Below are 57,671 nucleotides of genomic sequence, written 5' to 3'. Positions count from 1 at the left end.
CCGCTTCATATATCTCGCAAATTGGGCATAATCCTGCCACCATATATTATTGGGCCCCGCATCCGGCGGCCGCTCATCTCTGCGTTCCCCGCGAATGGAGTAATAGAAAGCATGAGGGACGATCAGATTGACGCCTCTGACGAACAACCAGTCCAAATACCACTTCATATTGTCGGCGCTGAGCGACCAACCTCCCTCGATTCCGCAGACGCCGAAGCTTTCATTCAGATTTCTCCGTTTGCCGCGGTGGCGCGCCGAATCCGACGAGCACTTGCCCATGGTGCTGTGCACGCCAGTCACCGCTTTTCCTGCCTCCGGCGCAACATATCTCCAGACCACATCTTGTCCCGGAATATGAAAATGTTCCAACAGCCCGATATCATTGCTCGCCGCCGGGTGACCGGTCAGACCGATCCCGTGGGCTTCGCACCAATCGGCCAACGCCTTATAATACGTCCGGGCCAGCCGATTGCGGACTGCCGTTTCGTAAGCTTCGCGGATCATTGCCGCCTTGTCTCCGGCTTCGAACCAAAGCACCGCCAAATCCTGTTCCCGGCAACCGCTCTCCCTATATTCATTCATGAAACCTTGGGTCCACGGCTTTAATCCCTTCAAATGACTGCGCCCGAGCAAATCCGGCTCATCCGTAAACATGGCAATAACCGTGCTTCCGAAGAAGCGGCTCAGCTTCTTGTAATACGTTTCATGAGTCAACCTAATGAAGGTCTCAACCGCATCGGGATTCAATAAGTCGGCGGCCAAAGGAGCGTCGGATTCTCCGTCGTCCTGACCGGGATGAACCCCTCGGATAGTCCCCTTGGATGGTGTCTCGATGAATAATAAAACCGACCAATCTCCGGAATCGGGAGGGGTAAACCGAATACGGTCCTGCTCGGGACGAAGCACAAGCGTGCTCTTGGCATCAATCTCCACCTCGGAAAGCTTGCGAACCGCCAGTGCGGAAACCAGGTTTTCCCCCGGCTGCAGCTCAATCGGGGTTTGAAAAGCTTCTCCGGTCGCCATGCAAGGACATTCCTTCATTTGCAAACCACGGCTGGCGTAATCACCGTTCTCCTTCACGACCATTCCGCAAGCAGAGCCGGAAGGATACATGCCTTCGTCATAAAGAATGACCCTCATGCCCAGCTTATCCGCTTCGGCTACCGCCAATTCGACAAGCTCCATATAAGGCTCCGATAGATAAGGCATCGACCTTGGCAGGCCCATCCGCGGGTGAATGACGAAGCCGTCTACTTCCTTCGCGTGGAAGTCATGGATTTGTCTGATGATTCCCTCTGCTGACAACTCATCATTCCAGAACCAGAACGGCAGCGGGCTTAATTCAGCCGGCGGATCGAGGAACTCCCTCTTTAACACATTTAGTTGGTGCAAATCGTTCACGCCGTCATCTCCTATTCACGTAACGCTTGTATTCGTTTTTTTTTCATTATAAGATGAGGCTGAGTCCGAATATCCTGTCGATCCTGACTTCTATACGGGATATTTCAGACATCATTGTGCGACTATGGGGAGATCATGATGGCGATTCAACGTTCAATCAGCTTGTCCAAAGGCGATCATTATTTTCGTCCCGATGTTCCCATATTTGTGAACCGGGCGGTTGAAGCTTTCGATAAGATCGAACATCGCCACGATTTTCTGGAGATCAGCTATGTCGGGGAAGGTTCCGGCACTCATTATATAGGCGATCAGGCGTTGCAAGTGCATCAAGGTGACATTTTCCTCATTCCTGTCGGAGTCTCCCACGTATTCCGTCCTGCTGCCGCATCGGACAGCCGCCCGCCTATCGTCTACAACTGCTTGATGGCTGTAGAATCGATTCGACCTCTGCTGCAGAGCTTTCCCGGAGGAGCGGAGCTTGCAACGCTGCTGGATGAGCCCGATTGGCAACAATACCGCGACGCGTTTGGTGAATTCCGGCGGCTATTTCTGAAGCTGTATGACGCCTACACAACCAAGCGGTCAGGCTGGAACACCGAGCTGCACTTGGCCGTACTTGAGCTGCTGCTGTACCTTCACCGCTACCGGGACGAGCCGTCTTCTACTGCGCAGGAACCCATTTCGCCAGGTATGGAAATGGCGCTCCATATCATCCATAATCGATTCCACTCCCCCATTACATTGAAGGAAGCAGCCGAACTGTCCGCTCTTGGAGAGCGGCAATTTCATCGCAAATTCAAAAGCCGAACCGGCATGACGTTTATCGAATACGTCCAATCGGCCCGGATCGACGAAGCATGCCGATTGCTCCGTACGACCGACCGCAAAGTTGCGGACATTGCTTCCTCGGTCGGCTACCACGATATCACTTTTTTCAACAGACTGTTTCGCAAAAAAACGGGCCTCTCACCCAGGGAGTACCGGAAGGAAACCGGCCAAGCGCATTAGTGCATTTCTAATCATACAAAAAAAGAGTTGTCCCAGAAGGGGCAGCTCCCACTCAAATTGTCTTTGATTGGATTTCATACAGGCTAATGGGCAAAATCGCAGCATGGATGGATCTGTCTAGTCGATTTGGTTGTATGATTTCCAGTCTAGTATAAAGTGACAAGCAAAAGATGCTGTCCAAAAAATGTAATTTCAAATGATCACAGCCTGCATAAACGGAGCAAGAAATGTTCTGGAGAAGCGGCAGCGGTCGCCTTTGTGCCCGGATTCCACCCCATAAAATTTATTCATGGAATCTGGGCACAACAGCGATCGGAAGAATATTTTTTGCGCAGTTTAGCTTAGGCAAGGATCTAAAGAACGAAGGGGCTGTCATCTATATATACGACTCTCCGAATCTAGCCTCTCTCATCTCATAAACTGTTCTTATACTCTTGCGGCGTCATCCCGTATTGCGTTTTGAACAACTTAATGAAATACTGCGGCTTCTGATAGCCGACTTCAAGCGCAATCTGATTGATCTTCAAATCCCTGTGCTTCAACAACTGAACCGCTTTCTCCATTCGCAGGCGAAGCACATAGTTCGAGAAGTTTTCTCCTGTTTCCAGCTTAAATAAGTTGGATACATATACCGGATGCAGATTAACATGATCGGCTACCGTTTGCAGCGTTATATCTTTTATATTTTCTTGTATAAATCGGCGAATCCGTTCCATCAAGTCCGTTCGGATATTGTCCGAACGGCTGTCGCTGTAAGCTTTGATTTGAACATAGCTGCCGAAGGCCCATTCTTTTAACGGACCCACACTCCAGCTGGCATCCATTTTCAACAGCTTCTCAATATCTCTTCCAAACACTTCAAAGACCCGTTTGCCCTTCTTGTGCAAATAATAGGAGTACGCTTGCAGCAACGCAACATAGATTTCAAACCCGTATTCACGGGCTCCGCTGCCTGCGCCTTCAAGCTCCTCGAAGATCCGGGTCAGCTTGCCCTCGAATGCCGCCCACTGCTCGATATCGATTAGCTCCATTAAGGTTTGGGGGCGATAAAGCTCGCCAAGCGGCTGGATTTCGAAAACTTCTTTCTTTTGCGTCGCATGAAAAAAGCTTTCCGTCTGATAGCCGATATAATCGGTATAGATCGATAAAGCAGAATGATACATAGGCAGGATGTCTGTCGGAAATGCTCCACAATTGCTTAGTACAATGGAAACCTTCGACTTTAAATATAGTTTGATTTGATGCTGGGAGAGTCTGGCCAAGTCTTCTATCATAGCCGAACTGTCTTTGTCCGATTGTTCGAGCTGATTGGTTTGAACCATGAAAATCAAATAATCATGCGAATCTTTGCAATACATCACATTGAATTTATTCATAAACACTTCTTCTACGATGTTAAACATGGCATATTCAATCAACGAGAGACTATAAAGATCCGTATTCGAGTAATCCTCCTCCACTCTCATACATAAGAGGATGGACTCCTTGTGGACAGAAAAGGGCAACCCATATAACTGGATCTTGTCCTTCAAATCAGATATGGGGTAATTTTTGCCGGATATGAGGTCAAACAAAAACATTTCTCTTAATTTGGGTAAGCTTTCCCGGAAACGATACACGAATTTTTGTTGATTCAACAGCTCGTTTCCTTCTTCTGTAATTCGATCTATTAGATTGCGAAGGGTTTGTTCCAATTCCTCGTTCGATACCGGTTTCAACAAATAATCGCTTACTTGCTGCTGGATGGCTTCTCTCGCATATTGAAATTCATCGTATCCGGTTATAATAACAGCCTTCGTGTTTTTCCATTTCTCATTGATTCGGGCGATCAATTCGAGTCCGGTCATTCCGTTCATATGGATATCCGTTACCACAATATCAACGGAGCGGTAATTGAGCATCTCCAGAGCTTCTTCGCCGGAATAAGCCTTATAGACATGAGTGATCCCCATCTGCTCCCACGGAAGACCAATTGCCAGACTGTCAACCAAGTGTGTGTGATCGTCCACGATCAATATTTCGTACATGCTTGTTCCTCCTTCAGTCAAGACACGCTTTCCTTGCTGCTCCAACTTAATTGTACGCAAAGTCCGCCTAAATCCGATTTGCTAACMTGCAAGCCCGAGTCGCCGCCGTACATTAATCGCAGACGTTGATGAACGTTTTTCAGACCGGATTCTATTTCTTCGTTGCTCGAATAGATCTTCCTTCTAATAGACTCGATCATGGAATAATCAACTCCGGTGCCCGTATCCTCAACCGCTACATGGTTCATCCCTTCGTCCCTCCAGCACCTAATGGTAATCATTCCGTATTCCGGATGATTATTGAATGAATGAAGAATCACATTCTCGACTAGCGGCTGTGCAATTAACCGTGGCACTTCGAGATCTTCCATCTGCGGCTCGATTTCGATATGAAATTCAAAGTCGTCTCTTAACATGCAATGGATTTCCAGATAAAAATGGATCAAGTCCAGTTCTTCTTTCAGCCGTACCATCTTGCTCCCCGTCTTGGTCGTATAACGATAATACTTGCTCAAGTTCATGGTCATCGAAATGGCGGCTTTGTTTTCGTTCAACTCTATCATACTTTTAATATAAGCGAGCGTGTTATAGAGGAAGTGTGGATTAATCTGTGATTGCAGCTGCTTCAGCGTCGCATCCTTTGATCGAAGCTGTTCTTTATATACATCCACAATCAGTTCCTCTATCTTGGACGCCATGGAGTTAAATCGATCATAAAGAAACCGGTACTCCCCTTTTGGCTTGTCTGTCATCCTCACGGAATAAATCCCTTTTTCGATCAAATTCATGTTCTGCATCATTTTGCGAAAAGGAATCTGAATATTACGATACATAACAAAGGCAAGATACGCCCCCATAAACAGCAGCATGCCGCTTATGACATAGAACATCGTCTGGTTCCGGCTGATCGGCGCCATAATATGGCTGATCGGCACATAATCAACAAGATACCAGCCTAATGATTCCAGCTTCTGATAATGAACCTGATATTTCGTTTTGTCGGATTTAAGCAGCATATATCCGCTTTCCGTCGAGGGATCGATCTCCTTAAGCCGGGGAAGAAATTCGTCGATTTGATTCACGTTAACCGAATAATTATAAATAGGGTCTGATCCCGGAAGATACAGGAACGGATCTCCCGAACCATTCGCTTTAAATTCAGACAAAGCGCTGCGCAAAGCGGCTACGCCGAATTTAAGCACAACCCTCATATGCGCCTCGCCTGACTCCGCCGAGTTCTCGGGATATGACAATATTCCCATGAAATAATCCTCATTGGAATCGGAATAGTATTGCCAGAACGTATCTTGTGCGGGAAGTTCTTTTGGAAGCGCGTTCAAGCTGGAGTTGCTTTTGATGACGATTCCGGTCTTCGGATAGAGGACCGCGATCACCGCTTTCCAATCGCCATAACCGGCTAGTCTATTAATCTCTTCGGAAACGGTTCGATTGATTCTATATTTATCCAAGACGTCATCAAGCAAGTCGGGATAGGCTAAATTTCGTACATCCGTACTTTCATACAGCATTTTCTTATACGTGTCCAGCCGGAAAAACAATTGATCCAATTGGTTGGCGAACGTTTCGATCTGGTATCGCTTCACCTTAATAATTTCGTCGGTCAATACCCCCGTGCTTGTTCGATTCGACACGGCAAACAGGAGCAGGATCGGGATCAATAAAATAAACAAAGTGGCCATCAGTTTGGTAAAGATATTGAATCTGCTCATGATCGATCGTCCTCCAGGCTTCGGGCTTTAGCATCTTAATGTTGGAGTTGGAATTCCGTGAACTGCTTGTTCAATTCGGCGAAAACAATGTCGAAGCCTGCCTTCTTGAGCGATGCGATTGCATCTTCGTAATATTGATCATAACTGGCCAACCCGAAAATAATGGGCTCAAGCTTTTCCTTATAGACCGCCATCACTTGCGCCATTTCATTTTTGACGGACGCCTCGTTGAAATGAAACCCGAATAGCTTGGAAATGCGAGAATTCTCGTCATTCGTAAGCATATCCTCGATAATGTCATCTTCCACACTGGCAGGCGCGATAAAATAATCCTTGTTCCGCCACATCCATTCGTACATCAACTGGTCATTGGTCAATTGCTTAATTTTACCGTTTTCCAGCTCATAATCTTTCCCCTCTACCCCATATATGATAAAATTGTAATTTTCTTTGCTATGCAAAATCCAATTCATGAACATCATCGCGCGTTCCGGATTTTCCGATGCGGAAGTGATCATAAAGGCTTCATTGCTTGGGGTCGTAATATACTTTGGCTTCTCCTTGGCCAGATAATATTCGCGGAGTCTCGCATTCGGATCGGCATTCCGTGCCGTCTGCAAATTTTCCATCGCTCTGGAGACCGCGCCTACACGAAAAAGAAGCTTGCCCGCATTTTCCTGATCGATCTTCGCTGCCGGATTGCCCACAAGGTTCATGTCGATGATCCCCTTGTTCACCCATGATTCGCGTAATTGAGCTACTTTTTTAAATATCTCAGACTCCACATAGCTCACAAGCTCCCCGGAATCTTCGTCCACCATAAACAACATTCGCTCATCCAATGAGGAATAGTTTCGGTCTGTCAGTTCGCGCCACAACATTTCATGCCCGCGATCGGTTTCCAAATAACCATAATAACTAGGATCTATCGCTTGCATGCCTTGATAAAACTGTTCTAAATCTGCGATTGTCTTAATGTCCGACATGCCGACCTTCTCCAGCAAATCCTGGCGGACCATGACGGAAGAGAATTTCCCGGCGGAAGTAAAGGCTTGAGAGGGTATCGCCCAAAGCTTATCGTCGATCCGGTTCTGCTTGAAGTTCTCATCGGGAATATGTTTAATCAGATCATGCCCGTATTGGCTAAGAAGCTCATCTAACGGCCTAATATAACCTTTGGTGTAGTAGACGGAGACGAACGGTGCGCCATACCAGAACAAATCGTAATCTTCTCCGGTGGATAAGGCCAGTTCCAACTTTTGTTGGTAATTGGACCATGGGATATACGTCAATTCAAGCTTCATATTCAAATCTCTTTTCAGTCGGTAGTTCAATTCATTCTCAACGAAGTCGCCCATTCGCGCCGACAGATCGCCAGGCATAATCATTTTCAGGGTGACAAATGATTCCGGTGCGTCTTCCTCCTCGTTATCCGCTGTATCGTCATTTTGGGATCCTTGCGAATTAGATAAGCCTGGGCTGATATAGTGGCTGAATAAGATGTATATAAGAGCTGCGAAAAAGATCGCAACCGTACCGATGACAGCAGGCTTCATCTTCTATCGCTCCCCTCTACCATAGTGTCTATGGTGCTAGTCTACACTAATTCTATTAACGTGAATACGCTTCCGTCATAGAACAGGAGCACATACGCGCTAACGCCATGTGCTCCATTATTCATTTCAACAGTTAGTTTATAAATTGTACGTACTGCAGGAATCGTTTGATCATAACGGCGGCTTCAGCTCGGCTTGCGCTAGCAACCGGATCGATCGTAGTCTCTGATTTCCCTTTCATAATTTGAGCAGTGAGTAACTCAGCTATCGAATGTTTTGCCCAATCACTAATAGAACCGTTATCCATATAATTTCCAAGAACATTTTCATTTGCTTGGATGGATTTGTTCACATAGCTCAGAGCTTTGGCTAACATAACAGCCATTTGTTCGCGGGTGATTTGTTCATGCGGTCGGAATGAACCATCCGTGTAGCCGCTAATGATTCCCGCTTCAACCGCTGTTGCAATCGCATCTGCGAACCAGTCTCCTTTGGCTACGTCACCGAAAGCGGCGACCGTATCCGTAGAGCGAAGTCCGAGGGAACGAACAAGTATGGCCGTGAACTCTGCGCGGGTAATCGGTTTCTCCGGTAAGAAGCTGTTAGGAGCAGCACCATAAACAATCCGCTTGGAAGCCAACGATTCGATGTCCGCTTTTGCCCAATGGCCTTGAAGGTCGGCGAAAGTCATATTGCTAGAGACGACCGTATAAATGCTATTCCCGTTTCGTTTGATTACAACTTCCGTAAGTCCGCCGTTATCTTGAAGTGTCGACGGAACGAAACGGAATGTCGCTGTATCCGGGTTGAATAGAAGTGCAGTCGTCTGCGCTCGATTCACTGTTCCCGGCACAATAACCGATCTCTCGATGTATGTGCTGCCGAAGTCGGTGATCTCGATCGACTTTCCGTTTGCATGAGCAAAAATTTTGTAATCCAGAGCAGGGGCAAGCAAGGTCAACCCTTCTTTGCTCGCCTGTTCAGCCAATAGATCCGCCGTACTGCCTGCAACTCTGTCAATGACAATACTGATCGTCATTGCATCAGGGCTCACGCCGAGCTTCTCCACTAAAGCTGCCAGACCTAAAGATTGGACAGGAACCTTATAGTTTCCGAAGTCCGTCTGTATAGTGACTGACGCGTCCGGCAGGCCATTACCCGCATTTACAAATGCAGATGAAGGAATATGGACCTTCACGCTTCCGCCTTCATTTTTCAATTCGATTATAACGGAATTCGACCTGACCAAGGCATCCCGAAGCTTCTTCGAATCAATGGTTGCGATCGTTTCGGTTACGCCATTCTCGTTCGTTGTTCGAACAACGGTTGCCGCATCTTTCTCCAGCTTGATTCCTTTGTCCGTTAGTTCCGACTCTGGCTGTGGTGATGAGCCGCCAGTAGACGGGTTCGGATTCGTATCCGACGCAACCGTCACCTGAAATTGCTTTTCCAGATTACCGTCAGAAGACTTAACCGTAATAACGGTGCTGCCGACGCCTACAGCCTTGACCAAGCCAGTAGCAGATATATAGGCAACTTTATGGTTTGCCGACGACCACACGACTCTGTTATTGCTCGCTTCTGCCGGCACTACCGCAACGCTAAGTTGGGTGCTGGTGTCTGGAGACAATTTAATCCGGTTCGACGTATTCGTCGTTAAACCCGTAACCCTTATCGGGGCTTCGGCATTGCTATTCGATACGACTACGCTGCCCAGATTCAGCCATCCGTTACTGTTCTGCTCCGCATTGGCGAAGTGGAATTTCTTGGCGTCCGCATTGATTTGTTCTAACGGATTCACGTAACGCATCAAGATTTGATAACTTCCATTGCTTAATGCCGGATTGCTGATCGATTCGAACAGCTTATTGTTATCAAATCCATTCGTATTAGGAAGAATGTCTTTCAAATCCCAACCTGAATCCCATGCTTTCACAATGCCATCTTCTGTTTGGGCAGCAAGCTCTACCTTCCAGTCGTAGTAGAACGGCGCTACTCCTTTGTTTTCAAGCTCTACCGCTACCTTCAAGCCTCCATCGGAAGCATCCAGGTAAGTTGCGGGCACATAATATTCATATCCCATGCTGCGTGATCCTTCAGTAGCTCTTGCCAACGGCTCTGTCTCGAGCGGCGTTTGGAATATGCCTTGAGCAATCAACCAGGATGCATGGGTGAGGCCCAAACTCGTGTAGTAATCCTCGCCTTGCGCCCCTTCAATTGGCGTCGATGGTTCATTGTATCTCGGCGGGTCATTGTTCCACATCTTCACTTGAATTTCCGGTCTCATCTCGCCGCCCATGCTGTTCTGTTTCCAGAATTCGGTTACTCCTGCGTCATTGACTCTCCCCCAGAAATGCCAGCCCTGTCCTCCCAAGCTTGGCGGGAGTGTCTGGAAAGCAAAGGAATCATCATGATAGCCGACATCGAAGTTTTTCGTTTTCAGTTCGCTGTTGTCCATCGGATATCGCAATACGAGCTGCGTTTCATCGAAGGCATCGTCCACAGCGGCAAGAACCCGTTTCATGTTCGCGTTGCTTGGCATGAGGTTTGGCGACTTGATATTCCCGTCATAAGGATACGTATGCCATTCGCCCCAGAAGCCGATCAATCCGATCATGAGAGACGCGATTCGAGGATCGCCGTCATAACGCGATCCAAGCGCGCCAATGAAATTATCCAAAGCATTCAATAATCGCTCGTCATTATAGTCAGGCGCTAAGCTCGTGGCATCCTTGCCATTGTCGAATTCCTCATATTCATAAGTCGACAGCCCTTCATCAATTAGGAATTGCGGTATTCCTGAAGGTTTGTTCGGGTAGTCCAGATACACTCGGAATACGGACTGATTGCCTCTGGATGCCACCTCTTCAAGCCGTTTGTCCAGTTCCGTCCAATTAAAGTCATCCAGATTGTTCATCAGCTTGTTAAGCGGCAAGTAGAAAAATTCTAAGCTGTATGGCAGCTGCGTAGGCCGATCTCTCCAGTCATCGCCGACTTTGAAATAAGCTTCCTCGGATGCATCGTAGAAAGGAAGGAAGCCCTTGAGCGGATTGTCTACCGGTGCAGTCTGATACGAAAGCGCTTGTGTTCCGGCTGCCGTTGCCCAAGCTGGCGGGGCCGGGTGATCTACAGGATCTGTCGTTGATCCTCCTCCTGGTCCGCCGGTCCTGCCGGCTAAAGCATAGATGCCAATCTGGTCGATGCTGAGAACATTGTCGGATTGATTTTTCGGGCCGAAGCCGAATTGAATTTGAAGCACCTTGCTCGCGTCGAACTCGGCGTCGCAAGCATCGCAGCCCTGCCATTCGGATTGGGCGAATGCGCTCCAAGGAATGCGAACCATTCCTTTATAGCCTGAAGCGATGGATAAGGAGCCTCCGCCGAGCGTAGTTGCCTTCCAACCGTCCTCCGCATTGTAAAGCTGTACGACTCCTCCTGCTTTTAGCGAAAACTCTCCTTTTGGCGCATCCGTAACAAGCGAAAGGTTCAGATCCATATTTTTGTTGCTTGGCGACGTATGGTTGACCCAGAAGGTAAGTCCGTCAAATGCGGACCAATCCGTGTCGGTCCCGGTAAAGGCAGCACGCTTGATATTGACCCAATCGGATGTTGAACCGCCCGGTGGAGGCGTAACGGAAAACTTCATCGCTTGATCGCCATTCGACACATTCACGCGGTCAATCGAACGCAGCGCAGATGGTTCACCGGATTCCCAGTCTATTCTCCAGATGTTCTGCAAAGCAGCATCGTCCGCATAGCTTTCAAAATCATCCAATATTTTATCTGCCCGATAGAGAAGGATGTCATCGATTGTGACGACGTTATGTATATAACCCGCTGGCGGGTAGCCGAACTGCAGTCCGGTTACAACGCTTGGATCGAGCGCGGCTGCGCATGCTGCCTGATCGCCGTCGCACTGCCATGCGGATTGCACGAATTGATCCCAAGCGACCTTTACAACGCCTTTGAAGCCTGCGGGAACATTAAGCGAGCTTCCATTGAATCCAACAGGGCGCCAGCTTCCATCAGCTTCCATCGTTAAGGCTGATCCGCCTTCTTTCAAGCCGAACTCGCCTTTCGATACAGGCGTTTGAAGCGCGACATTCAAGCTGAAGTCCTTATTATCGTCTGTCGTATTGTCCACCCAGAAGCTTAAGCCGTCGAACTTGGACCAATCTTGTTTGTCGGCAGGGATGGAATGGATGATATTCGACCAAGTCGAATCTGCAATCGCAACCGCAAGTTTGAGGCCATTGCTACCGCTCGCTTCGCCAAGAGCTCTTGTAACGGAGCCCGGCTTATCGGACCACGCCTCCGTCCATGCTTCCTCAAGAGCAGCATCATCCGCATACGATTCGAAATCCTCGATGAGCCCCGGTTTTTCTGAACCGGAACCTGAGCCAGGACCAGGGCCAGGATCTGTATCGGATCCATATTTGTCCGTAAAGTAGATTTCATCGATATAGATGGTTCCTGTCGTATCCCAATGCGCTTGCGAGATTGCAATGCTCCAGATCGTTTGCGCTAGATCCACTTCATGATCAGGCAAGTCGATGACTAAGTCTTTATAGCTTGTCGTTATCGTATTGCCGCTGAATTGACCGAGCGTGTGAGTAACGCCGCCAATTCTAAGATTGACCTGATTCTCTTCGCCTCCGACGGCTCCTTTCACGCGAATGACCAGCTTACTCGTATCTGCAACATTGAGGCCGATATTCGTTTCCAACCATGACTCATTCTTATACTGCAGCGTTAATGCGCCGTCTTCTACGACACCAGCACCATTCCCGTTGGCAAACTTGGTTGCTGACGTAAATTGGTTCAGGTCATTCTTATTGTCAGCCCATGCCGGATTCCCGTCATAATCATCGACGAGCAGACGCTTGGCCGGATCTGGCGGCGATGTCGGAGGCTCTGAACACGTTGAATCGCAATCCCCTATCCGCACCGGCCCCATATTGAGCCAACCTTTGTTGTCTTGATCCGTATTCGCAAACCCTACTTTTTTCGCCTTATTGCTAATGTCCTCTAACGGATTGACGACCTTCATTACTAAATAATAGTAGCCGTCATTCAAGTCAGGATCAGCAATGGTCGTATCAAAGTAATAAGGTTCGCCGAACGGGACGTACTTCGGATCGCCAGATACATTCCATTCCGGATAGGTTCTGATCTGCAAAGGCATAACTTTCGTCATATCCCAATCGGTATCCCATTGCTTTACAAGTTCCCCCGATACATTCTTGACTCCCAGCTCTACCTTCCAAGGATAAGAGAAAGGCGCAACGCCATTATTCTGAATGGTGACTCCGACCTTAAGCGGGTCGCCAGCAACAACATCATTATAATAGGCGCTCTTCACATTCAAATCGTAGCCCATCTTTCTCACGCTCGCGGCAACGGCAGCATTGTCGGCATCGTAGTTGCTAATGCCGCCTTGGTTAATCATCCACGTCGCATGAGTCAGTTCAATATCATCGATTGCATCATCGACATTTGCTCCGCCGCTGAACAGCTGGCTCTGAATTTCCGGGCGCACTTCTCCGCCAATCGATTCCGTTATCCATTTATTTTCCGAACCGGCTTCCAGCATCTTGGTCAAAAACGAGTAATAGGCTCCGCCCATACTCTCGGGCTGCGTTACGCTTTCCGGCGGATTACCTTCCTTGAATCCGAAGGAATCGTCATGATACCCAATATTAAACTCYGAAGCGCCAGGCAAGCCGGGATAACGCACCTCAAGCTTCGTTTGGACGAAGGCTGCATCATATTCGGTGAATAGTTGTTCGATCGTTGCAGCGCTTGGCATGTAGTTCGGCAAGCCGTCCGCATCATCCTCGTCGTAAGGGTAAGTGTGCCACTCCCCCCATAAGCCAACGAGGCCCATATGGATAAATCCAATGCGCGGATCTCCATCATACTCTGCTCCGAAAGCTCGAATAAAGTTGGTCAAATACTCTACCATTAAAGGATCGTCATAATCGGGCTCGTCTTGGTTAAATGTAGCGTTATGACGCATGGCAACGCCGCTATCGTGAATAAACGCCGGTATGGCATCCTCTTTGTCCGGATATTCAAGATAGACTCGAATCGCCGCTTGATTCCCTCTTGCCGCAATGGCATCCAATGCCGGTTCTATGCCCGTATCGAATGTAAAGGAATTTGGGCCATCCATTACCGCTTTCAGAGGGATATAATACCATTCCAAGCTGTGGGGGAATGAAGTCTCCGTTTCCCACGGATAGAACRGCGCGAATCCTTTCAGCGGATTGTCCAGCGGGCTTGGAGCGTAGGTCAAGTCATGCTTGGTTAACGCACTATCTACCGCAGGGCTCGGATACGGATTAGCGGGTACGCGCGATGGATCCGGGTCTGCGCTTACAATGCCCGCGGCATTGCCAAACAACGTGCTCAATAACAAGCAAACAATGAGCATCACTTTGAATGATGCCTTCCACCTAACATGCACGGATAATGGTTTCATCAAAATCCTCCTCTTTCATAATTGAAAGCGCTGTCATTAATACATTTACTTCTTTGCCTATTCGTCATCTCCCACTCCTTAACAGGCTAATCCGGACTCATAGAAGTCCGGATACCTGCAAGCCTTAACCTTTATGCGCACTGAAGGCGATGCCTTCGATAAACTGCTTTTGGAAGATAAAGAAGAGGATAATCATCGGAACGACCGCCATAAAGGCGCCTGCCATTAACACCGGGTAATCCGTGCCGAACATGGACACTAACGTCGCTATGCCCGATGACAAGGTCATCTTCTCTGGAGAACTGTTAATAATAAGCGGCCATTGCAGCTCGTTCCATGCCCACTGCATTTGAATAATGACAATAGCTACCAAGGCCGACTTAACTAAAGGAAGCATGATATGCCAATAAATTTGAAACGGATTACAGCCGTCGAGAACAGCCGCTTCTTCCAGTTCCTTCGATATGCTCATGAAAAATTGCCTTAGAAGAAAAGTAGCAAAAGGGCTGATCAACGACGCAATCCAAAGAGCGGTAACCGTATTGACGAGTCCTAAGTCACTCATCATCATATATTGAGGCGTATAAAAAACAGGATTCGGCACCATCATGACCGATAGAATCAAGACAAATAGAAGGGAGCTTCCCGGAAACCGGATTCGGGCAAACGCATAGGCTGCCATCGAACTGAAAATAACCGGAAACACGGTCTTCATTACCGCCGATATAATCGTGTTCATATAATAATGCGGAAACGCCGATTGCTTGATTGCCTCGATATATCCTCTTAAGCTGGGGGCTTCAGGAAAATAACGAATCGGAATTTGCGTAGCTTCCGTCGTTGTCTTCAGCGAAGTCAGCACCATCCATACGAATGGAACGAGCATAGCGATGGCGCTGATAATAAGTACGATATGAATAACGGAGTTGATCTTCCTCGCCGACGAGATGTGCATCTGTCTGTCTTCCCCCTTCCTTAGTCGTAGAAGACCCATTTTTTCTGAAATGCGAATTGAATGCCTGTCAGTATTAGGTTAATCACGAGTAAAACATTAATGATGGCAGCGCCGTAATTGGGATTAAAATAAACGAAGCTGTTTTGGTAATAGGCATAAACGAGCGAACGAACCGCCGGAAGCGCAACATTCGTCTTCCCGATAATCAGATAGATGGAGTCGAAGATCTGCGTGGCTCCGATTAATAGAATGATGCTCGTGAAGAACAGGGTTGGCGTCAACATCGGAATCGTAATATAACGAAACTTGTTAAATCGCTTGGCGCCGTCAATATCCGCCGCTTCATAAAGCGATTTCGGTATGCCTTGCAAACCTGCGAGAATGAGCAGCATATTCATGCCGATTGCCCCCCACACGCCAACGATAACGAGCACGAACATGGCCGAATTGGAATCGGACAACCATGGAATGCGGGTTCCTAATAAATGGTTGATCAGTCCGAAGTCCTGTGCGAACAACACAACCCACACCATCGCTGCCGCGGCAGGCATCGTCACTTGAGGCAAGAAAAAAATAACACGGTAAATGGACAGCCCTTTGATCTTCGTATTCAGCAGAATAGCAAACACGGTAGAGAGCGCCAGTGTAATCGGTACAAACAGAGCAACATAATACAAGGTGTTGCGCAGATTTTGCCAAAACTCTTCGTCACGGACTAACTTCGCATAGTTATCGAATCCAACCCAATGATTGACGAGTCCGAAATTCTCCGACTGTTGGAATCCTAGCAAAATCGATTGGAGAACCGGCCACCCCCAGAATACTAGCGTGCCTACTAGAGTCGGTGCGATCATGAAATAGGCCCACATATATCTGCTTCTGGAATTCAATCTCACCACTCCCTATTCATCGGAGACGTCCCTTGATCTTAAAGGAACGCCTCCCGAATGACTTTCTTTTGGACGTTACGATTATTTCGTTTCTGCTATCGCTTGATTCATCATCTCGGCTACCTTCTTCGCGGCTTCCTCTACCGAGATAGCTCCGCCCCATGCCTGCGACATAATCTCAGGCTCTTTCGCGAACCATACCGGATACGCCAGCGAACCGCTTGGATACGGAATCGCGTCAGCTACTTGTTCCGTGAATACCTTCAGATTCAAATGAGGTCTCGACGTCAGCCACGCGTCTTGCGTGCCGTTGAATGCCGGTATAGCCGCACCCATCTCTGCCGTAATTTCCGCCGCTTTTTGTGATCCAAGGAACTTAAGGAACAGCCAAGCCTCTTCTTTGTTTTTACCGCTTGCGGACATTACGTTGCCGAGGCCGTTAATGATGTTGCCTCTTTTCACCTTGCCTGTAGGCAATTTCGCCCAATCCCATTTGCCTTTAATGATTTCGCTGCCGTCAATGTCGCTGATTCTCCACGATCCGTCGAAGATCATAGCCAATTTGCCGGATTTAAACATTTCGGTCGATTCCATATCCGTCATTTGCTGATGCGTCGGAGAAGCGCCGTCAAGAATCATTTGATAACGAGCTTGCAAGGCTTCGATTGCAGCCGGATCATCGTAACCCGATTTGGTCAGATCATCGGAAACAATGCTGCCGCCATTAGCCAAAATATCGTTCCAATAGCCGGTTTGCGTATCCAATTTCGCTCCGAAACCATAGATGCCTTTGTCAGGCTGGCTTAGTTTTTTGGCAACCTCGGCTAGCTTGGCATAATCCCAAGTGTCGTCCGGGTAAGGAATGCCCGCTTGATCGAACAGCTCTTTGTTGTACGCTAGGCCGATCGTGTCGAAATCTTTAGGCACGCCGTAGTTTTGGCCGCCGATCGTATAGATCGAAGCAAGATCCGCCGCATAATTGCTCAAATCGATTTCTCCCGATGCTACCTTCTCCGTGATCGGCTCGAGGAATTTTCCCGTAGCATATTTAACGAATTGGCCACCATGCATCCAGAACACGTCAGGCAACGTTCCGGCAGGAGCGGCAGCGGACATCTTTGTCCAATAATCGCCCCAAGGGATGACTTCAACCTTTACCTTGATGTTTGGATTTTGTGCCGTAAACTCGGTCGCAATGGCTTCCATCGCCGGTTGTTGAATTTTATCCCAAATGGAATAAGTAAGCGTTACGTTCTTTTTAGGCTCATCTTTCGTTTCACCGGCATTGCTGTTCGAACTGTTGTCCGGCGTGTTGTTCGCCCCGTTGTTCGTGCCGTTGCTGCATGCAGCGGACACTAAGGATAAAATCATCAAGACAACCGCAAGCATGAATGAAAGTTTGTTTCTTTTCACCATCTGACATCCCCCTAATAAATTGTTTAGGCAAAAATTTGCGTAAATTGTGATCCGCAGAATAGGTTGCCTCTTTACATGTTTAGTGTAATCGATCTGTATAACCGCTTTAAATGCCTCATTCTTAAGATTGGATGCCTAAATGTTAAGATAAAAAACGTTTGCATTACCCTACAGATTCATCCATACTAGCAGTAAATAATTGCGCAAATTATTTCATAACACAAATTGGGAGTGACTCCGATGACAAAGACTGTATTGCAAAGAGAGACTGGAGAATTCTGGTGGGGAGGCGTTATCAATGAAGGTCATCTGATGCCGTTCGGCGACCGACCTCATTCGCGCGATTTACGTTACACGGATGATAACCAAGCTTCCCCCTTATTGCTTTCTAATAAAGGAAGATATATTTGGTGCGAAGAGCCGTTTGCCTTTTCCTTTAATGAGAGCACCGTTACTATCGATCACAACCAGAAGCTCGGGCTTGAAGAGGGTCATGGAACCCTTCAAGGCGCTTATCGGCATGCGTGCCTCAACCATTTCCCGCCTTCCGGCGTTGCGCCTGACCAACTGGCTTTTATGGCCCCGCAATATTGCACTTGGGTAGAAATGTTTTACGAACCGACACAGGACAAACTTCTCCATTACGCGAGATCCATTATAGAGCACGGCTTCCCTCCAGGTGTGTTGATCATTGACGATAATTGGATGCAAGACTATGGAACGTGGGACTTCGAGAAGCATCGATTCCCCAATCCTGCCGAAATGATCCGTGACTTGCATGAATTAGGGTTCAAGATCATGCTTTGGGTATGCCCGTACGTGAGTCCTGACAGCATTACCTTCCGGCAATTGCGCGACCAGGGCATCTTGATGAAGCATGCCGATGGCACGCCTGTCCTTAGGAGATGGTGGAATGGGTACAGCGCGGTCGTTGATTATACAAGCGAAGAAGGCTCCGCATGGTTCAAGCAGCAGTTAGACAGACTGATCGAAGATTACGGGGTTGACGGCTTCAAGCTCGACGCTGGAGAACCGCTGTTGCCCGGCCTATTAGACGACGTTTCGCAGGATGTCGTATGGTCGCGTCCCGTCCTCCAAATGGAAGATACGGAATGCTATGCCCGCTTAGGAATCGGATACTCGCTTAGCGAATTGCGCATGTGCTGGAAACTCGGAGGTCAAGCGCTCATCCAGCGCCAACGCGATAAGACGCACACTTGGGAAGCTGCAACCGGACTCGGGGGACTCATCCCTAATGCTATTGCTCAAGGCTTGATGGGATATGCCTATAATTGTCCCGATATGATCGGCGGAGGGATGGATGGAGACATTAATTCGCCGAATTTCCGTTTCGATTCCGAACTTTTTATCCGCTTTGTCCAATGCTCGGCCTTATTTCCCGCGATGCAGTTTTCCATGGCACCATGGCGAGTTTTGAACGGAGATGAGTTGTCTTGGTGCATGGACGCGGTGCGGATCCGGACGGAGTTGGGTCCTCTGCTCGCCCAGCTTGCGAACCAAGCTGCAGGAGATGGACTTCCTATATTACGCAGTTTGGAATTCGTTTTTCCGCAACAAGGCTTCCACGCGGTTCAGGACCAATTCATGGTTGGCGATTCCATTCTGGTAGCTCCAGTCTTGAATAAGGGACAGAAGACTCGAATGGTACAATTTCCGGAAGGCCGATGGCTCGGCGATGACGAAAGCGTAGTCGAAGGCCCTGTTCAGGTCGAAGTGAATGCGCCTCTTTCCCGGTTGCCATGGTATCGCAAAATATAATCTTTACTTCGAGGAGATCAGCTTATGAAAACAATCAAATTAGCTGTAATAGGAGCAGGAGCTCGAGGTTTCTTATCCTATATGCCGTATGTTCAGAGGTTTCCCCGCGAGGTAGAGGTGGTCGCCGTTGCCGAACCCAACATGGATCGAAGAACGAGATTTGCGGAAGCATTAAACCTGTCTTCGGAGCAGCTCTATTCCACATGGGAAGAGCTGCTGAACGAGCCCAAGCTCTGTGATGCGCTCCTCATCTGCACGCAGGATCAGATGCATTACGAGCCTACGGTTGCGGCTCTCCGCAAAGGTTATCATGTCCTTCTTGAGAAGCCGATGTCCAATAACCCGATGGAATGCGTGCAAATGGAGAACATCGCTCGCGAAGAAGGGCGATTGCTCTCGATCTGCCATGTTTCGAGATATACCCCTTTTTGGCAAAAAATGAAGCAGCTCATACATGACGGCGCGATCGGAAACGTCATGTCGATTCAACATAACGAAAACGTCGGTTACCTCCATTACGCCCATAGCTTCGTCCGTGGCAATTGGCGGAACGACACGCTCGCAAGTCCCATGATATTGGCCAAGTCTTGTCACGACATGGATCTGATCCGCTGGCTTGTCGATGCAGACTGCACGAAGGTCAGCTCCTTCGGTTCGTTAAGCCACTTCCGGATCGAGAACGCGCCTGCAGGCTCGACCGACCGATGTACGGATGGCTGCGAAGTCGAATCTGTTTGTCCCTATTCGGCATTACGATTTTATATGCAAGACATTGAACAAAACCCTTTTGCCGCACTCATAGCCGATCCTCCTACCGAAACGAATCGAATGAACGCCATATTGGGAGGTCCCTACGGCAAATGCGTCTACCGGACGGATAATAATGTCGTGGATCATCAAATCGTAAATATGGAATTCGAGAATGGCGTTACCGTTATGTTCAGCATGAGCGGATTTACGCGCGATATCAATCGTATCGTCCAAGTAATGGGAACCAAAGGAGAACTTCGCGGCGATTTGCTAAGCGGCCGTATCGAACTATTCGAATTCTCAACGGGCACGCAGTCCGTCATTCAAATCCCGATCAGCAGCAGCGGTCATCAAGGCGGCGACGATGGGATCATGCGGCAATTTCTGTCCGACCTCCGGAGCGAACGATATGTAGATACCTTGACCTCTGCGCAAGCCTCTCTGGAAAGCCATCTGATGGCCTTCGCAGCCGAGGAATCCAGGCTGGGCGGCGGTGCCGTTGTTGACATGAGGCTCTTCCGTCAATCTCTTATTGCATCGCCCCCGCTCCATGTGGAGACTGAGGTATGAAAAAGTGGCTCGAAGCGATTACGCTGCGAGCCTTTTTATTTGGTCTGAGTTTGATTGGATTTCATACAGCCTAATGGGCTGAATGACGTCTAATGGGCAGTTTGGTTGGATTTCATACAGGCTAATGGGGAACAGTTGGCGGAAATGAGCAAAATGGCCGAATTAGGCTGGATGTTTTCCACTCAAAGGGGCTTGATATGCCTGCTACAGGCAATTTGGTTGGATGATTTCCAGTCAAAATAAGGACAACGAACGATGAAGGAGCTATCCCTTGGGATAGCTCCTCATTTTATGGCGCTAATTTACCGCCGCTTATTCGAATCGAATCTCGTCTATCCAGACCGAACTGTTGCCTCCGTGCCAAAATGTCATCGTCAGCTGTCCAGGACTGCTGCGATCCACACCGTTCGAAACCAAATTGATTTCAATGTCTTTGTAGCTCGTTGTAATCGTATTCCCACTGAAAGCCGCCAATGTTTGAGTTACTCCGCCGATCGTGAGCTGCATATGACTTTGCTCGCCGCCGCTTGCGCCTTTGATGCGAATCACCATCTTCGAGTAACTTCCGATGTTCTGGGTAATGTCAGTGCCTAACCAGCCGTTGTTGTTATACTGAAGCTTCAATGCCCCTGATTCGATGACGCCCGCATTGTTTACGAATCCGTTAGCGCCTGCCCATTTGCCAAGATCATTCGTTCCCGGCCAGCTCGGTGAATTGTCGAAGTTATCCAACAGCAACCCGCCCGTTCCGCCGCTTCCTGCATCTGTCGTTACATTAACCGCTGCGCTGGATGCCGATAGATTGCCCGCCGCGTCCTTTGCTTTCACCGTATACGTGTATGCCGTGTTGGCATTCAATCCGCTATCCGTAAAGCTCGTCGCAGCAGATGTGCCCGCTTGGTTCCCGTTTCTGTAGATCACATACTCCGCTACGCCGACATTGTCTGTCGAGGCGTTCCACGCTAAGCTGACGCTGCTCGATGTTTTTGCAGGCACGCTCACATTCGTCGGCGCAGTCGGCGCTTGCGTATCGCCGATACTGCTGCCGCCGCTAATCTGAATGCGGTCAAAGTCAGGCGCCCATCCTGCCGGGTTGGAGAAATGGATGGTGTTATTGCCGGCATTCAACTGCACTTGCGTCTGAACGGTGCCAACCGCGGTCCAGCTGCCCGTGCTCGGCATATTGAGCGTAGAAGCCGCTCCTCCGTTAACGCGTATTTGCGCGGAACGAGCCTCGCCGCTGAGGTAAGAAACCGTCATCGTATACGTTCCCGCTGCTGACGCGTTTATTCCGTTAAACTGCAACGTACCGTCATTATTCCCGACATACCCCACCTTCGAACCTCCCGAGCATGTGCTGCACGTGGCAACGACCGCCGCTCCAGTCCGTGTATTCGTTGCGGCCTCAGCTTCATAAGCCGTCAATGTACCGCCACCTCCGGAAGCATTGGTGGTCGCACTTACAGAGCTGCTTGCGCCGGATATGTTCCCCGCTCCATCCTTTGCCCTGACTGTATAGCTATAGTTTGTACTCGGACTTAAACCCGTATCCGAATAGGTATTGCCGGTCGCAAAGCCAACCCATACGCCTCCGCGGTAAATATCATAACCGGTCACGCCTACGTTATCGGTTGAAGCCGACCACGTCAGACCGACGCTGCTCGAAGTCGTCCCGCTTACAGCCAGATTCCCCGGAACGCTTGGCGCCTGAGTATCCACGCTTCCGCCGCCGCTATACCCGCCATCATATGGAGTTTGAGTCAGGTTATACGTCAGCGTATTATCCGGCTTCAATGTATCGAAAGGTCCGATGTTCTGGTTAGCGGGATCCATGCCGATTCCGACTTTGCCAAGCGGTGTTCTGCCGCCTGTATAATAGTTTGTATTGGCGAATCTGGCGCTTGGCTTATAACCGTAAGGGTCGAGAATGGAAAGCGCCAAGGTGTATGTTCCCGCCGGCATATTGGATGGAATCGTAAAAGCACCGGAAACTTGTTGAACGGCTGGCGCTTGATTGTATTGGCGCGTCTGGCTATTCCAATCGTCACCCGGCATCCAATTCCGGATGTCCACGCCATTGAATATGCCTTTCCAAGCAACTGTCCGATCGCTACTCAGCAAACTAGCTTCCACCGGCCAATTGTAATAGAACGGCGCCGATCCTTTGTTCACGACCGAGAAGGACACATTCATCGACCCGCCAGGCTGCACACTGCCGGAATAGGTAGCTTGATTGATGACGAAGCGATAGCCGAATTCCTTCTGCATCAAAGCAGCTCCTTGCGAGACGGCGGAATTGCCCGCATCGTATAAATCAATCCATCCCAGACTTGTCGTATGTGTTTTTTTGATCCAGTCGATGACGTAGTCCCGATGGATCGGATCGTTTAACGTGTCATTGGGAGAATCACCCGGCTGAATATGCTTCTGCCCCCAATCGTAGGCAACCTCGCCGCCGTTAACTTGCGTTCTCCACACATTCCTTGCAGCAATGCCCTCCCCTCCCGACAGGTCATCGATTAAGGCGAAGGAATCCCACAGAAAACCGAAGCTATAATTTTGGAAAGTATCTGGATACCGCACCTGTACTTTCTTGTTTTGAAAAGCTTGCGAAGCTGCGTCGCCTAATGCCGTCTGGAACACGAGCGGCATCCGGTCGGTCCCGTCGGCGAGCTTATCCGGCCAAATGTGATGCTCTCCCCAATTCCCCCACAGGCCTAACTCGATATAGGCGACTCTCGGATCATTATCCCAAGCTTGACCGAGCTTCTGGATGAAAGCGGTCAGACGGTTTTTCAATGTTTCCGTTGTCCATTGCGTTGTCACATCTCCATGAGGAACGCCTTCCGGCCAATACTCCCCTCCGTTCGGGTAGACGATGAACACGCGAGGGATTACCTTTTTATTCTGACTTTCAATCCCTGCCCATGCCGCATTGCTCCAATCCTTGATTTTCTGCACGGAGTCGGACGCCGCATTTTCCAAATCGGTGTATTTGATGTAGTGCTTGAACACAGTTCCGTATTCGTGATTCGAAAAACTGGTGTCATTCATAAACCGGGTAGGCCTAAATCCTTTAAAAGGATTTTTGAACGCTTCTTGCGTTTCCGTTAAGTTAACCGTAATCGGACCCACAGCCGCTGAAGCCTGGTCAAGAAATGGCACCGCAAACGAACCTCCTGTCAGCATCATAAACGACAACAATACCGTAAACGCTTTCATTACTGGCTTCGAAAATAAACCTTTCATTATTCATCCCTCCCATAATAGTGAAATCGTGCGCAAAATAATTGCGCAACTAATTTGCGCTCTTAGTATATTCTACCTTCGTTCTCTCCGTCAATCAAAATCATTCTAGGCAAACGTAAACGCAAAATAGCCGTCCCCAGATAGTAGTATCTGAGGACGGCTATTCGAATCCATTTATGGAGAGCGACCTATGCCTTAATCGCTTTGGAGCAGGATTCCCGCTCTATAATCTCGGTTTTTAGACTAATGGAAACCTCGGAAATGTTCTTGTTCGTAATTAATTCCGTTAACACTTTCACGATGATGGAGCTAATATCATATCTGAACCTTCGGACGGTCGTGAGCGGCGGAACCATGAACTCCGATAGCTTTAAATCATCAAATCCTATCAAGGAAACTTCCATAGGAATACGGATGTTCATCTCGGCCAATCCCTTCATGGCTCCGAATGCAATAATATCGTTAAAAGCAAATATCGCCGTGGTCGACGGCTGTTCGCTCATCAATCGCTTTACTGCCTCATAGCCATGTGCCGGATCGAAAGAACCCATTACAACATTGGTGTCCGACCAAGGCATTTCTAACTCACGAAATGCATCTTTGCATCCGTCCAATCGGTTTAAGTTAACGAGATGATTCTTTGGCCCCGCGAGCATCCCGATTTTCCGATGCCCCAATCCATGCAAATATCGAATCACTTCATAAGCGCCTTTTCGGTTATCGTAGTCAATATAGTTTTGACCGGCCTTATAGGTTCTTCCATTCGTAAATAAATACGGTACTCCGAGTCTGTTAAACTCTTCAAACATCTTATCGCCTACAAAAGGGTCAAATATGATGGCTGCGTCCACTTTTTGCTCGCTCAAAAGCTTATATGCCGGAGAGGACGGCAAGTCCGTGTAGTGTTTCGCGATATGAATCTGATGGCCGTATGCTTCGAATTCGTCCTTTAAGTGATTCAAGTCCGCAGAAGTAGACGGGTCATTATCGAAGAAGTCGTTATTGCCCGGTACGATTACGACTATCGTATAGGATACGCCTATCATTTTGGTCGGAGCGATCCCCGGCTTTAGATGTTCATTCGCAATATCCAACACTTTTTTGCGAGTCTCCTCGCTGAAATTGCCCTGGTTGTTCATGATCCTCGATACCGTACTAATCGAAACGTTTGCTTTTTTTGCAATTTCTTTTAATTTCACATGCGCTCCCCGCATTCTTAGGAAACTTTTTGCACAACAAGGAAATTATATCGTTAATAATCGTATTCAGTCAATCATGCGCAATAGCAAGCGTAAACGGCTGTCGCCGTCCTTGGCGGCAAAGCTAACGTTTCGCGGTGAATTCTAAGGAAAACCTTGATCCACAATCGTATTGTGTTCCGTTTTCGGATGAAAAGACTCCTGCTTTGTATGATTCTTCGTACAATGCTCCTGACTCCAATCCGACTTCCCGCACACTTTGTGTTATCTGAAGAACACTACCTATCTGAATTGTACGATCTCTCGTACAATGCTCTGGCTCTATGAAAATAAAAAGCCGAGAATCCTTAGTTCACAAGGATTCTCGGCTTTCAAACTCTTCGTCTCATTACAGCAACGGTGCACCTATGGAGTAGCCGACGATCATCAGCAGCAGCACCGTAATGTGGTTCAATGAGAAAATGAACATCGAACGAGCCCACTTATCCTCCGGCTTCTTGCGGTACCCGTTAATGCTCAGGATCAACCAGCCCAAGGTCAGGAGCGCATTCGCCACGGCGATGAACGGATTGAACGACCAGAACAAGAAGCTGCAAAAGAACAACGCTACCAAATACGCGTTCATCTGCAAGTATGTCCGCCGAATCCCCTTGACTACCGGCAGCATCGGAATGTTGGCCGCCCGGTATTGCTCCATGCGGCGAATCCCGATCGCGTAAAAATGAGGCATTTGCCAAATCACCATTAACAGAAACAACGCAATGGCTCCAGGATGCAAAATGTCGGGCGCAATCGCGGCCCAACCGATCAATGGAGGCATCGCGCCCGACAAACTTCCAACCTCCGTATTATAGATCGTTCTGCGCTTCGTCCACATGGTGTAAGGCACGACATAGAGGAACAGCCCCAGAAAACCTAAGAACGCGGAAAGCGGAGAAGCTATATACAACGCGACCACGCCGCCAAGGGCAATCCACGTTCCAATGAAGAGCCCGCTTCCGAGGTCAACGATTCCGGATACGGTAGGCCTGTTTTTCGTCCGCTCCATAATGCTGTCGATATCGCGATCATATAAATTATTGAAGACGCCGGCCGCTCCGATAACAAGGGCAGAACCGACCAAAGCAAGCACGATATTGCCGATCTTGTCGAAGAACGACAAGTCATGGACGAACAACGCCATGCTAAGCCCGGCGATCATGGCGATGAGGTTCGACTTGATGATGCCAATCTTTATCGTTTCGAAGACGACCTTCGTGACCGAGGTCGGAATATGTTCGATACTTGCCGTATTGGGTTGTACTCGCATGACGATAACACTCCCTATAACTCATTTTTTAAGTATAGGTTACCATAATGTATCGTTCATGTGCCGTTCTAAGGCCAACCCTCATCATTCTGTCAAAAACCTGTGTCGCTTTCGTGAATAATGCCCTTGCACTCGCGTGCTACTTTGCCGTTATCCGATATCGTTTCCCTGTCTCCACGGAAAACAGATGCGATTCATCGGAAGCTCTAACCGTCTTTATTTGACGCTGATCTTCCCAAACCTCGATGTCTGGACCGCACTTTATGGTGCACGTTTGATCTTGGCTCGAAACAATCTCGGCTTCGGTCAGCTTCCCTTGCGTCCACTTCATGCTCACTTCGAATCCTCCGCGCGCTCTTAATCCAGTGACGAGTCCACTTGGCCACGCATCTGGCAGAGCCGGAAGAAGCTCCAAATATCCTTGATGGGATTGTAGCAGCATCTCGGCGATTCCGGCTGTAGCCGCAAAGTTACCATCAATTTGGAATGGCGGGTGAGCATCGAAGAGATTCCCGTAAACCCCGCCTCTGTGATAATTATCCGGTTCGTTTTCCTTAACAAGCGTCAATAAGTTCGAAATGAGCTGCTGCGCGCGGTTACCTTCCCTGAACCTGGCCCACAATCCGATCTTCCAGCCGAGACTCCAGCCCGTTCCGCCGTCGCCTCTCCGCTCAAGGGAAGTCTTGGCTGCCGCAAAAAGCTCCGGAGTCGCGTCCTCGGTTATTTGCCGTCCCGGATAAACCCCGAACAAGTGCGACACATGCCGATGGTGAACGTCTTCGTCGTCGAAATCTTTGGACCACTCCTGCAGTTGTCCGTGTTTGCCGATTTGCAGCGGCAAGAGCTTGTCTAAAGCTGCCGACAACTCGTTTCGGAAGGCTTCGTCAATCTCAAGCTCCTCGGAGGCTTCGATGCAGTTCGTGAACAGATCCCAAATCAGGGTCAAATCCATCGTAGTTGCCGAACTGACACCGTTTTTACCCTCTTGATGAACGAATTTATGCTCGGGCGAAGTGGATGGAGACGTAATCAAGTACCCATCTTCATTTTCGTACAGCCAATCCATACAAAATTCAGCCGCGCCTTTCATAACGGGATAGGCTTTATCCTTGAGGTATTGTTTATTGCGCCCGAATGTGTAATGCTCCCACAAATGCTGGGATACCCATACTCCCCCCATCGGCCAGTATGCCCACACCGGGTCACCGTGACCGTAGTCGCCTACCGGGGCGGTTTGGGCCCACAGATCCGAATTATGATGCGCGACCCATCCCTTCGCCCCGTAATTGATTTCGGCTGTTTGGCTGCCGTTTGCCGCTAAGCGGGCAATGTAGTCAAGGAAAGGCTCGTGCATTTCGGCCATATTGCATGATTCTACTGGCCAATAGTTCATTTCCGCATTAATATTGAGCGTATAGTTGCTGCTCCATGGCGCGCGGGTGTGCTCGTTCCATATCCCTTGCAGGTTCGCCGGCTGCGTACCTGGACGCGAGCTGGAAATCATCAGATAGCGGCCGTAGTGAAACAGGAGCTCGACCAAGCCGGGATCGCTTCCACCGTAAGCGGCAATTCTTCGATCCGTCGCCATGTCATCCGGCGCCTTGCTTTCTCCAAGGCGAAGCGTAACCCTATTGAACAGCTTGGCAAAATCCGAAACATGCAAGCCCCGAACGTCCTCGTAGCTTTTGTGTTTAACTTGTTGCAAATAATGTTTGGACGTTTGCTCAGGGTCGCAGTCATTGCTAGCCATACCAATCCGCGTATCGAAGTCGGTGGCTGCGCTGAAAAATAAGGTTGCGTTGGTTGCGCCGGACACGTGAATACCGTCGTGTGTAACCCGAGCTTCCCCGCCTTCATGAGCAACAAACATACGACCGTGGAATCGCAACGCTTCCGATTTCGCCGGATCTCCGTAACGAATCGGGGCGTCGGTCGGATAATAACTCGGAGATACATGTACCGGCGCAATGCCTTGAATAGCATATTCCCCCTCCGAAGCAGAGGTTTCATAACGCAGCGGACTATCCAGATTCGCGCGGAAGCTTAAGTACCCCGTACGGTTGCATTGAAGACGTATCACAATCAGTTGATCGGGGTGCGAGGCGAACATTTCACGCGTATATTCCACATCGCCGATTTTATATTTCACGGAACAGATGCCTTGCTCAAGATTAAGGTTTCGCAGGTACGAACTGGCGTGATTGCCGTGCTCCATGAACAGTCGTAAATCCCCGAACGGCAAATACGATTGCGTATACGGTCCAAGCATTCCCTTGCTGAGCCGCTCAGCTTCCGCGTATTCGCCTTTGGCGATAAGCTCCCTTACCCTCGGCAATATCTCCTTGGCTTCGGGATTATTGCCGTCCTGAGGATAGCCGGACCACAACGTATCCTCGTTTAACTGAATTCTCTCGCTCTCTACACCGCCGAATATCATGGCGCCCAGTCTACCGTTACCAACGGGTAGCGCTTCTGTCCAATGCATTGCAGGCGAGTCATATTGGAGTTTCAACATGGGTAACCCTACCTTTCTTTCTGGCTCAAAGGATTCGTTTCTATCCTAGCAATCCTCATGGACCTGATAAAGGTTTAATCCTAACTTCTTGTTGTACAGAACTATCTACTTCAATGATCCTACCCCGTCCGTGTTGATGGAGAACCTGAACTTTCCTGACCCTATCGTTGAGTGCTCCGCTGGAATGGACTTCAGCCTAATCTCAGCCGTCGCTCCAACCGGAATCTCGACATCTAACGTTATACCGGCATCATTGCGAACGCATTCCACGCGAATAAGACCATATGGACTCCATATGCTGCCTCTCACTGTTTCGATGAGGTCCGTTAACGACGGTTCAATAATCAACTTCCGATACCCCGGCTCCTCTGGCCGGATGCCCAGAACATAAGAGGTCAGCCATTCCTTCACATGCCCCATCATGGCGTGATTTCTGGAGCGGACCATCGTGCCGTGCCATAATTCTTGATAATTCCAATATTCCGGAAGCGTGGTTAGCCCGTTATCGACAAAGTATTTATAACTGGGCTGCGTATCATTCGTGACCATGCGATATACGACATCGCTTGCACCATAACAGCCTAACGTGGCGAATACTTGCTTCAATCCCACTTCGCCAGAGGAGAGATGATCATCCCTGCGCCGAACCGCGTCCTTCAGAAACGTCACGGCAAGATCAATATTTTCCTTCCATCCGATGCCGCTGAAGAGAACGCAGCCGTAGCTCGCTTGACTGTCATTTCCGTAACGTCTGCTTTCCGGTTCATAACAATCTGCGTGATTGTGGAATTTACGCTGAACCTCTTCCGCTTTCAAACGGTAAATCACCGTATCCTCGTGATGCCCGGTCAGCTCCGCGATGCGAACCATGATGCTTAACATATAGTAATAGGCGCAGTTTTCCACCAACACGGTCGGAGTGCTTTCGTTCAACTGCCCCCAATCCCCCATCTGCGCATAACCGATCAGAAGCGAATCTTGCGTATGCGTTTCCAGATAATCCAGATACGTTGTCATCGTCTCGTAGGCTCTTCTTAATAGGGTGATGTCGCCGTAAATTTGATAGTACTCCCAAGGGGTCAGAATACAAGCGCCGCCCCAGTTCGGGTCTCTGTGAAGTCCGACGATCCGATAATATTCGGGCGCTATGGCAGGTACATACCCCTTGCCCTCCGGATCTCCGTTTCGATTATCTTCTTCGGTCGTTTGCGCATCAATCATATCCTGCGTAATCTTAGGAATCCATGACCGGATATCGTACCCGGAAGTAATCGAACGGAACATGAGATGCGACGTCTCCAGCCAACCCAACTTCTCGATTTGCGGGCAGTCCGTAAATGAAAAATACATGTTGCTTTCGATCGAGCGTTCCGTTAATTCATGGACCCTGTTCAAGACCGAATCGGAAGTCTCGAACGTCCCCGTCTTCTCGTTGGCCGCTCTTAGTACGCAGCAATTGAAATTATCTACTGTTGCTTCACCTGGAAACCCGGATACTTCTACGAATTGAAACCCCTGATAACAAAAGATCGGATGCCAAGCCTCATCGCCAACGCCTTTCACGGTATAACGATTCGTAATGCTGCAGTTATATTTCTTCGACTCGCTTTGCGTACAAGATGCTTGATCGACGCCTGTTCCTTCCGCGTTCAGCATCTCCGCCGGATACATGGAGATAACGGTCCCGTGATCGCCCGCAGTCGTACCGCGGAGAACGAGCTCCGGAAATCCGGCAACGTTCCTCCCCATATCAACGAGCCAGTTGCCGTTATCCAGCTTCGTAACGGAAGCGGCGGGAAACTTCTCGATCATCCGTATAGGAAGAAATTCTCTTCCTCTTAATGTTCCCAGAGGCTTCTTCATGATGGCCGCATCATTCCAACCGGTTCGGTCCATGCCCGGTAAGTCCCAGCCATCTAACTCTACAGTGGCATCGTAATCTTCGCCGCCATACCAGTTATTGAACGTAATCGGACTGTCCGTCAGCTTCCAAGTCTCGTCCGTTGCCGCAACGATCTCGACTTCGCCGTCGTCGTAGGTGACCTCTACTTGAGCGAGCACCTTTTTCTCCCCGTAGATCCCTTCCCTTGTATAACCGCTGTCATTTTTCTGATACCGATGCTCGGGCGCTTCTGTCCCATCCTCAAGCGTCATGACCGGATTTACCTTAAAGTTGACGTATTGGCCGTTGCCGATTACGATGCCTATCGCATTCGAGTCGCGTCGCAGCATGTTCGTCACATCGAAGGTTTCATAATAAACGGTCTGCGAATAATCGCTTTCGCCAGGATGAAAAAAGGCATCGTCCAGCCTCTGGCCGTTTAACGTGGCGTGGAATAGTCCCAACCCGCTTATATAAGCGCGCGCGTGAGCAATCTTCCGTTCGCTCTTCAGCTCGAAGTCGTACGCAACTTGCGGCGCCGCTGACGGATTCGCGTTCATGCCGTCCCCATGCCCAATCCAGTTAGCGGTCCAATCCGACTCGTTAAGCAGTCCCATTTCCCAAACCGCGATCTCGCTCCACTCGGACTCGATATCCTCCTTATCCCATACTTTCACTGTCCAAAACACTCGTTGTCTGGACCTCAGCTGTTTGCCCGCATATTCGATAGCGAAAGGTCTCGAATCGAATACTTTTCCGGAATCCCATACATCGCCGATTTCTTGCCGCAGATGCTCCTGTGTTGAAGCGGCTAGAATGCGATAAGCCGTTTGCGCTTGATGAGAGACGTCCGACGTCAGCGTATAGCTAAGCAAAGGATTCATGCTCTCCAGCCCGATCGGATTTTTCAAATATTGCACTAGCAAATTAGATAGGATCATTGCTTTGACTTCTCCTCCCGTTACCCTTTAACGCTGCCGATAACCATGCCTTTAACAAAATACCGTTGCAGGAACGGATAGGTAATCAATACCGGAAGCGCGCCAACAAGAATTTGCGAAGCTTTGACCGTCCGCTCCGAAAGGTTTTTTAGATTCTCCAAATCTTCGAGCGTTACGTTTCTTAGATCCGGCATCGTTACGACGGTCCTTAAATACGTCTGCATCGGAAAATGCGTCGGATCGTTCATATAGATCATGCCGTCAAACCAGGAATTCCAGTGAAACACGATGACGAACAACAGCAGCGTCGCAAGCGACGGCATCGAGGTAGGGATGTATATTTTCCACAGCACAGTCCAGTGCCCCGCTCCATCCATCACGGCAGCTTCGTCCATCTCCTTCGGCAACTGACGGAAGAAGTTAAGCAATACGATGATATTGAATACAGGCACGGCGCCCGGCAATACGAGCGACCAGACGGAATCCATAAGGCCGGTCTCTTTGACTATAAAATAAGTCGGAATAAGCCCTCCGTTAAATATGGTCGTGAAGAAGAAAAACCAAACATACGCGGAGCGCGACTTCAGGATCGAATGATCCTTAGACAACGGATACGCCACAAGAACAGTGAGCAGCATGCAGATCGGCACGGCGATCAATATGCGCTCCAAGGATACGTACATGGCCCTCCAAAAGTCGATTCGGCCCAATACGAAATCATAAGCATATAAGTTGAATTCGACCGGCCAAAAGGTGACGACTCCCTTCGTAGCTGCCGTGCTCGAGCTAAGCGAGACGGCCAATATATGAACGAACGGCAGCACGCATAGCAGCACCGCCGCCGTTAGAAACAACCCGTTGAATACATCGAAAGCTTTTATCTTTTTTCCGCTGAATACGTTCATTGGAGATCCCTCCTTTCCCGTTAAAAGATGCGATAGTTTGCGAAGCGCACGGMAATCCAATAGGAGCCCGTAATGAATACGAAGGAAACAACCGATTTAAACAATCCTACAGCGGTAGCCGGACCGAATTGTGCGTCCATCAGTCCGAATCGGTAGACGAACGTGTCCAAAATATCACCGCTCTCGTATACCTGAGGGCTGTACAGATTGAAGATTTGGTCGAAGCCGGCATTGAGCACGTTGCCCAGGCTTAACACCCCGAGCAGCACGATGACATAGGAGATGGCAGGCAGCGTAATAAATCGCATCATATGATAACGGTTAGCTCCGTCAATTACGGCCGCCTCGTAATAGGACGGGTTGATTCCCGTAATGGCAGCCAAATAAATGATGGTGCTGAAACCGAACTCTTTCCAAATATCCGATGTAATAATCGTGAATTGAAACCAATTGTTGTCTCCAAGGAAAAAAATAGGCTCGATGCCAAGAACGGACAAAAATTTGTTGATGATCCCCGTGGAAGGAGACAGAACATCGAGCAAAATGCCCGCCAGTATAACCCATGAAAGAAAATGGGGAAGATAAATGCTTGTCTGGACCAGCTTCTTGCGCGTCTTTCCTTTGATTTCATTGATCAGCAGCGAAAACACGATCGGAACGATGAGGATAAGCACGATTTTGAATAAAGCGATCGTGATCGTGTTCATAATGACCTGCATGAAATTCGGCATATTGAATACGTATTTGAAATTGTCCCATCCGACCCATTCCTGCTCGCCGAACAACCCCTTCGCAGGAATGAAATCCTGGAACGAAATGGCCACGCCGATCATCGGGCCATAGCTGTAGACGAGCACAAGCAGGACAGCGGGCAGAAGCATCATATGCAGCGAAAAGGTTTTGGAACTTCTGAAGCCCTTCATAATCGTCCACCTCGGTTAAATGTCATATCGCGATCGTCTAAGCAGCGAAGCGCCGCAGTACTCGGTTAACCGCCGCTGCTTAGTCCTTGATCGCAATTAAAATGTTACTTTACGCCGTCGTACCACTCGTTGACTTCCTTCGTGATTTGCTCGCCGCCAAGCTTCTTCCAGCTTTGCACGAACGATTCAAACTCGTCGGTCGGCGAGTTGCCCATGATGATTTTGTAGAACGTCTCCTCGCGAAGTTTGTTCAACGTTGTCATTGTCGTAATCATCGTCTTCGTCGGCGAGCCTACGAACTTGTCTTGAACATATTGCTTGTTGTCCATTAACTGTTTGATGCCCGCTTCCGTGCTGTTTTCTCCGAACACCTTGTACCAGCCCCACATGGACGCGTCGCCCTTCAGGAATTTGTCCACGTTGTCGAACATCGCCTTCTGTTCGCCGATCAGCTTGCTCGTATCGCCGCTTGCAATAGCATCCTTGATAGCCAAGTACGTATTGACGTTCTTGGAAACATCGCGTATCTCGACAGGCGAAAGCCTCCAATTTTCTTTGCCGTTCCCGCTGACGCCGTACTGGGCATAATCCTCGGTGTACATTTTGTAATAGAGGTTAAGCAGCTTGATTAGCGCTTCCGGATGCTCGAAGCCTTTGCGTACCGTGAAGAAGCTGCCGTAGCCGAGCGTGAAGGTGCTCATAACCGGCTTCTCGTCGATCGATGGAATCAAGACCGCTGTCCAATCCGCATCGGGATTCGACTTCAGCGCCTCGCCAAGCGGATGCAGGGACAGGTAGAACGGACCGTATGTCATACCGATCTGCTGGTTCGCTACTCCTTCGGCGATTTTATCTCCGCCCTTAAGACCGAATTCTTTGTCGATCTCTCCGGCTTTGTACATGTCGGCCAGCTCCGCCAAAGCTGCCTTCGCTTCGGGCTGAATGCCTCCGAACTCCAGCTTGCCGTCCTTCTCCACCCATATCTTCGTATTGGCATGGAAGCCGTTCATTACGCCTTCGATCGTGTTGTAATCATTGCTAAGAGAAAGACCGAACGTATCATTTTTGCCGTTCCCGTCCGGATCCTGCGTCGCGAACGCCTTGCTGATCGCCTTGACATCCGCCCATGATTTCGGCAGCTCCAGGTTCAGCTTCTTCAGCCAATCGGAGCGTAACCATAGGAAGCCGGTTTCCGGTGCCAGGTCGTTCGTGCTCGGGAAGCCCAGAACCTTGCCGTCGAATGTCGCTGCCTGCTTCGCCGATTCCCCGATCCGCGACACAAGTCCCTTCACTTCAGTCGACATATATTGCTCCATGTAAGGGCTTATGTCTGCCAAAATATCGGCTCGCGCCGCTTGGCTCAGCTGCACGGGGTCGAGCAAGAGTATATCGGGAATGTCTCCCGATGCGAGCGCGAGGTTCATTTTCTGCGCGGACTGCTCTCCCGTCTTGGAGATCCACTTGTATTTCACTTTGATGTTGAGCCTCTCTTCAATAATTTTTGTCCATTGGTTGTCTTCGTAAGAAAGGCCATCAACGAGCAAATTCTTTTGCATCGTATCGTCGATATAACCCGCGAACGTAATCTCAACCGGCTCCTCGTACCTTCCGAAAGGATCACCGACCTCTTCTTCTCCGCTTGGTGCATCTGATCCATTGCCGCTTTGCTCGCTAGTCTGCGTTTTCTTGCCGTCATTGTCTGCCTTGTTCGAGCACGCAGCCAACAAAGAAACAAGCAGAACAACAACAAGCAGCAATATGCCGGACTTCTTTCTCATCTTCATCATTCCGACCTCCCCATCGTTTTGCTTTCTTGATTTATGTTGCTCCTTTATTATCCCGCGCGGGTATGCGCTTTCATATCGTCCGATCTTGACCTTGGCCGCTGTTTTCTTCTCCTATATTGACTTGCTTTGGCGTGCATCCCGATACGACTGCGGCGTACTGCCGACCATCTTCTTGAATACCCGATTGAAGTAGGATACCGATATGAAACCAACGGACGTCGCTGCATGTTGAACCTTCATGTCGGGATCAGACAACAGCTCTAGCGATCGTTCGATCCGCATCCGGTTGATGTAATCCGATAGGTTCTCCTCCGTTACCCGCTTGAACAGCCTGGATAAGTACGAAGGATTAAAGTGAACGAGCTCCGCCAGCTTGACCAGCGATAAGTCCTGCGCCAGATGTGCCTTAATGTAGGTCTGCAGAAATCGAATCGGCCGCTCCAATTGATCCGCCTCCTCATCCTTCCGGAGACGCACGACGCTCTCACCCAGCCTGCGGAATAAACCGAGCATCTCCTCGTATGAACGATAGCTGTCCAATCGGAGCAACGCCCGCAGATCGACGAGCGTAGACAGCTTTTCCGTTAAGTCCCAACGTTGAAACGATTGAAGCAAATAAACGATCAATGTATAGTAATTTTCCGCATAAGCTTGCGTTGTTCTTCCGCCAAAGCTTTCCTCATTGCCGATCCATTCTTCTATGAATGCAACAAAGCCTTTATCATTGCCGCTCATTAAATAACCTTCCACGAGTTTGAGCCTTTCCGCGGAAAGTCCCTTCGAGACATCCGCTTGCTCGATCGKCTCGGACAAAATCACTTCCTTCTCTTGTCCAATTCGGTAATCGAGAAGTCCGTTCATATAGGGAAAGGCACGCCCCAGCCCCCTCCAGCTCACCTCATTTGCCGAATGGACGAAAGAGACGGACAGCTCGAACGACTCCGAACAGATACGCTGCGCAACAGCCAAAGCTTCCCTTACATACAAGGCGGCATCGCTAACTTGCGTAAGTTCGATAGGCTGGACAATTACGTACCATAACGTATGTTTTAACGAGATCGCAACGAAACGAAACCGTTCCTCCAAGCATCGCTCGAGAGCTTGCTTAAGTGTATAAAGCTGTCTCGTCTGCTCATCCATGGTGATTGGATTATCGCAGGGGTCAAGACGCGCGATTAACGGAATAACGTGACGATCGCTGCTAAGCGAAATTTGCAGACGTTCCAATTGGCCATTCATCAATGCCTCTGCCGTGGCGGGATCATAGAGAACGTCCAGGATGAACTCCTTTTGCAAGAGGGGCAGCTCATTCCTCATTTGGCTCTCGATGAGCTCCGTCCATTGTTCCGCCTTCAGCTTGTCCCTGATCTCGGCAACCATTTTTCTGACCGTATCCAATACGACGTCGTCACCTTCGCTCTTGAGCAAGTAACGGACGCCTTCATGACGGATCGAACGATACACATAATCGAAATCACTGTATCCCGTGAACATGACGACTCTGCATGCCGGCCAGCGCTGCTGTATTTCCTCCATAAGCTGAATGCCATTCAAGCCCGGCATTTGAATATCTGACAGTACAATGTCGATTCTCGTACGGTTCAGCCAATCCAGCGCTTCGTTGCCCGAATAAGCCGTTATAATATCAAGCTCCATATCGGTAACCTGCTGGAATAAATGGTACAGTCCCTCGACTATGACAGGCTCGTCGTCGACGATGAGCAGCCTATACATCGTTATTCGCCTCCTTCGATAACGCAATCGTGATTTTCAGACCGCCCAAGCTGCCGCGGGTCGCCCGCATGCCGCTCGTCTTGCCGAATTTAATTTGGATTCTTCGGTGAATATTCACCAGACCGGTTACTTCCGCATCTGCCGAACCACTGGTGTTGAACAGAGTCTGCAGCCGCTGCAGCTCCTCGCTTGTCAAAGCGTCTCCGTTATCTTCAATCGAGATCGTGAACTGTTCTTCTTCCATCCCGAAGGAAACCGATAATCGGCCATCCGCCGCCTTGTCCTTCAGCCCATGCTCGAACGTATTTTCCAGCACCGGCTGCAAAATAAGGCGAGGAACCATAATATGCCCACAGTCTGGAGGCAATTCCGCAAATTGCACGACGAGCCGATTCTGGAATCGGACGGATTGAATATCGACGTACATGCGAGCGAATTCCACTTCCCTGGCGAGCGGTACATCATCGCTTGTGTTGCGCGTGACGTACTGATAATACTGCGCGAGCTTAAGCGACAGATCAGCCAAATTCTCATGATCCTCCAGCTTCGCCATTCGGTATATAATCYGAAAGTTGTTGTAGAGGAAATGGGGATGAATCTGAGACTGGAGCTGCTTCATCTGCGCCCGCTGCGTTAAGATCCGCTGCTCGTACACTTGTTCAATCAACACCTTAAGCTCATGGACCATCCGATTGAAGGATCGGTATATAAATCCGAATTCATTATTGCTGGAATCCGTAATGGTCATGTTCAGATTGCCGCTCTCTACCCGCTTGAACGCCGAAGACAGCTTGCGCAGCGGATTGTAGACCACCTTATACATAGAGATAACAAACATTGAAATGGCTAGAAACGATATGACGGAAAACGCCCAAAACCAGACCGTGTATTTCTCTAGCGACTCCAAATATTGACCTTTGCGAACGAACTTAACGAAAGTCATGTTCAGCTCTTCAGACTTGACGACCAACATCGAATATTCGATTTGATTAATCGTAATCGGTTCGACCCAACCCTGCTTCTCCCCGTTTCCTTTCCGTTTATTAGCCTCGTCGAGCATCTCCGCCAGATTCGGCTCATCGACATTGCTTTTGCCGATTACGCGGCTCGTACTTGAATCCGATAGCATGAGAACGTTAACCTCTTCCCCGCCGAAGTGCTCGAGATCGGCTTGAAAAACGGTCTTGTCCAGCATGATCTCGATTTTGAACAAGGGCAGGTTCGTATCCGAGAAGTCGGTGACTATATTATAGAAGTCTACGTACAGTTCACCCTGACGATAGGCGACRAGAGATTTGGAGCTTGGGTCCAAATTTCTTATGTCGAGCCCTGACACATCTTCAAGGGGACTAATCCCCCCGGAGGTCGAAATCACTTTTCCGGCCCGCGTCAAAAAAATACTTACGTCTTTGGCATAAGCACTGCTGTTCTTGATCATATTAATTCGTTGCCCTAACCCCCGAAGAGCGTAGAACTGCTCTAGCCACGGCATATAATCGACGATGGTAGACAATCGATCCAAGTCCCTGTCATTCAGAAATTCGTATTGAATCGCCTGCATGCGCAGCACCTCTTGCTCCAGCCGATCCATGTACTGCGTCATCTGCGAATAGGAGGACGTGTTGATTTTCTCAACAACCTCCTCCGTCCCCCATTTGTATAGGACGACGGATAGCACATAGGTAGGCAACACGGTCAAGCAAAAGAGCATAAACAATTTTGTTAATATCGATCTTCGCCAGATACCGTTCATATGTTCTCTTGGCTGCTCCTCTCACGATCAACGATCTGTATAGATTTTTATATTGGTCCTAATTTATAATAATAACGATTGAAATCAACAAAACATGTGCTAATCAGGACAAAAAACATCCGTGAATGCGTCATTTTAATAATAGAGGTGAATTTCGAATGAATCGGAATAGTGCACTATTCAAGAGTGAGTTTTTCTTGCAAAACAACTTGCATCTATACATAAACCGCTATGCAGAAGACTTTACCGTTCCCTTTCACTCTCATGACTTCATCGAGTATTGTTATGTCGCCGAAGGAAAGGGATTTCACCATATTGAGCATGAGACTTTTCCCGTGCATAAAGGCATGTTGTATGCCATACCCGTCGGYGTTTCTCATGTGTTCCGTCCTTCCACTCCTCAGTACAGCGAAGAACCGCTAATCGTCTACAATTGCTTATTTGATAGGCAAATGATTGAAATATTATCTTCGAAAATCGAGGATGCTTCGATTATGGAGCATCTAGCGACGCTGGAAAATAAAACGCAATCCTACTTCACCGTATTCGATAGAGACGGCTCGATTGAACGACTGATGAGTACGCTCTACCGCGAAATGTCCGTTCCAAATATCGGTACCAAAACGATGCTGCACGCACTATTAAGCCAATTGATTACTCTCGTATACAGGCTTAAGATCGCAACTAACGATATGTCGACAATGGACAATGCCGATTTCACCGGAATAATAAACTTTATTGAACAACATCTATCTGAATCCATCWCCTTAACGGATCTATCTCATTTTTCGAAGTGGAGCAATAGGCACTTACAGCGTCTTTTTCTCAAACATTTCGGTCAACCCTTTAGATCGTATTTACAAAATACCCGCATCCAAAAAAGCTGTGAGCTATTACGCGAATCCTCGCACAAAATCAGTATGATTTCGCAGCTTGTCGGCTATCATGACAACGGTTCGTTCAACGCGGTCTTCAAGAAAATAGTCGGGAAGTCGCCTACTGAATATCGCAAGCCATATAGGAAGTAGCCTATTCAACAAAAAAACCAATCAGATCACGCGGATCTGACTGGCATCGATGGATTTGGCTCATTCCTTTTACAATCGCCCAATGGGGTTGCGGGACAAGGCCGGCGCTGCATTTCGGGCAAAAACTAAATAACCAGTCACCGGTTGATTTCCGACGACTGGCTGCTTAAACATGTAAGGCGTTTGCCATTGCGATCACACAAGGTTTTTATCTCTGTCTTTCATTCGATCTAACGATTGAAAGCTCTCGCTAGCGCATCCATATATCCTTTTTTGGCCCGTTTACTGATTTCAGCTTCCGGTACGACTATCTCGAATCCATGATAACCGCCAGGATAAAGATGGAATTCCACATCGACGCCAGCTTGCGCTAAACGTGCGACATAGTTAATGGTTTCATCCCGGAACGGGTCCAATTGTCCAACGCATGTATATAGAGGAGGCAGTCCAGCCAGATCCGTTGCGCGGCTGGCTGCAGCATAAGGCGGAATGTCTTCGTGAGCGAGTTCGCCGAGATACAACTTCCAAGCCGCTTCGTTATTCGCTCTATTCCAAACCGGAGGATACGTAATTTCGTGGCTGGAGGGAGTCACGTTGCGATCGTCTATCATTGGGTATAACGGCATTTGAAAACAGATGGCAGGCCCGCCTCTATCGCGAGCCAGCAAGGCTAGCGCCGCAGCCAGTCCTCCACCCGCGCTTGCTCCACCCACCGCAATTCTTGATCGATCAATATTCAATTGTTCGGAAGAGCTTGCAGCCCAGACCAATGCGGCGTAGCAATCCTCTATGGCTGCCGGATAAGGATGGTCCGGGGCCAATCGATAATCGGGGGAAATGACAACGCAGCCGGCAGCTTCCACGAATTGTTGGCAAAGCGCATCATCTCCGCTAGGATGGCCCAGCACATATCCTCCGCCATGAATCCAAAGCAGGGCAGGCAGCTGATCCGTCCCCCTTTGAGCCGGCTGGTAGATCTTGACCAGCATCTCGCTATCTTCCGCACCGGCAATTTGTCGCTCTGTCGTGAGGACGGCGTCTGATTTATCGACCGGCGGAGGAGAGAATTGCCTCGCCATAGGCAAATCTTCGGGCAATCGCAGTACAGGTAATACTTCCAAGCCCTGTCTAAGCTCCGGAGCAACTTTGCTTAAAAAGTCCATTCTGTCCTTCCTCCTTTTCTTTCTCCCTTATACGCTCAAACCACATTCTTATTTGATTCGTAAATGGGTTCCCGCTTGAGAGGCAACCACGTACTCAGCGCTTTATCCAAGTAAATATCCCACATATCGAAGTCGTGCTTCATCCCTTCGGCTTCTTCGTAGAATACGTTGTAACCTAACCGTTTCAAAATGGCATAGTCTTCAAAAACTCGATCGCGAATGAAGTCCTCTTCGCCTACCCCAATAAAAAACTGCGGAACCTTCACTCCATCAGCCAAATTCTTTTCCGCGAACCATCTTAAGTCGTGTTCCGAGCCAATGAATTCGCTCTCTCCGAGCAAGGTGTCGCGAACCCTAGGGAAATGCCAATTCAAGCTCCGTACATATTCCTCCCGGTCCAACGTGACACCGATGCCGCCCGACAAATTGACAACCGCCTCATAAAGATCGGGACGCATCAGACCTAAGCCAAGCGCTCCGTTTCCGCCCATCGCCATTCCGATCACGAACGTGTTCTCCCTGCCGACAGCGGATGCGAATAAGGATTGCACCACCATGGGAAGCTCTTGCGTTAAATAGTCAAAATACTTGTAACCGTAAGTCGTGTTCATATAAAGGCTGTCATTTACGGAAGGAGAGACTAGCATAACCATGTTTTTTTCGGCATACTGCTCTAGCCTTGTATAACGGTATGGTATCGTATCGTCTTCCCCGCCACCGTGAAGCACGTATACCGTTTGAAATTTCATGCCTCGTTCATAAGGCATCTTGTCGTCGCTCTTAAGCATAGGATGTTGGTAGCCTAAGCCTGTCGTCAAGGAACCTGTCGGATAGCATACCGTGACATTCGTATTTAAGCCCAATATTTCCGAGCGAAAATTGTACCGCAAAATCGCCATGCTCCGCCTCCTATAGAGTAGCCTTCATTCCATTCTCGTCTGCGTACGTAATCTGATATTGTTTGGTCCTGAAGTCCGCATGAAGCGCCGTCCAGTGCTCCCCATTCCGCCAAGTGATTCCTAATGATCCGTTTTCCGCTTGATCATCGATCTCAATCTCGCCGTCGAAGGCCGGATAGGCATTGCGGAAGCGCATCATTTCAAGCAGTCGTTGCAGCATCGGAACTTGCAACCGTTCTTCAATCTCTTCCTTGCTATAATTGTGGCGGTTTACACTCCGCGGCTCGCCTATTTGTTTCAGGGATTCAACATCATTCTCACCGGCCAACATTCCCACATAGTAAACTTGAGGAATACCAGGAGCGTAAAGCTGAACGATTCGCGCAAGAAGATAGGCTTCATCGTCTTCGTCGAGGGCCGAGTAATAGGTGCTCATAAGCTGATATTGTCTGGCCTTCGCTCCCGACATTTTCACTACACCGGCTGGCAGACTGTAATATTGCTGAAGCTCTTCGGTTTTCTTATTTACTCTTTCCCTCACGAAATCAATCTCTTCATCATCGAGCAGCCCAACCACGTCGACGACTCCGATGCCGTCATGGGTATCCAAAGTCGTAAATTGTTTGCGAGGGCAAATCTTCATCCAATTCACCAATCGGTCCGTACGTCCGGTCATTAAGGCGTGAAGCATGAGCATCGGCAACGCAAAGTCGTATACCCAATGTCCCTGCTCCGCCATTTTCAACTGAATCTTATAGTTTTCGTGGATTTCCGGCAGCATTTCCGTACCGCGATCCCGTATCGGCTTCATGCCGATATCCAGCACGTCCCATACCTCCGGTTCGACAAAGAAGCAGCTCGTACCCGGTTTTTTGGACGCATAGGCGAAGGCATCGAATCGGATGAGCGGGACATACTCGGCAATGCGTCCCAAATTCCGTTCGTAGTAATCCTGCGTGGAGGAAGCCCACGGATCAATATCCACCTGTTCTTCGAAGAACGTATTCCAGATCTTGACGACCTTCCCGTCATCGCGGGTAAACTCCTTATACGGACCCTGAAGCTTCCTGCGATAGAGAGTTTCCAATTCTTCTTCCGTAGGCTCGCCATTCGGCCAAAACTTGTCCCAATGGATAAACATGTCGCTGTAGGGCGAGGCGTCGCCGTTCTTCATATAATCCTTAAATTCTTCACTTCGGATGGAAGCATGGTTAATCATGAAATCTGCCATGAGATAGTACTTTTCGGAAAATTTCTTGATATCATCCCAATTGCCGAATGCCGGGTCGACTTCGTCATAGTTGATTACCGCAAATCCCCTATCGCCCGAGGAGGGAAAGAAGGGGAGAATATGAACCCCGCCGAACACTCCGTCGAAGTGCTCGTCCAGTATGGCGTACAGATCCTTTAAATGGTTGCCCATGCTGTCCGCATAAGTGATCAACATGACTTGGTTTGCTATTTTCTTCACTTGTTTTCCTCCGTTTTCTCATTTTGGGGATAGATGGCTTGATGTCGCAGAGGCAACCAGCCGCTGATAGCGATACGCAGCGATTCGTCCCAGAAATCCCAATCATGTCCCTTTCCAGGTACAATCTCCATTCTTGTGTCATAGCCCCACTCTTTAAGATCCTTCTCCGCCTGAATCGTACGATAGAGAGCGTGATCGCAGTCACCGACGCGAATAAAAACAGTGGGAAGTCTCTTGCCTTCCTGGGCATTTCTTCTGGCTATGCTATACACGTCATTCACGGTATCCCGAATATATTCAGGATCATCCAGTTTCGCCTGAAGACTACTCTTTAGAGGGACAGCTATGTCGACATCGAAGTGAAATGTACCGTCTACCGTTTTGACTACGCTTGGAACGCCAGGGCGATAGGACGCCCCTGACATCAATAGTACGGCCGCGAACCTCTCCGGATGATTCATTGCGATCTTCATTGCCCCATGAGAGCCCATCGACAGGCCTCCGATAAACGTATCCTCCCTTTGAGAAGATACAGGGAACATCGTTTCGCAAAGCTTAGGCAATTCTTCCGAGATATACGTGTAAAAATCCGTCCCGTCATAATCCGTGTAGCTTGAATTATTAGCGGCAGGCATAACGACAGCCAACTTGTGCTTATCCGCGTAGCGAACAATATTGGTGAAATTCACATAATCGCTGTCGTCTCCCATTCCGCCATGAAGTAAATACAGGACTTGATATTTCATTCCAGGCAGGTAGCTCGCGCCGATGCCTTCCATACTGTCGGCAAAGCTGAAGGTGGGCAAAACAACTGTAATATTTGTTTGCATGTTCAGCGCTTGGGACAGAAAGTTCATTTTGATAACGGCCATCGGCTACGCTCCATCCTTTGTCAATATTTCATCGCGGATAAGAAGCGCCATATTCAGTGACAGCTCAGCATGATGATCGGTAATATAGAGGACATCACCGCAGGAGGAGACGTTGTTATTGAATAGTCTCTTGCAAATCCACTCGATGGGGATATAGAGCTCCCCGTCTTTAAACACCGCTTCGCAATACATGGAGTGCACGCGGTTGTCCACGACGCACCCGATACTGCCACGGGCAAATTGCATCGTCATCCCGTCCTTAAACTGCAGCTCAACGGAATGTCCACCGTGCTCAGCGCGATGCGTTGCGTCGAATACATCCGCAAGGAATGAGACCGGCACCATGAAGTACTCGCCTCTTACAATGGCATCTCCGCTCAGTCCATGATACTTCAGCTTTTGATGCTTCCTAACAGGTCCGCGCATCGCAACCAAGGAATTGTTAACATACGCGTTGGCGCTGCCCGCTGCCAAGGCAATGGCATAGTCATCGCCTTTCCTCGGTATTCGAGGCTCGGAGCTCACGATTTCGCCGTTCTCTCCGCGTCGGATGCCCGAGAATAGATAATCCCATACGACCTCTGCGTCGTCGAAGGTTTGTCCATGGTCCCTATTTTTGACGTCGCGGAATACAACGTCCGCATGCTCGCCTTTGTAGAAGGCGAAGTTATCCTCTCCCGCGATTTTGATTTCCGGCAATTCGCGGCACTGATTGATGCGCTTCCAATACTCGCGATTTCGCTTGACGACATAGTCCGTATCGCCATGGAAATGAGGCGGTACCTGATCGTGCTCAAGCCGAGTCTGCCAAACCGCAAGCGGCCCCGCTTGATTCAGGAGCTCGTCGTTTTTATCGAATAACACGCCAGGACTTGATGGCCCGCCGGATCCCGCCTTGCCCGCAAATACTTTGCCATGGTACCGCGCCATCTGGCTCGTCATCATATTCCCCATCGACATTCCCTGGATGAAAATTCTGCCCTCATCGACTTTGTATTTGTGTTTTGCCCGTTCGATAAGCTCGAGAACCGTATTCATATCCTGGTTGTCCTCGGGATTGTCAGGAGGCAAATGCATCGATTTTCCTTCCACTTTAAAGGAAAGCGCTTCTTCGATCTTTTCCTTCTCCGTTTCAACAATCCAAAATTTGTCTTTGCCGGCGTTCGGGAAAAGAACGATAAAACCCTCGCGCTCCGCGACAAGCGTCCAGGAAGTATAGACGGCTTGCCCCCACCCTGTCATTAATCCTCCATGCATCGATAAGACTAGCGGCACATCCCTCGTTCCGTCATAGGAAGCCGGAACGTATTCGTACCAAGTATGTTCAATGCCGTCCAACACCATATCCGTATATTCGGACAATCTCGCAGGGTAAACCTGGGAATTGTTTCCATTCTCATTCACGACCATATCCGTGGTTTTGATCATCTCAGGGAGATACTCGCGATTATCATCGTTTGGCGTTCCGGGAATAATGACGATTTTCTGATTCATGTGGTCACGATCCTTTCTTACTCGCTCTAATATGGACTTGCCCCTGTATCCTCAAGGCCGAAAAATTCAAGCGCGCGCTGAATGGCCAAGTCCCAAAATCTCCATTCATGTCCGTACCCTTCCAGTGTCCAAAACTCGGCTCCAAGCTTCATTTCATCGGCATGTTTTTTGAAGAGAAGCAGATTTTCGTATATCATCGCATCCTCGGTGCCGCAGGCGAATAAAAGCCGGGGCAGTCTGCCGCTCCCCGCGTGGGAGTCCAATATATCCCATACATTTTCGGAGGAGTCTTTAAATGCCTGCAATCCCCCCGCGTTTTCCACCATTCCGCGCATGCGACGGGCAAAAAAGTCGTCTTTGAGCAAATCCTCTTCCGTCAAGTTCTGTAAATTGACGGGGGCAGCGGATAATACGGCAGCGGCAGCGAATTTATCAGGATGATTTGCAGCAAATTTTATGGTGCCTCGTCCGCCCATGGAAAGACCCGCAATAAAATTGTCCTCGCGCTTGTCTGACGCCGGCAACCAGTTGTAAATCAATGACATGAGCTCCTTAGTCAAGTAGTCGTACATGCCGAAACCAAGCATGCTGCTATCCCAGTTCGAATAATTGCTATTGAGAGCGCTCGGCATCACGACAATGAGGTCTTTTTCGCAAGCGTACAATTCGATGTTCGTTCTACGAAGCCAATCGGTATGGTCGCCGTACGTGCCGTGGAGAAGCCATAGTACCTTATACTTCTTTTGGCTTTCGTAGTAGTCCTTAGCAGGGAGGTCCCGAGGCTTGTTGGGCAAAATAATGCTGATCTGGTGATTCGATTTTAAGTATTCACTCTCGAAATTCAAAGTTGCAATGGACATTGAAGCTGCCTCCTGATCTCTAATTTCTATCTTTTATTTGTGAAAGGATTGTTTTTCGTTTCCATAAAAAGAGTATGAGCCCCATACAAATTGGTATTGTCATGAACTGAAACATGACAGCATATCCCGCTATCTCGTCTCCGCCATGGCTTTGTATAAACGTTACAATCAAGCCTGCGACAGAAGGCGCCAGCAAATATCCGGTATCGACGCCAATAAAGATTGTATTCCCAGCCACGCCACGCCGTTCTTTGGAGACCATCTGGATGCAAAGCGTCTGAAGAGCAGGCTGACAGATCCCGTATCCGAAAGCCGACACGGCCCCCGATATTAAGAACATTGGAAGCGTACTGGAATAACTAAGCAAGATGAACGACAGCGCAAAGATGATCATGCCTGGAATAAGCGTTTTATCCACCCCGTACTTGTCCGCTAACTTTCCGCTAACCGGTCTGGAAATGAATAAACAAATGGCGTAAGATGTGAAAAAAAGACCGATTTCTTTTACCCCTGCCGCCCCGCCATAAATGAGGATAAATGCGTTAATGCAAGAGTAAGCACTTGCTAAAAAAAACATGATTGTCGCAGGAACCATCACTTCACGGGCAACAATGTCGATCCACCTGATCTTGAAGCCGTTCTTCATTTCCGGGGGATCCGATTTCAACCGCAGCGAGAGCACCAGCACAATCCCCATAATCAGAGCTCCGATGAAGAACGTTCCCCGATATCCGAATCGTTGGACCAATTCCAGGCCAATAGCCGGGCCGATGGCAGTAGCGATTGCCTGCCCTAATGAAAATATTCCGATTCCCGAAGCAAGCTTGTTACTGGGCAAGGTATCGCTGACGAGGGCCATGCTTACAGGCGCAAAAAAACCCATCCCGATTCCGTGAAGAAGTCTCCCAACAATGATCATCGAAACACTTTCGGCGAATCCGTAACAAACGAACGCTGCTATAGTAATAACAACGGCAGCCGCAAGCAATCGATTGTTCCGAAAATAGCTCGTTGACGGCCCCACTATAGGACGAACCGCAAGCGCGGTAACCGCAAACATACTCGTTACTAAGCCTACGATCGCAGCTGTTGCTCCAACATGTTCGGCATACGTCGGGACAAGCACATTCGTCATGAACAATCCCAGCATTAGAAATACGTTCATCACAAATACATTAATAAAGGCCTTGTTCCAGACCGTTTGCACCTTTTCGTTCKTGACGCTTGCTTTGCTTAGGTCCTTCATAGAGTCCTCACCACCCGCTTTATGTTAGTATTTCGTCACGGATAAGTAGGGCCATGTTTAAGGAAAGCTCGGCATCGTGATCGGTAATATACAGCACGTCTTCGAAGCAAGTGACGTGGTTGTTAAAAAGCATCTTGCAAATCCATTCAATCGGAAGATAGAGTTCCCCATTGCCAAATACTGCTTCGCAATACATGGAATGAACGCGGTTATCCACAACGCAGCCGATACTTCCTCGGGCGAATTGCAGTCTTCTCCCGTCCTTCAGCACCAATTCGGAGGAAAGCCCTCCATCGGCAGGTAGATACGTCGCTTCAAAAAGCTCTCCGATAAACGAGACCGGCACTAAGAAATACTCTCCTCTTACGATTGCGTCGCCGCTAAGGCCATGATATTTCAGTTTTTGATGTTTCCTTGCAGGCCCGCTCATCTTAACCAAACGATTGTTGACGTACGCGTTCGAGCTGCCCTCCGCCAAGGCGATGCCATATGCATCTCCTCTCCTTGGACTTAAGGGTTCGAAGTTCATGATTTCGCCGTTCTCTCCGCGCCGTATGCCCGAGAACAGGTAGTCCCATACGACCTCCGCGTCATCAAAGGTTTGCCCATGATCTCTATTCTTAACGTCTCGGAAAACGAAGTCCGCATGCTCGCCTTTGTAAAAAGCAAAGTTGTCCTCGCCTACAATTTTGATTTCCGGTAATTGCTGGCAGCCATTGATTTGCTTCCAATAGTCGCGATTTCTTTTTACAAACGCCTCTGTCTCATCTTCATGCAGCGGTAAACTCTCATGCTCGACGCGAGACTGCCAGACGGGCAGCGGACCAGCGCGATTGATGACGTCTCCTTGCTCGTCGAAAATGACCTCCGGCCATGTGACGCCCGCCGACCCTGCTTGCCCTGCCAGCCACTGGCCATGATACCGGGCGAACTGATTCGTCATGATTTCCCCCATGGACATGCCCTGCATGAAAATTCTGGACTCATCAATGTTATACTTGTGCGACATTCTGTTAATCAGAGCAAGTATAAAGTTCAAATCATGGTTATCTTCCGGCTTTTCCGGAGGCGTGTGCATGTAAAAACCGCTCGGGCTTGGCGCCCCTAACACCTCGAACGTTTTCTTCTCGACTTCAAGAGTCCATATTCGTCTTTCGTGAGCGTTGGGGAACACGACAATAAACCCTTCCCGATCCGCTACGAGCGTCCACGAGGAGTAGATCGCCTGCCCCCATCCGGTCATCAATCCTCCATGCATCGACAAGACCAGAGGCACCTTGCGGGTCCCGTCATAAGAGGACGGAACATATTCATACCAAGTATCCGGTATCCCGTCAGCCAATGAATCGGTATATTCCTTAAGTCTTTCGGGATATACCATCGAGTTGTTGCCATTCTCGTTCACAACCATATCCGAATTTCTAATGGCTTCAGGCAAATACTCCCTGTTGTCATCATTAGGCGTCCCTGGGACAATCGCCATTTTAACTTCCATTTCAACCATCCTCTTATCCGATTTTTGCGAAATGCTAGCCTTTCACGGCTCCCCCCATAATTCCGCTTGCATAATATTTTTGCAGGAACGGATATAGGACGAGGATAGGTAGAATCGCTACGAAGGCGATCGCCATCCGTATGGAGGCTTGAGGTAAATTAGTGACAGCGCTTGAGCTTGACGAAACGGAGCTCGAGATGACGGACTGAATGTTCTGATTCATCTTATTCAGCAATGCCTGAATACTGAGCTGATCCGGATCTGTGATAAAATATAGCGCGTTCTGCCAATCATTCCAGTAGAGCAGGCACGAGAAAAGTCCGATCGTAGCCAAAATCGGTTTCCCTAGTGGAAGAACCATCTGGAAAAAGATTCTGAAATAACCCGCGCCGTCGATTTTGGCAGATTCGTATAATTCATTTGGAATGTTCGAGGCTAAGTAGGACCGAACCAAAATAATACTGAAGGCGTTCGTCAACAGGAACGGAAACACATATGCCCCTAACGTGTTGACAACTCCCAAGCTCGTCCACATGATATAGGTCGGCACTAACCCGCCGTTAAAGAGCATAGTGAAAAATATGAAAAAACTGATGACCCGATTCCCCGGCAAGCTCTTGATCGATAAACCGAAACTCATCATGGCCGTAATCGTAAGGCCAAGGAGCGTCCCGAGCGCAGTTGTAATAAACGTAATTCCGTACGCTCGCAAGATGGTAGAAGAATTCGAAACCATATATTCATAGGCGCCAAGACTCAATTGGGATGGAAAGAAAGAATAGCCGTTGGCAATCAACGTATTTTCGTCCGTGATAGAGGATATGAATAGCAATAGCAATGGTAGAATCATGAGCAATGCGACTAACAACAGGATAGAGTTGAATAAAATCTGGTATGCTTTATTTTCAATCATATAGATATGGCCTCCCTTCTAAAAAATCGCATCTTTGGAGCTCAATTTGCGGACAAGCGCGTTCGCCGAAATAATCAATACCAATCCGACCGCGGCTTGCAGCAAGCCTGTGGCAGCCGAGCGCCCTATACCGCCGGGAGCCATCAGCATGCTATACACATACGTATCGATCGTTGCCGTAACATTGAATAAGCTTCCGGAATTTTGAGGAATCAAATAGAACAGACCAAAGTCCGAGTAAGCGATTCTGCTGACGCTTAATAGGAACAACGTAATAATGGAAGGAACCAACGAAGGCAGCGTAACATTCGTAATCCGTTTCCATTTGCCCGCCCCGTCAATAGCTGCCGCTTCGTGCAAGGATCGATCGATCGTCGTAATGCCCGCAATATAGATCAGAGCGCCATATCCAACATTTTTCCAACACTCGACTACGATCAGAATCAGAGGCCACCATGTAGGATTGCTATACCATTCAACGGGATTTTTTGTGAAAATGCTGTTATTGAGCATGCCGTTTTGATGACTAAGAAATGCAAAGACGATATAACTAATGACGACCATCGACATCGTGAATGGCAACAGAATGGAGCTTTGATACAGTTTTTTCATTCGTTCGTTCTTAATTTCTGTAATTAAGATGGCTACAAGGAGACCAACGACCGTATTTACGATAATGAACGCGCCGTTATAAAGAATCGTATTTCGAAGAATGATGGCCAGGTCGCTTGAGCGAAACAAGTATTCGAAATTTTGCAGTCCGACCCACGGACTGCCGAGGATTCCATCGGAGCTGCGAAACTTTTTAAATGCCGATACGATCCCGACCATCGGAATATAATTATTAATAATGAGATAAATGACACAGGGCAACATCATGATATAGAGCGGAGTATATTCTCTAAGGTTGGCGAGTTTCTTATTCATCGTTGATCGATATCCCCTTAACCGATTCGGGGCTGGATTCCGATAGAAGCAGCCCCCGAATCGTGCAATGTGGTAACTATTGCTTGGCCAACCAAGCGTCTAGCTGTTTTTGTTTTTCATCCATAACCTTTTGCAAGCCTGCGGCATATAGCTCGTCATTTAGCTTTTTAAGATTTGCCTCCGGATCGACTGCACCGAAACTGATCGGATTTTCATATTTTGCAAGCACCGAATTCAACTGAGATACCTCCATGGCCACAGGAGCCGCGTCGAACGTAAATCCGAAAGCCTTCGAAATCAATGCATCGCTATCGAAATTTTTGTACGTTTCCCAGATCCCCTCCGGACTGCCCGCCCACGGATGCATCAAATACTGATTCGGGTATATAAAGCCGTAGTCCGAATGGTAATTGACTGTCGATGAGGTAATGCCCGACGGGTAATCCGCCTGTCCGTTGTCATTAATGATCCAATCTTTTCCTGGAACCCCCCAGTTGAGGAGATCGTTAAACTCGGCGTTCGTGTACGCCCAATTCAGAAATTGGAACGCTTTCGCCTTGTCTTTGGACGTACTTAGTACAACGTTCATTGCGCCGCTGACCGCTAATGAGGATTTCATTTTATTGGAAACCGGAATCATAACGGCATCGTAGCCCGTTTGCGATTTCAACTCCGTAATGACGTTCGGACCGTATGAAGCAAAAATTGCGAATGTTTTCCCGGCTTTCATTTTGGCTTGACCTAATTCTTTATTCACTGCGATATCCTTGGAGGAGTATCCATCCGAATACCATTTTCTGTTCAACGTAGCGAATTGCTTGAACTGCTCCGATTCGTACCAGTTCGTTACGGTTGTCGTCTGACCGTAGTTCTCCAAGACACCGAAGCTGTCACCCAATCCATCCACGTACGTTAATGCATTTAGGCCAAATGTCCGATAGCCGTCGAATGGTATTATATCGGGATATTGTTCCTTTACCTTAGCGAACATTTCCGTGATCTTATCAAAGCTGGAATAGTCGTCTGTCGTTACATTGAAGTCGGACACTTTATAGCCGAGAGCGTCAAAGATATCTTTTCTTACAAAGATTCCAGACGGTGTCGCTCGCGAACTCATCATTGGGAAGCCAGCAAGCTGATCCCCGATGTAGCCGGCATCCAGCTCATCGCCGAGCAACTCGTAAATGTCCTTGGTATACTCCGTGTAATCGGATGCATCTACAATGTACCCGCCGTCAATGAAGCTTGGCATGCTGAACGAAAAGGCAAATGAAATGTCGATAGGCTCGCCCGACGCAAGCATCATAGGCAATTTCGAGTTGTAGGTATCCCAGCTAAGCGGGATTAGATTCACTTTCATATTCAAATCTTTCATCGTCAACTCGTTGATAAGCTTGTTTACTTCTTCCTGATTGCCTTCCTTCGGCGCATGATATGCGAAATTGACCGTATACACTTCCTTGGAAGAACCATTCCCTGCGGAAGTTTCCCCTTCGTTTCCTGCATTACCCGCGCATCCCGCAAGTACCGCAAGAATCATGATCACGGCAACTGAATAAGATAACGTCTTTTTTAACATGCTTTCCATCCCCCTCTTAAAGTTGAATTTCACTAGTCCAATGCTTGCTCTAGAAAGACCGCGTTGTCGATTCTTAACCTCCTCCGTACGTTTTCAATGGGACAGCCTGTTGCCTCTCTATTGTCCGATATAAGGGGAGATACGCGCTTTCAATATTCAGCTATGCGACCTTTGAATTTCAGTTCTACTCGTCTTAAAATTGAAACCTTTATTTATTTGCGTCCTTTAACGCTTGAATTCCTAAAGCCAGCGCGCCGCATATACCCGCATTCTCCTTCAATGCAGGAGGTACAATATACTGATCAATCCCGGAAGTTATCGCGTCGATATTTAAATACCCGTTAAGCATGCGTTGAACATGCTTACGTATCGATGCAAAAAGATGCGATTGATTCATAACTCCGCCGCCCAAAATTATTTTTTCCGGCGATAAGGTCAAGATCGTGGAGACAAGAGCCTGAGCAATATAATAAGCTTCCATTTCCCAAGCCTCATGGTCTTCGGGGATTTGTTCGGCCCTTCGGTTCCATCTAGCCTCGATAGCGGGTCCTGCCGCCATTCCCTCCAAGCAATCTTGATGATACGGACAGTTCCCATCGAACGCATCCAACTCGTGACGTTTTACAGCGATATGCCCGCCTTCCGGATGCATGATGCCGTGAACAAGGCGTCCTTCTATAAAAACGCCTAAACCAATCCCCGTGCCGATGGTGTAATACGCACAGCTATTTAATCCCTTTGCCGCTCCCCAAGAAGCTTCTCCCAGTGCCGCCGCATTCACATCCGTATCCCAACCGAAAGGAACCTTAAAATGATGACTTAACATGCCAATCACATTGCAATCGGACCAGCCTAATTTGGGCGTTGTCGTAATAAAGCCGTATTTCGGGCTATTTTGTTGCAGATTGATTGGACCGAAGGAACCTATGCCGATTGCTTCAACCTGCCGCGATTGAAAGAAATCGACCGCTTGTCCAAGAGTCTCTTCTGGACTTGTAGTCCGGAAACTGATTTTTTCGAAAATGTCTCCTCTTTCATTGCCTACTCCGCAAATAAACTTTGTTCCTCCAGCTTCAATAGCTCCGATCCGCATCGCTCTCGCCTCCTAATTCCTACTTGTTCAAGCCTCATTATGAATCCATCATAACGGAACCGTGCGGAGCACACTTTCACTAACACGACATTCTTCTTTTAAATTTCCGTTATTATCGGTTTGGATAAGACAGGAGGCGCCTACTCCTTCTTCATTGGCATGCTGATCTCTACAACCGCTCCGTCTTGGTTGCTGAAATGAATCGTTGCTCGATCGTTATAGAGCAGCTCCAGCCTCCGTTTCACGTTCCATATCCCGATCTGCTCTCCTTGATCGGACATCGGATTCCTATTTTGCTGCAACTTGTTAAGCCACTCCTCTGAAAAACCAGGACCTGTATCCGTGACTCGGATACTCATTTCATCATGTGAGGATTCCCGGATTAAAATTTGGATATGTGTTTGCCGATCGGTATCGATCGCATACTTGATTGCATTTTCGACAAACGTCTGAATGACTAGGGGCGGCAAAGAAACGGAATGCAGCTTCTCCGGCAAATCCACTTCATAGGTCAGGCTGCCGGGGAAACGAAAGCTTTGAATTCGCAAATAATTGACGGTATGCTTAATTTCGTCCTGAAGAGAAACGAAGTCCGCGCCGCTTTGAAACATGAACCGAAAATATTGTATCAATAACAAAGAAAGCTCTTGGATTAAAGAAAACTTCTTATCCAAGGCCAGATAGTAAACGATATTAAGGGAATTCAAAAAAAAGTGAGGGTTAATTTGCAGTTGAAGCTGCCGAAGCTCCGCTTTCTGTGTCATGATCTGCTCCTCGTAAATGTTGAACTTCAACTGTTGAATTTCAGCTACCATGCCGTTGAATGTATCGCTCATCGTCTCGAACTCGTTGGAAGAACGAGCGGTGGGTATCCGTGCATCCAAGAACCCCTCCTTAACCTTGCGCATGGCAACGAGAGTCCGATGAATCGGCAATAGCACAACCTTTCGCAGCGCATATAAAGCAAGAGCTACGCTTAATATGGAAGCAATGGCAAGCAAGTACGTGATCCGCAACAGATAGGGCAGCTGTTCCAAAATCAGATCATCCGGCACTAACGTCACCAAATGAAAGGGCCCCTTGGATGAGGTTTCCCCAACGATGAGAAAATCGTTATTTTTCCCGGTTAGCCTATATTCATTGCTTTGAAAAGCCAAGTTTATATCATGTTCAGTAAAAAATCGCTCATCCCCAAGCGGCTCATTCCGCTCGTTGGTGAATACGACTTGCGCTCCGCCCTCAAGATTGAATAGGTCCATTGGGCTTAGCAGGAGATCGATATTAATCCCCATTCCTATATATTGCTTGCCCGACCTCATAACGCGCATAACATAGAAGTCATCCCCGAGTTTAATGTCGAACCATGAATTCCCGAACGCCGCCTCCAGCGGGCGCGAACGGGTCAACTCGGTTAACGGACTCCTCACTTCATCCCAATTTGGCGTATCCGTTCTTTCCTTTTGCCGATTCGGCACAAACAACATATCGTCGTTAGCCGTATTATAGATAAAGGTAAAATCAAGCGCTTGATTATAAACCATATCTTCATCCATTTTTCGGAACACGCGGTATTTCTCCAATTGATAGGTATCAAGATCTTTGAAGGCGGCCTTCTCAAGCGGCAGAAAGCCCCTCTCTTCCATAATTAGCCTTACTAAATAATCATCTACGGAATCCAAGCTTTGATCTACGATATTTATATATAGGCTCACGGTGCTGCTAATTGAAGCGGCAACCTGATTTCTGACGACTTTGATGGAATAAACGTTGTTATAGATCAGATAAGTCACAATGGGGAGCATTAAAATGATTAATCCGGCAATCAGCTTAAATCGAATCGAATTGATAAAGGGCTTGCCCGTCTTCTTGTTCATATGTCATTGTCCTCCCTTAATCGTCAACGCAAAAAGCACCCGTAAAAGCGTCCGATAGAGTAACACATAAATGCTTCTCCTTAGTCCACTAATAGAAGTGCAGATCGCTTTCAAATTTTCAGAATGCCCGTCAGATACGCTGCTTGCGAAATTCCTGAGGCGTTATCGATGTTTCTTTGCGGAACAGCGTCGAGAAGTATGAAAAATTCGGGTATCCGACCGACAACGCAACCTCGCTGATCGACATATTCGATCCCAGCAAAAGTTCTTTCGCCCGAGACAGCCGCTCCTTTAAGATGTAGTCCGTGATCGACAAACCCACTTCCTTCTTGAATAGTTTAACGACATAATCGGGACTTAACCCGACATGGTCCGCAATATACTGCCTGGAGAGCTCCTCGTCGAGGTGCAGCGAAATATACCGTCGTATCCTTTCCACGATCGTTTCGTTAGACTCCAGAGCCTCCATGCTAGATACGGCGGTTTCGATGACATCGCTCACCCATTGTTGCAAATCTCTGACCGAGCGTGTCGCGACCATCGCCCGTTCCGGTGCCAGATGCTCGTGTAAAATATCCTCTGCTCTTAAGCCTGACTCCTGCAACGTGTGAAGCACCATCTGGAGGACGCCTTGGTAAAAGAATTGAACCCGCTTCACATCTAAATGATCAAGGTTCTTCCATACCTCCAAATGCGCTAGCATAGCTTGGAGCATCCTCTCTTTCTCCGACCTTCGAAGCATCTCGGACCAAACCTTCATATTCGGACTCGAAATCTCCAGCTCCTTTTGCGGCATCTCGTCAAGGACCAGTACCCGATCCGTCGTATTGAGTTTCTTTCGCTGCGTTTCGGCGAGCAAATTATACATGACAGATAATCGGTCAATGGTGACCTTATCGCCTACATAACACGAAAGATGGCAATAAAAATACATATTGCAAGCTTGTATATAAGCTGCGCAGCGTTGCTGTATTTCCAGACGGAGCCCCTCTTCAAAAAGATCGGAATTGCTATTGGACGGAATAATAACAACGATGACGCCATCGCCTAAGTAGACCGCTTGGGAGGCTTCGTAATGAATCAGAACGAGCTCCTCCATAGCGTTCCGTAATGCATAAAACATAATATGCTCATCCCGCGGACCGAGCTTTTTGTCCCAGTAATCCAGATGGAAAAGCACAGGCAGTAACATCGTATCTTCTGTATAGGGAAGATGATGCCGTTTTGCTTGCTCCAAGATTTGATCCAATCGCGACGGAATTTCCTGACGAAGCACCTCGGACCAAAACTGTTCCAGCAATTTAGCATCATCATTACGTACCCGACGAATTTTCTCAAGCGCCTTGTCTACCGTCTTCTCCAATTCCTCCCTCGGGACGGGCTTCAAAAGATAATCTAGACTTCCAAGCTGAACCGCCCGCTTAGCATAGGCAAATTCCGCGTGACATGTAAGAAAAATACACTCCGTCTTCGGATGACTCTCTCGTACCCAAGCGAACAAGTCAAAGCCCGTTCCTTGCGGCATCTCGATATCGCAGATCATCACATCGAACGAAACMGAGGCAAAAGCCTCTTTCGCTTGACGCATGTTATAAGCCGTCTCTACTCTGTCGATCCCCAGCTTCCTCCATTCGACGCTAGACTTAATGCCGTTTGCGATAATGGCTTCATCATCCACGATCAATAACCGAAACATTTCTTTTGCCTCCTCAAACCAAATAATAAATACAAGCAGGTTGTCCATCTGCGGCTTTTCGCCCACCATTTATACTAGCACCCATTATAGTCTGCAATTATTGAACGCTACGATCTGCCAATTATTAATTCTTCTCCTTCAATTTCTTTATTCATACATCATACCTAAACCGCAAGTCGCTCACTATCATCAATCCGACATTTTTCTTTTAATTTTCAGTCATGATCCAGGGTCACCTGTTTCACGAGCAATCGCTACAATTATTCCCTATGCGAGATCTTGCAGTTCAGTACGTATC

The 57,671-nt window shown here is 48.5% G+C and carries 36 protein-coding genes (1 of these 36 running past the window's edge); 4 read left to right on the top strand and 32 right to left on the bottom strand.

Annotated features, from left to right (window positions below; genetic code table 11):
* On the bottom strand, positions 1-1,401 hold the 5' portion of the coding sequence (locus AB4Z33_RS04790) for a glycosylhydrolase-like jelly roll fold domain-containing protein (protein WP_442048827.1). The gene continues 1,083 nt to the left of window position 1, outside the view; the window shows 1,401 of its 2,484 coding nt (coding positions 1-1,401); it begins with the start codon at positions 1,399-1,401; its stop codon lies beyond the left edge, outside the window.
* Positions 1,402-1,536: 135 nt separating this feature from the next.
* Here AB4Z33_RS04790 and AB4Z33_RS04785 point away from each other — a divergent pair, with 135 nt between their 5' ends.
* Complete coding sequence (locus tag AB4Z33_RS04785; RefSeq protein ID WP_442048826.1) at positions 1,537-2,409, top strand: helix-turn-helix domain-containing protein; 873 nt, start codon at positions 1,537-1,539, stop codon at positions 2,407-2,409.
* Positions 2,410-2,822: 413 nt separating this feature from the next.
* On the opposite strand, the gene AB4Z33_RS04780 is transcribed toward AB4Z33_RS04785, so the two are convergent.
* From AB4Z33_RS04780 to AB4Z33_RS04750, 7 genes are all read right to left on the bottom strand, one after another.
* Complete coding sequence (locus tag AB4Z33_RS04780) at positions 2,823-4,436, bottom strand: response regulator transcription factor (protein ID WP_442048825.1); 1,614 nt, start codon at positions 4,434-4,436, stop codon at positions 2,823-2,825.
* Positions 4,437-4,453: 17 nt separating this feature from the next.
* Positions 4,454-6,166 carry a sensor histidine kinase gene (locus AB4Z33_RS04775; RefSeq protein ID WP_442048824.1) on the bottom strand — a complete coding sequence of 571 codons (1,713 nt, stop codon included), beginning with the start codon at positions 6,164-6,166 and terminating at the stop codon, positions 4,454-4,456.
* A gap of 35 nt (positions 6,167-6,201) precedes the next feature.
* On the bottom strand, positions 6,202-7,722 hold the full coding sequence (locus AB4Z33_RS04770) for an extracellular solute-binding protein (RefSeq protein WP_442048823.1): 1,521 nt from the start codon (positions 7,720-7,722) through the stop codon (positions 6,202-6,204).
* A gap of 133 nt (positions 7,723-7,855) precedes the next feature.
* Positions 7,856-14,206, bottom strand: coding sequence for an S-layer homology domain-containing protein (locus tag AB4Z33_RS04765; protein WP_442048822.1), 6,351 nt, complete (start codon positions 14,204-14,206; stop codon positions 7,856-7,858).
* A gap of 124 nt (positions 14,207-14,330) precedes the next feature.
* A complete protein-coding gene (locus tag AB4Z33_RS04760; protein ID WP_442048821.1) occupies positions 14,331-15,161 on the bottom strand; it encodes a carbohydrate ABC transporter permease in 831 nt (276 codons plus the stop codon).
* Between the two features lie 20 nt (positions 15,162-15,181).
* A complete protein-coding gene (locus tag AB4Z33_RS04755) occupies positions 15,182-16,057 on the bottom strand; it encodes a carbohydrate ABC transporter permease (protein ID WP_442048897.1) in 876 nt (291 codons plus the stop codon).
* Between the two features lie 75 nt (positions 16,058-16,132).
* Complete coding sequence (locus AB4Z33_RS04750; protein ID WP_442048820.1) at positions 16,133-17,467, bottom strand: ABC transporter substrate-binding protein; 1,335 nt, start codon at positions 17,465-17,467, stop codon at positions 16,133-16,135.
* Positions 17,468-17,707: 240 nt separating this feature from the next.
* Here AB4Z33_RS04750 and AB4Z33_RS04745 point away from each other — a divergent pair, with 240 nt between their 5' ends.
* Both AB4Z33_RS04745 and AB4Z33_RS04740 read left to right on the top strand, forming a co-directional pair.
* Positions 17,708-19,246 carry a glycoside hydrolase family 31 protein gene (locus AB4Z33_RS04745; protein ID WP_442048819.1) on the top strand — a complete coding sequence of 513 codons (1,539 nt, stop codon included), beginning with the start codon at positions 17,708-17,710 and terminating at the stop codon, positions 19,244-19,246.
* 24 nt (positions 19,247-19,270) lie between these two features.
* Positions 19,271-20,566, top strand: a complete 1,296-nt coding sequence (locus tag AB4Z33_RS04740) for a Gfo/Idh/MocA family protein (RefSeq protein ID WP_442048818.1) — start codon at positions 19,271-19,273, stop codon at positions 20,564-20,566.
* Positions 20,567-20,878: 312 nt separating this feature from the next.
* Here AB4Z33_RS04740 and AB4Z33_RS04735 read toward each other — a convergent pair whose 3' ends face one another.
* From AB4Z33_RS04735 to AB4Z33_RS04690, 10 genes are all read right to left on the bottom strand, one after another.
* Positions 20,879-23,815, bottom strand: a complete 2,937-nt coding sequence (locus tag AB4Z33_RS04735; RefSeq protein WP_442048817.1) for a DUF4832 domain-containing protein — start codon at positions 23,813-23,815, stop codon at positions 20,879-20,881.
* A gap of 188 nt (positions 23,816-24,003) precedes the next feature.
* Positions 24,004-25,029, bottom strand: a complete 1,026-nt coding sequence (locus AB4Z33_RS04730) for a LacI family DNA-binding transcriptional regulator (protein ID WP_442048816.1) — start codon at positions 25,027-25,029, stop codon at positions 24,004-24,006.
* Positions 25,030-25,402: 373 nt separating this feature from the next.
* On the bottom strand, positions 25,403-26,323 hold the full coding sequence (cyoE, locus tag AB4Z33_RS04725) for a heme o synthase (RefSeq protein WP_442048815.1): 921 nt from the start codon (positions 26,321-26,323) through the stop codon (positions 25,403-25,405).
* 139 nt (positions 26,324-26,462) lie between these two features.
* Positions 26,463-28,838, bottom strand: coding sequence for a glycoside hydrolase family 95 protein (locus AB4Z33_RS04720; RefSeq protein WP_442048814.1), 2,376 nt, complete (start codon positions 28,836-28,838; stop codon positions 26,463-26,465).
* Positions 28,839-28,943: 105 nt separating this feature from the next.
* Positions 28,944-31,661, bottom strand: coding sequence for a family 78 glycoside hydrolase catalytic domain (locus AB4Z33_RS04715; protein WP_442048813.1), 2,718 nt, complete (start codon positions 31,659-31,661; stop codon positions 28,944-28,946).
* Between the two features lie 20 nt (positions 31,662-31,681).
* Positions 31,682-32,566, bottom strand: coding sequence for a carbohydrate ABC transporter permease (locus tag AB4Z33_RS04710; RefSeq protein ID WP_442048812.1), 885 nt, complete (start codon positions 32,564-32,566; stop codon positions 31,682-31,684).
* A gap of 20 nt (positions 32,567-32,586) precedes the next feature.
* Positions 32,587-33,489, bottom strand: coding sequence for an ABC transporter permease (locus AB4Z33_RS04705; RefSeq protein ID WP_442048811.1), 903 nt, complete (start codon positions 33,487-33,489; stop codon positions 32,587-32,589).
* A gap of 104 nt (positions 33,490-33,593) precedes the next feature.
* The gene (locus AB4Z33_RS04700) at positions 33,594-35,276 is read right to left on the bottom strand and encodes an extracellular solute-binding protein (protein WP_442048810.1); all 1,683 of its coding nucleotides are present in this window, start codon (positions 35,274-35,276) and stop codon (positions 33,594-33,596) included.
* A 111-nt stretch (positions 35,277-35,387) separates the two neighbouring features.
* The gene (locus tag AB4Z33_RS04695) at positions 35,388-37,010 is read right to left on the bottom strand and encodes a response regulator transcription factor (RefSeq protein ID WP_442048809.1); all 1,623 of its coding nucleotides are present in this window, start codon (positions 37,008-37,010) and stop codon (positions 35,388-35,390) included.
* Positions 37,003-38,703 (bottom strand): sensor histidine kinase, encoded by a 1,701-nt coding sequence (locus AB4Z33_RS04690; protein ID WP_442048896.1) that lies wholly within the window; start codon positions 38,701-38,703, stop codon positions 37,003-37,005. The genes AB4Z33_RS04695 and AB4Z33_RS04690 overlap by 8 nt, the downstream gene beginning before the upstream one ends.
* Positions 38,704-38,921: 218 nt before the next feature.
* On the opposite strand from AB4Z33_RS04690, the gene AB4Z33_RS04685 reads away from it, so the two are divergent.
* Positions 38,922-39,791, top strand: a complete 870-nt coding sequence (locus tag AB4Z33_RS04685; RefSeq protein WP_442048808.1) for an AraC family transcriptional regulator — start codon at positions 38,922-38,924, stop codon at positions 39,789-39,791.
* Positions 39,792-40,021: 230 nt separating this feature from the next.
* Here AB4Z33_RS04685 and AB4Z33_RS04680 read toward each other — a convergent pair whose 3' ends face one another.
* The 14 genes from AB4Z33_RS04680 to AB4Z33_RS04615 all read right to left on the bottom strand — a co-directional run bounded on the left by AB4Z33_RS04680 (position 40,022) and on the right by AB4Z33_RS04615 (position 57,373).
* Positions 40,022-40,954, bottom strand: coding sequence for an alpha/beta hydrolase (locus AB4Z33_RS04680; RefSeq protein WP_442048807.1), 933 nt, complete (start codon positions 40,952-40,954; stop codon positions 40,022-40,024).
* 35 nt (positions 40,955-40,989) lie between these two features.
* Positions 40,990-41,853, bottom strand: coding sequence for an alpha/beta hydrolase-fold protein (locus AB4Z33_RS04675; protein WP_442048806.1), 864 nt, complete (start codon positions 41,851-41,853; stop codon positions 40,990-40,992).
* 10 nt (positions 41,854-41,863) lie between these two features.
* Positions 41,864-43,324 carry a sucrose phosphorylase gene (gene gtfA, locus AB4Z33_RS04670; RefSeq protein WP_442048805.1) on the bottom strand — a complete coding sequence of 487 codons (1,461 nt, stop codon included), beginning with the start codon at positions 43,322-43,324 and terminating at the stop codon, positions 41,864-41,866.
* Positions 43,321-44,196, bottom strand: coding sequence for an alpha/beta hydrolase (locus tag AB4Z33_RS04665; RefSeq protein ID WP_442048804.1), 876 nt, complete (start codon positions 44,194-44,196; stop codon positions 43,321-43,323). The genes gtfA and AB4Z33_RS04665 overlap by 4 nt, the downstream gene beginning before the upstream one ends.
* Before the next feature lie 3 nt (positions 44,197-44,199).
* Entirely contained in the window at positions 44,200-45,690 is a 1,491-nt protein-coding gene (locus AB4Z33_RS04660; protein WP_442048803.1) for an alpha/beta hydrolase family esterase, read from the bottom strand.
* Positions 45,691-45,716: 26 nt separating this feature from the next.
* Entirely contained in the window at positions 45,717-46,550 is an 834-nt protein-coding gene (locus AB4Z33_RS04655; protein ID WP_442048802.1) for an alpha/beta hydrolase, read from the bottom strand.
* Positions 46,551-46,569: 19 nt separating this feature from the next.
* A complete protein-coding gene (locus tag AB4Z33_RS04650; RefSeq protein WP_442048801.1) occupies positions 46,570-47,796 on the bottom strand; it encodes an MFS transporter in 1,227 nt (408 codons plus the stop codon).
* A 19-nt stretch (positions 47,797-47,815) separates the two neighbouring features.
* Positions 47,816-49,291: an alpha/beta hydrolase family esterase gene (locus AB4Z33_RS04645; RefSeq protein WP_442048800.1), complete on the bottom strand. Its 1,476-nt coding sequence runs from the start codon at positions 49,289-49,291 to the stop codon at positions 47,816-47,818.
* A gap of 34 nt (positions 49,292-49,325) precedes the next feature.
* Positions 49,326-50,204: a carbohydrate ABC transporter permease gene (locus AB4Z33_RS04640; RefSeq protein ID WP_442048799.1), complete on the bottom strand. Its 879-nt coding sequence runs from the start codon at positions 50,202-50,204 to the stop codon at positions 49,326-49,328.
* 18 nt (positions 50,205-50,222) lie between these two features.
* A complete protein-coding gene (locus AB4Z33_RS04635) occupies positions 50,223-51,131 on the bottom strand; it encodes an ABC transporter permease (RefSeq protein ID WP_442048798.1) in 909 nt (302 codons plus the stop codon).
* 76 nt (positions 51,132-51,207) lie between these two features.
* Positions 51,208-52,710: an ABC transporter substrate-binding protein gene (locus AB4Z33_RS04630; RefSeq protein WP_442048797.1), complete on the bottom strand. Its 1,503-nt coding sequence runs from the start codon at positions 52,708-52,710 to the stop codon at positions 51,208-51,210.
* Between the two features lie 208 nt (positions 52,711-52,918).
* Positions 52,919-53,803: an ROK family protein gene (locus AB4Z33_RS04625; protein ID WP_442048796.1), complete on the bottom strand. Its 885-nt coding sequence runs from the start codon at positions 53,801-53,803 to the stop codon at positions 52,919-52,921.
* 140 nt (positions 53,804-53,943) lie between these two features.
* The gene (locus AB4Z33_RS04620) at positions 53,944-55,677 is read right to left on the bottom strand and encodes a sensor histidine kinase (RefSeq protein ID WP_442048795.1); all 1,734 of its coding nucleotides are present in this window, start codon (positions 55,675-55,677) and stop codon (positions 53,944-53,946) included.
* Positions 55,678-55,807: 130 nt separating this feature from the next.
* Positions 55,808-57,373 carry a response regulator transcription factor gene (locus AB4Z33_RS04615; RefSeq protein WP_442048794.1) on the bottom strand — a complete coding sequence of 522 codons (1,566 nt, stop codon included), beginning with the start codon at positions 57,371-57,373 and terminating at the stop codon, positions 55,808-55,810.
* Between the last annotated feature and the right edge of the window lie 298 nt (positions 57,374-57,671).

The sequence above is a fragment of the Paenibacillus sp. 2TAB19 genome (assembly GCF_052115185.1).
In the GTDB taxonomy this organism is placed as follows: Bacteria; Bacillota; Bacilli; order Paenibacillales; family Paenibacillaceae; genus Pristimantibacillus.
The sequence above is the reverse complement of the archived record's forward strand: the minus strand, read 5'-3'. Positions and strand labels throughout refer to the sequence as shown.

Coding starts and splice junctions, on each gene's coding strand:
- AB4Z33_RS04785 (WP_442048826.1), top strand. CDS start 1,537: ATGATGGCGATTCAACGTTCAATCAGCTTGTCCAAAGGCGATCATTAT.
- AB4Z33_RS04780 (WP_442048825.1), bottom strand. CDS start 4,436: ATGTACGAAATATTGATCGTGGACGATCACACACACTTGGTTGACAGT.
- AB4Z33_RS04770 (WP_442048823.1), bottom strand. CDS start 7,722: ATGAAGCCTGCTGTCATCGGTACGGTTGCGATCTTTTTCGCAGCTCTT.
- AB4Z33_RS04760 (WP_442048821.1), bottom strand. CDS start 15,161: ATGCACATCTCGTCGGCGAGGAAGATCAACTCCGTTATTCATATCGTA.
- AB4Z33_RS04750 (WP_442048820.1), bottom strand. CDS start 17,467: ATGGTGAAAAGAAACAAACTTTCATTCATGCTTGCGGTTGTCTTGATG.
- AB4Z33_RS04745 (WP_442048819.1), top strand. CDS start 17,708: ATGACAAAGACTGTATTGCAAAGAGAGACTGGAGAATTCTGGTGGGGA.
- AB4Z33_RS04740 (WP_442048818.1), top strand. CDS start 19,271: ATGAAAACAATCAAATTAGCTGTAATAGGAGCAGGAGCTCGAGGTTTC.
- AB4Z33_RS04735 (WP_442048817.1), bottom strand. CDS start 23,815: ATGAAAGGTTTATTTTCGAAGCCAGTAATGAAAGCGTTTACGGTATTG.
- AB4Z33_RS04730 (WP_442048816.1), bottom strand. CDS start 25,029: ATGCGGGGAGCGCATGTGAAATTAAAAGAAATTGCAAAAAAAGCAAAC.
- cyoE (WP_442048815.1), bottom strand. CDS start 26,323: ATGCGAGTACAACCCAATACGGCAAGTATCGAACATATTCCGACCTCG.
- AB4Z33_RS04720 (WP_442048814.1), bottom strand. CDS start 28,838: ATGTTGAAACTCCAATATGACTCGCCTGCAATGCATTGGACAGAAGCG.
- AB4Z33_RS04715 (WP_442048813.1), bottom strand. CDS start 31,661: ATGATCCTATCTAATTTGCTAGTGCAATATTTGAAAAATCCGATCGGG.
- AB4Z33_RS04710 (WP_442048812.1), bottom strand. CDS start 32,566: ATGAACGTATTCAGCGGAAAAAAGATAAAAGCTTTCGATGTATTCAAC.
- AB4Z33_RS04700 (WP_442048810.1), bottom strand. CDS start 35,276: ATGATGAAGATGAGAAAGAAGTCCGGCATATTGCTGCTTGTTGTTGTT.
- AB4Z33_RS04680 (WP_442048807.1), bottom strand. CDS start 40,954: ATGGACTTTTTAAGCAAAGTTGCTCCGGAGCTTAGACAGGGCTTGGAA.
- AB4Z33_RS04675 (WP_442048806.1), bottom strand. CDS start 41,853: ATGGCGATTTTGCGGTACAATTTTCGCTCGGAAATATTGGGCTTAAAT.
- AB4Z33_RS04665 (WP_442048804.1), bottom strand. CDS start 44,196: ATGGCCGTTATCAAAATGAACTTTCTGTCCCAAGCGCTGAACATGCAA.
- AB4Z33_RS04660 (WP_442048803.1), bottom strand. CDS start 45,690: ATGAATCAGAAAATCGTCATTATTCCCGGAACGCCAAACGATGATAAT.
- AB4Z33_RS04655 (WP_442048802.1), bottom strand. CDS start 46,550: ATGTCCATTGCAACTTTGAATTTCGAGAGTGAATACTTAAAATCGAAT.
- AB4Z33_RS04645 (WP_442048800.1), bottom strand. CDS start 49,291: ATGGAAGTTAAAATGGCGATTGTCCCAGGGACGCCTAATGATGACAAC.
- AB4Z33_RS04640 (WP_442048799.1), bottom strand. CDS start 50,204: ATGATTGAAAATAAAGCATACCAGATTTTATTCAACTCTATCCTGTTG.
- AB4Z33_RS04635 (WP_442048798.1), bottom strand. CDS start 51,131: ATGAATAAGAAACTCGCCAACCTTAGAGAATATACTCCGCTCTATATC.
- AB4Z33_RS04630 (WP_442048797.1), bottom strand. CDS start 52,710: ATGTTAAAAAAGACGTTATCTTATTCAGTTGCCGTGATCATGATTCTT.
- AB4Z33_RS04625 (WP_442048796.1), bottom strand. CDS start 53,803: ATGCGGATCGGAGCTATTGAAGCTGGAGGAACAAAGTTTATTTGCGGA.
- AB4Z33_RS04620 (WP_442048795.1), bottom strand. CDS start 55,677: ATGAACAAGAAGACGGGCAAGCCCTTTATCAATTCGATTCGATTTAAG.